This window comes from Chelativorans alearensis (genome assembly GCF_010993735.1).
Classification (GTDB): Bacteria; Pseudomonadota; Alphaproteobacteria; order Rhizobiales; family Rhizobiaceae; genus Chelativorans; species Chelativorans alearense.
The window spans coordinates 54974-110773 of sequence record NZ_WQNI01000020.1 but is presented as its reverse complement, the minus strand read 5'-3'; the positions used below and the strand labels follow the sequence as shown (position 1 = coordinate 110773).

The window sequence follows — 55800 nt, the reverse complement described above, 5'->3', positions numbered from 1 at the left end:
ACCGTGGTGTCGGCGAGGCGCTTGCGGATGGAAATCATGGTCATTCCCGGCAGCCGTCGAGACACCGAACCTTCAAGCGTCGCCGATCCCTGGGTGGTCGGCTCGGAGACGGAGGTCCTCATCTTCAGGCTGATGCGGCCCGGCGAAAGGACGGTCGGCTGGAATTCGAGACCGATGCCATATTCCAGGCGCTCTATGTCGTAGGTTAGTTGGCCGTCCTGGTTCTCTTCGGAGACGGCGCTCGACCGTCCCGTCACGATGTTGAATTCCCCGCCTACCCTGAACGTGGCCTTTTCGCCGGAAACCGCCGTAAGTGTCGGCTCCGCAAGCGTCTTCATGACGCCCGACTGCTCCATGGCATTGAGATAACCGGCGAGCGTCGATCCGGCGAGCGACAGGCCTGACGAAGAAAGGGGCTTGCCGAGCCCGTAGGAGTTTTCGCTGATGGCGCCCCAGCTTATCCCGTCGACATTGCCGGAGCCGATCATGTTCACGCCGAGTTGCTTCATCACCGAGCGGCTGACCTCGGCGACGGTGACCTTCAGCGTCACCTGATCCTCGCCGACGATCTGCAACATGTTGACGATCTGACTCTGCTGGCGCCCGAAGAGATCCGGATTGCTGATGGCCACGCCGCCACCATCCGTTGGTGCGGCGGCGGTCTGGGAATACTGACCGGTGGTCGCCTCGCCGCCGGTGACGAAGATTTGCGCAAGCTGTGCGGCGCGCGAGGCATCGAGCGGTGTCTCCACCGTTCCGGTGAGCACCACGTTGTCATTGATGAGCTCGACGGTGATGTCGGAATTGGGGATGAAGCGCTTCAGATAGTCTTCGAGGCCGGCGACATCGCGCTCGACGGCGACGTCGAGGCTGGCGATCTGCTCGCCGCTCGGCCCGAAGACGAAGATGTTCGTCTCCCCCACCTGCTTGCCGAACAGATAGATTCGCCGCGCCGTGCGGGTGATGGCGTCGGCTACGGCCGGGTTGGCGACAAGGATGTCGTAGGCGTCGCGCGGCAGGTCGACGACCAGAGATTTGTTGAGGCCGAGCTTGACGCGCTGTGTGGCGCGCGTGCCGTCGATACCGACCGTGGCCTGCGCAGCCGCGGCGGAAATGAACGCGGGCATCGCGGCGGACAACATCGTACAGGCGAGCGTTGCAAGGACGGCGGACAGCCGGACGCCGCCTTTCGTGGCCCGCCGGTCGATGCTGATAGGCATGTTCTCGCTCCTGCTCATCTGCGGGTACCTACGACGGACACCTCGCCCGACTTTATCAGGCGCACGGTGTTGCCCCGGCCAAGCCCGTTGACGAGGTAAAGCCCGTTGTCGCCAATGTCCTCGTTGGCATCGGCGACGGAGCGCAACGCCAGGGTAAGGCGGTCCGCCATCTGCTGGGCGACGGTGATGACCTCCGCTTGCTCGGGCGAGAGCTCGAGCGTGGCCGTCTCGCCGACCTTGACGCGGCGCCCCTCCTCATCCTCCTGGATGGTCTGATCGATTGCCAGAACCCGAATGTTCTCAAGGATCGTTTCGGTTACGAAACCGCCTGCGGCCGACGCTTCCTCGGAACGTCGCGTCATGATGACGTCGACGCGGTCGTTGGGCAGGATGAAGCCGCCGGCCGAGGTGTCGGCGGCGATCTGGGTTGCCACGGCCCGCTTCCCCGGCGGCAGGATCGCCGCCATGAAGCTCTGGCCTTCGCCGATCAGCCTGCTGCGCCTGACGGGCTCGCCCGCAAAGAGGTTCAGCCGCGCGACGGAGTTGCGCAGATTCTCCACGGCGTCCGGTTCTTCGGCACGGGTGATGAAATTGTCATTCAAGGCGTCTGTCGGCCAAGCCTGCCAGCGCACGGCACTGCCCAGCATCTCGCCCATCGGCACGTCCTGAGCAGTCACCATGACGTCGACAAGATCGATTTGCGGCTCGGGCGCCGTATCGACAACCACCTGTTGTGTCGGGGCCGTCAGGTTCTTGGCCATATAACCCGCGCCAATGGCCGCGACGACGGCCACCCCCAATATGACGATGCGGGATTTGTTCATTGCTCGCCCCATCCACGCGGATAATCCGCTGCCCAGGGGAACAATGGTGTTGGAAACGTCAAATTACGGTTAACAGACCTGTTACAAGCGTAATTAACTAAAAGTTGATGCAAGGGGAGAGTGCGCGATCGGTGGGGCAATTGCACGCTGATCGGTCGGATTTTAGCTAATTTTAACCTTAGCCGAAAGCATTTCCCGGCTTACCCCGTTGTTTCGGAACGATTTTCGCCAGCCGGTGTTACCCTCCAGCTGGAAGAAGGATGCAAGAGGACACGGATGCCTCGGAGCAACAACAAGAGCGCCGATGTATCGCAGGCGGCAAGACAGATCCGCCAACAGATTCATACCGTCGAAAATCTGCGGTTTCTCCGCCATCTGCCGGGCTTCGAACTGGATCGGGAGCTACCGACGTTGCTCCTGCAACTCCTCGGCAAGCTGCATCGGGCAGAGGCCGGCGATAAAGAGCCAAAGCGCCGAGGCAAGCGCTCCGCTGCCGGGCGGAAGCCCAGCAAGCGTTAGCCTGTCAAGCAAGGAAATTTTCGTCAGCAGCAATAGGCTGGAGGCTGCCGCTGCAGTGCACGGTGCCTTAAGCGGCGCGCTTCTTCTTGGCGGGCAGAAGACCTTCGCGCTGAGCCTGCTTGCGCGCCAGCTTACGGGCGCGGCGGATGGCTTCGGCGCGCTGACGAGCACGCTTTTCCGACGGCTTCTCGTAGGAGCGGCGAGCCTTCATCTCGCGGAAAACACCCTCGCGCTGCATCTTCTTCTTTAGCACTTTGAGGGCTTGGTCGACATTGTTGTCGCGGACAATAACCTGCAATGTTCTTCCTTCTTTCGGTTGGCGTTTCGAGGGTCGAATCCAATCGGCGCCGGGAGCGGGCGCGATGGCGGCATCTAAAGCCGCCGGAACGGACGACTCGGAGAGGCGCGAATTATACCTATATTCACGCCGGATGCACCCCTTGCGGCATAATATAATGCGAAAGGGGCGGATTTAACGGGGTTGAGCTCAGCCAGCCAGCCGGCGCCAGGCGTATTTGCCGGGGCGAGAGGCGGTGGCGGTAGGCTGGTAGTAGAGCGGAATACCGCCGCGCTGGCCAGCTTCGAGACGGGCAAGGGCGGTTTGGTTCATCACCTCGAAGCTTGAGAAGCCGCAGCGCAGCATATGCGGGATCTGGTCGATCAACACGTCGCCCGTGGCGCGCAACTCTCCGCGGTAACCATGGCGAGAGCGCAGGAGCTCCGCCTTGGAATAGCTACGCCCATCATTGAAAGCCGGAAAGGCCAAAGCAACCAGCGGCAGGCGGTCGAGGAAGGGCAGGAGGAGATCCACCGTTTCTCCCGGCAGCACCTCCACGCCGAGCCGGGGGAGGGCCTCTTCCCTCGCCGCCTCATCGAGCGCCAGGAAAGCCTCGAGCGCCAGGATCAGCTTGCCCTCGCCCGGCAGCACATCGGCTTCCTCGGCGCGCTTCCAATCGTCGTCGCGGAACCCATTCTCGGTCCACAGCCTCGCCATAGCTACCGTTTCACTTGCATTCATGGTCACGTTCCTAAGCGGCGGAGGAGGTCAGGGCCTCGAACCCCGGCAGGTGGATGCCGCACTCGGTCTTGGCGGTGCCGGCCCAGCGGCCGCTGCGGTCGTCCTCGCCGGGCTTCACCGGCTCGGTGCAGGGGAAGCAGCCGATGGACAGGTAGCCGTAGGCGACCAGCGGGTTTTCCCGAAGGTCGTGGGCACGCATATAGGCGGCCTGGTCGGCGGTGGTCCAGCGCGCGAGCGGGTTGATACGGATGCGCGGACCGACAGCCTCGAATACCGGCATCTCGGCGCGCGTGTCGGCCTGGTGGCGCTTGCGGCCGGTGAACCATGCGGCATAGGGCTCGACCGCGCGCGCCATCGGCTCCACCTTGCGGATCTCGCAGCACAGGTCCGTGTTCGACTTGTGCAGGATGCCATCCGGGTCCGTTGCGGCGAGCGTCTCGGATCGGGGGTGCAGGATGCGCAGGTTTTTCAGGCCCAGATCGTCCGCCAGCTGATCGCGGTATTCCAGCGTCTCTCCGAAATGCTGACCCGTGTCGAGGAATAGCACGGGAAGGCTGTTGTCGAGACGTGCGATCATGTGCAGCAGGGCCGCCGAATCCGCTCCGAACGAGGAGACGGTGGCGATCCCGCCAGCATCGCGGAAGCGCTCGACGGCGACCTCGATGATCGCCTCGGCGTCGAGACGGCCGAAACGCGCTTCAAGCGAAGCCGCGACTTCCAGCGCCTCCATCTCGCGCTCAAGCAGCCTTGGCTTCGCGCCCATAAAGAGCCTCCTTGAAAGGTGCGGAACCAAGCCGGCGATAAGCGGCGAGGAAGGGTTCATCCTTGTCCTGGCGATGCGCCAGATAAGTCTCGACGATGGTGTCCACCGCGTCGACGATCTCATCCGGCCCGAAGCCGCGGCCGACGATCTCGCCGATCGACGTGTTCTCGTCGCCGGAGCCGCCTAGCGTGACCTGGTAGAGCTCGGCCCCCTTCTTCTCGACGCCGAGAATGCCGATATGGCCGACATGGTGGTGGCCGCAGGCGTTGATGCAGCCGGAAATCTTGATCTTGAGATCGCCGATTTCCTCCTGCCGCGCTTGGCTCGCGAAGCGGGTGGAGATCTGCTGGGCCACCGGAATGGAGCGGGCGTTGGCGAGCGCGCAGTAGTCGAGGCCCGGGCAGGCGATAATGTCGGTGACGAGCCCGGCGTTGGAGGTGGCAAGGCCGATCTCCACCAGCCGGTCGAACACCGCCCTGAGGTCGGCGCGTGCAACGTGCGGCAGGATGAGGTTCTGCTCGTGGCTGACGCGGATTTCGTCGAACCCGTAGCGCTCGGCGAGATCGGCCACGGCGTCCATCTGGTCGGCCGAAGCGTCCCCCGGCACCTCGCCGATGCCCTTCAGAGAGATCGTGACGGAGGCGTAGTCAGGGTTCTTGTGCGTGTTGAGGTTGCGTCGCACCCAGTCGGCAAAGCCGCCGTCGGCGGCCGTCGCAGCCTTAAGCGCCGCATCGCCTTCCGGGCGGGCGGGCAGGGCGGGCGGCGCGAAATAGGCGTCGATGGCCTGGATGTCGGCCTCCGGCAGCTTCAGTTCGCTTTCCTTCAGCGCCTCGAATTCCTTCTCCACCTGGGCGGCCAGTTCCTCGGTGCCGGTCTCGTGCACCAGGATCTTGATCCGCGCCTTGTACTTGTTGTCGCGGCGGCCATGGAGGTTGTACACGCGCAGGATAGCGGTGGTGTATGACAGGAGGTCTTCCTCCGGCAGGAAGTCGCGAATTTTCTTGCCGATCATGGGCGTGCGGCCGAGCCCGCCGCCGACATAGACCGTGAAGCCAAGCCGGCCCGAGGCATCCTTCCTGAGGTGCAGGCCGATGTCGTGCACCTGGACCGCCGCGCGGTCGCGCTCCGCCCCCGTCACCGCGATCTTGAACTTGCGCGGGAGATAGGAGAATTCCGGGTGCAACGACGACCATTGCCGCAGGATCTCGGCATAAGGGCGCGGGTCGGCCACCTCGTCGGCGGCCGCGCCGGCGAAGTGGTCGGCCGTGACGTTGCGGATGCAGTTGCCGCTGGTCTGGATGGCGTGCATCTCGACGGTGGCGAGGTCCTCCAGGATCTGCGGGATATCCTTGAGCGCCGGCCAGTGGAACTGCAGGTTCTGGCGCGTGGTGAAGTGACCGTAGCCCTTGTCGTAGGTGCGGGCGATATGGGCCAGCATGCGCATCTGGCGCGATGACAACGTGCCGTAGGGGATGGCGATCCGCAGCATGTATGCGTGGAGCTGCAGGTAGACGCCGTTCATCAGCCTGAGCGGCTTGAACTGGTCTTCCGTAAGCTCACCGGAAAGCCGCCGTCCCACCTGGTCGCCGAACTCGGCAACGCGGGCTTTGACGAAGGCGTGGTCGAACTCGTCGTAGCGATACATGATCTTCCCTGATGTTCTTCAGACCGGCGCGAGCACGCCGCGGCGCGCCTGCTTGCCAAGATCGGGATGGATGGAGGGCCCGGCGGCGCGGATGCGCTCGCGCAGGCGGATGGGGCGGATGGCGCCGTCGACGAACTCGACGTCGATGAGGTTGACGTCGACGACCTCGTTCCGCGCGGCCGCCTCGCGGCCGGTTCGTTCCAGGCGTTCGATGGCTTCCTCGTCACGGGCGATCTCGGCTTCGGTGATGTCCTCGGCCCAGTGGCCGTCAGCCGCCAGCCAGACGACTTCGCCGTCGATCAGCCGGTTTGCCGTCAGAAGCTTCATCCCTTGCTCTCCTCGTTTGCGCGGATGTGAGCATGTGCGGCAAGCGGCTCGGATCGCGCGAAATTGGCGCCGGCGACGGCATCTCCGATAACGGTGAGCACAGGACCGGTCAGGTCCGTGCGGTCGGCCAGCGCCGGCAGGTCGGACAACGTGCCGTGGAACAGGCGGCGGGCACCGAGGCTGGCGTTTTCCACCACGGCGACAGCCGTATCCGGTGAAAGCCCGGCCTCCTGCAGGCGGCCGGCCACCTCGGCGGCGGTCGAGCGGCCCATGTAGACAGCGACCGTGGCGCCATCGATGGCAAGCTTCGCCCAGTCAGGCAGCGCCGCGCCCTTCAGGTCGTGCCCGGTGGTGAAGACGAGGGAAGAGGCGACGCCGCGCAAAGTCAGCGGCAGCTCGAAATCGGCCGCGGCGGCAAGTGCGGCGGTGATGCCCGGCACGACCTCGTAGAGGACGTCGGCATCGCGCAGTGCCGCCATTTCCTCGCCGGCCCGGCCGAACACCAGCGGATCGCCCGACTTCAGCCGCACGACGCGCTTTCCCTGCCGGGCAAGCCGCACCAAGAGGTCGTTGATCTCTTCCTGCGTCTTGGAATGGCAGCCCTTGCGCTTGCCTGCGGCGATGCGCTCGGCGTCGCGCCGGCCCATGGCGATGACGGCTTCGGGCACCAGCGCGTCGTGCACGATGACGTCCGCCTCCATCAAGAGGCGTTGGGCGCGCAGGGTCAGAAGATCTTCCGCGCCCGGTCCCGCGCCCACCAGCGCGACATGGCCCGGCTCGACGCCCTGGTTCTGCAGAAGCTTTTCGGTAGCCCAGGCGGCGCGGTGCGCGTCCCCCGCCTCGACGGCACGCGCCGGACTGCCGGTGAAGAATGCCTTCCAGAAGCGGCGGCGGGCAACGCCCCTGGCCACCCGCCGCTCCACCGCCTCACGATAGGAGGCGGCAAGGGTGGCGAGCCGGCCCAGCGAGGGGGAGAGCATGCGGTCGATGCGGGCGCGGATCATCTGCGCCAATACGGGCCCCGCGCCTTCCGTGCCGACGGCGATAGCCACCGGGGCGCGATTGACCAGCGCCGGCGTGAAGAAATCGCACAACTCCGGACGGTCCACCGCGTTGGCGGGGATGGAGCGGGCGCGCGCGTCCGTGACGACGGCGCGATCCGCGGTTTCGTCCCCGGTCGCGGCGAAAACAAGCGTGGCGCCGTCGAGAAGAGCTGCCTCATAGGAGACGCGCAGGAGCTCGGCACCGGCCGAGGCTGCCCATTCGGCAAGGGCAGGCTCGGGTGCCTCGGCAACGATGACGACCGCCGCGCTCGACTGCGCCATCAGCCGTGCCTTGGCGAGCGCTTCCTCGCCGCCGCCGACGATCACGACGCGCCGGCCATCGACGCGCATGAAAACGGGGAATGCGTTTAGCTTTGCCGTCTCGAAAGACATGGGTGCACGGTTCTCCTAACAGTGGACCGGATTGTGCCCGCGCACGGCCATTTTCAGAAGAAACGCACTCGCGCCCAGGGATTGCCCGGGCAATCGCTTTTGCGCTTCACGCCGTTGCTGCGGAAAATTCATCCCACCCCGCGCCGTTGCGTTGTGGGGAACATGGCCTCTTGCCCCGCGTTTCCCCTGAGGTCAAGCTGCCGTTATCGAAGGAGGGAGAAATGGCGCGAATCCGGCTCGAGCACGATATCTGGCTTTTGGTGGCGGATGGAGAGAAGGCACTGTTCATGCGCAATGAGGGGAACCCTCTCTATCCCAATCTGGAGGTGGTGCGCGAGATGCACGAGAAGAACCCGCCCACCCGCCAGCAGGGCACGGACGCGCCAGGCCGGTATTTCGACGCGGCGACCGTACACAAGAGCGGCTTCGACGAGACCGACTGGCACCGCATCGAAAAGGAGCGCTTCGCCGAGGAGATCGCCGACAGGCTTTATCGCCTCGCCCATCGCGGACGGTTCAAGAAGATCATCCTCGTCGCCCCGCCCCTGGTGCTGGGCGCCCTTCGCAAGTCGCTGCACAAAGAGGTGAGCGACCGGGTGGCAGGTGAGGTGCCGAAGACGCTGACCAAGCACGCAGTGTGGGAGATCGAGCGGGTTCTGACGAAGGAATGAGGTTCGGTTGCCCGTTTCCCTCCTCTTGCGGGAGGAAAAGCGGTCTCAAACGTGCTGTCCGCCGTTGATATGGATCTCGGCTCCCGTCACGTAGGACGCGCTGCCGGAGCAAAGGAAGAAGATCGTGTCGGCCACCTCTGCCGTCTGGCCGAGGCGCCGCAGCGGGATCGTCTCCACCAGCTTGTCGGTGCCAGGCGACAGGATCGACGTCTCGATCTCGCCCGGTGCGATGGCGTTGACGCGGATGCCGTGCGGGCCGAAGTCGGCCGCCATCTCGCGCGTCAGCGCGACGAGCGCGGCCTTCGAGGTGGCGTAGGCGGTGCCGGCGAAGGGGTGCACGCGGCTGCCGACGATGGAGGTGACGTTGACGATGGAGCCTTGCGCCGTGGAAAGCTCCTTGAAAAGGCCGCGCGCCAGCATGATGGGCGCGAAGAAGTTCACCTGAAAGACATCGCGCCAGACATGCATGGGCGTGTCTATCGAATTCATGCGCTTACCGCCCTCCAGCTTGGGCGAGATGGCGGCGTTGTTGACCAGCGCGTCAAGCCGGCCGCCATTGGCGGCGAGCCGGTGGCGGATCTCGCCGATGGCGATCCCCACACCTTCCTGATCGGACAAATCGAGCTGGATATGGTCCTCGGGCCCCGCGGGCCAAGGGCAATCCTCCGCGAAAGGCTGCCTGGAGCAGGTGATGACGCGCCAGCCCTCGCGCGAGAAGCGCTTGACGGTCGCGTGGCCGATGCCGCGGCTTGCGCCCGTCAGCACCAGCGTCTTTCTGTCGTCGATGTCGCTCACCGCGTTCTCCATGAAGATCCCGCCTATGTAATGGCTGTGCGCGGCGAATGCGATAGTCGTCTTGCGAGCGCGCTCAGTTGCCGAGGATGATGTCGAGGATGGAGAGCTGGCGCCTCTCGCGTGGTCCTCCCACATCGGCGGGCGGAACCGGGCGGCCGCCGGCGGAAGACGGGACGGTCGGAGGCGCATTGGTGTCGGCGACCGCACGCTGCGGGACGGGCTGCTTGGCCGGCTGGCCCGGACGCCAGTTTCCCGGCAAGGCGGCAACGGACACGCCCTTGTGGGCGGCGGCCATGAAATCGCGCCAGGCAAGTGCGGGCAGGGAGCTGCCGGTCGCCTTGGTCGCACGTGCGTCGTCGTTGCCGAACCATACGCCGGTGACCAGATTGGAGGTGTAGCCGACGAACCAGGCATCGCGCGAGCCTTGCGTAGTGCCTGTCTTCCCGGCGGCGGGCCAGCCGAAGGCAGCGGCCCTCCCGCTGCCGTATTCAATCGTGCCGGCCATCATGGCATTCATCATGCCGACGATCTCAGGGCTTGCCACGCGGGGCGGGCTTCCCGTCTTGTGCTCGTAGAGCAATGCGCCGGACGTGGTGGTCACCCGGCTGATAAAATGCACCTCGGGCCGATAGCCGCCATTAGCGAAGGGCACGTAAGCCGCCGTCAGCTCCAAGGGGGTCACCTCCGAAGTGCCCAGCGCAATGGAGGCATTAGCCGTCAGCTTCGATTCGACGCCCATGCGGTGGGCGACCTCGACCGCGGCCCCCGGCCCCACTTCCATGGCGAGTTGGGCGGCCACCGAGTTGAGCGAGCGGGCCAGCGCCTCAGCCAGCGTGACGCGGCCGTAATACTTATCCTTGTAGTTGGACGGCGTCCATTTGCCGATCTTCACGGGCGCGTCGTTGCGTACGCTTTGCGGCGTGCGGCCCTGTTCGAGAGCGGCCATATAGACGAAGGGCTTGAACGCGGAGCCGGGCTGACGGCGCGCTTCCGATGCACGGTCGAACTGGCTGTGGGCATAGTCGTAGCCGCCGACCATGGCGCGCACGGCGCCTGAGCCGTCGATCGAGACGAGCGCGCCCTGGCTCACCGCAAGCTCCTTGCCCTTCTCGTCTATCAGCTGGCGGATGGATGTTTCCGCCAGTTTCTGCAGGCCGAGATCGACCGTGGTATGAACGACGACGTCTTCCTCGATATTGCCGATGAGATCCGGCAGTTCCTCCATCACGCGGTCGGCGGCGTAGTGCTGCGAGCCTGTCCAGTAGGCGGCGGCGCGGGTGGCCGGGGCGCTGATGGCGGCGGTGAGCTGGCTGTCGCCGATCATGCCCTGCTCGCGCATGGCGGAAAGCACCACCTGGGCGCGCTCTTCAGCGGCCTGCGGGTCGCGCGCCGGCGACAATCGCGAAGGCGCCTTCAGGAGGCCCGCCAGAAGAGCAGCTTCCGCGAGCGTGACATCATGGGCGGGTTTGTTGAAATAGCGCCGCGAGGCTGCCTCCACGCCGTAGGCACCGGAGCCGAAGTAGACGCGGTTGAGATACATCTCCAGGATCTGGCTCTTCGAATGTTTTTGCTCCAGCCACAGGGCCAGCAGCACCTCCTGCACCTTGCGCTTTATGGTGCGGTCGGGTTCCAGGAAGAGGTTCTTGGCCAGCTGCTGGGTGATGGTGGAGCCGCCCTGGGTGAGGCGCCGCTGCATGAGGTTTTCCACCATGGCGCGGGCAAGCCCGATGGGATCGACGCCCCAATGGGAGTAGAAGCGCCTGTCCTCGATGGCGATGACGGCCTGCGGCACATAGGGCGACATCTCATGCAGTCCGACCGCTTCGCCGCCCGTCATGCCGCGATTGCCGATAAGCCTGCCTTCGGCGGAAACGATCTTCACGTTGGGCGGTCGATCCGGGATGGTCCAGGTGGTGGCGCTCGGCATCTGCGCGCCGTAGTAGGCGGCGATCGCCGCACCGGCGATGCCCGCCCACAGGACCAGCACCAGCGACCAGTAGACGAAGCCGCGCAGAAAGCCGAAGAAACCGCGCCGCCGGGCGCGCCCGGTGCGCCGCCGGGAGGATCTCCGCTTCGTCTTTCGACGTGCGGACGGCAACACGCGGTCGGATCGGCTGACCGAGGGCGCGCGCCCGCGCTTTGAGGCGGGGGCGCTGAATGTCGGCTCTATCCGCCGTTTTCCCTTGCGCCTGGCCATGTGTTCTTCATCCTCGGTCCGCCGCCGTCAGTGCGGCTCATGCTGCGATGCACGCTAGCTGCGGGTATTTAAGGGGCCGTTAAGCCTCTTTTCAGCCGCGCCGGGCGCTTAACCGTTCCGATGGCCGCGTGCGCTATCATGCGCGAAAGGATGGCGGGAGACGCGGCATTGCAGGAACCAACCGATATGCCCGAACGGTCGCGCGTCGATTGGGTCGACGCCGCCAAGGGCCTATGCATCATCATGGTCGTCATGATGCATTCGACGCTGGGCGTGGAACTGGCGGCGGGGCGCGAAGGCTTCATGCATTGGGTGGTGGCTTTCGCCCGCCCCTTCCGCATGCCCGATTTCTTCCTCATCTCCGGCTTGTTCCTGGGCCTCGTCATCGACCGCCCCTGGCGGCGCTTTCTCGACCGCCGGGTGGTGCATTTCGCGTATTTCTATGTGCTGTGGCTGACAATCCAGTTCGCCTTCAAAGCCCCGGCGATCGCATTGGAAGAGGGCTGGGGCCAGGCGCTCGGCGCCTATGTCACGGCCTATGTCGAACCGTTCGGCACGCTCTGGTTCATCTATCTTCTGCCGGTCTTCTTCGTCTTCACGCGGCTCGTCAAGGCGCTTCCCGTGTGGCTCGTCTTCGCCGGAGCGGCACTGTTGGAGGCGCTCCCCATCCATACGGGCTCGATCGTCATCGACGAGTTCTGCGGCCGTTACGTCTATCTCTTCGTCGGCTACGCTTTCGCGTCCCATGTCTTCGCTTTCGCCGCCTGGGTGCGCGCGCGGCCCGGCGTTTTCCTTGCGTTCTGCCTTGCCTGGGCGCTGCTTCATGGGCTTCTCGTCTTCACGCCGGCGCCCGCCGCGCTGTCGGCTTGGCTGCAGCCCGATCTCGGCAATTCCGGCGCTACCGGAGGATATTCGGAGCTGCCGGCCGTCTCGCTCTTACTGGGGCTGGCGGGTGCCGCCGTCATCGTCGGCTTGGCGGCGCTGTTCTCGCTGCTCAGGCCGATGCACTGGCTCACTTGGCTGGGGGCGCATTCGATCGTCGTCTATCTCGCCTTCTTCCTGCCCATGGCGGCAACCCGCGTCCTTCTCCTGAGGACGGGGCTGGTGGCCGATGTCGGGCTCGTCGCGCTTCTCGTTACACTTGCGGGCGTGGTTGGGCCGGTGGTGCTCTACGGTCTCGTGCAGTGGTCGGGTTACGGCCGTTTCCTCTTCGAGCGGCCGGCGTGGGCGCGGATCGAGCGGCAGGACGAAGTCGGTGCGCCGGCGCGGATGGCGGCCGAATAGGAGCCGCAGTATCGGCCCGGAATTGCGTGGCGCTGCTCTACGCGCGCCGCTCGGAATCGACGGGGAAGAAGCGCTCGGCAAGGACGGCTGCGCTGACCGGCCACGAGAAAAGATAGCCCTGCATCTCGTTGCAGCCCATGTCCCTGAGCATCGCGTGCTGCTCGGCAGTCTCGACGCCCTCGGCCGTGACCTCGAGCTTCAGGGCGCGGGCCATATCGATCACCGCCGCGACGATAGCGCGCCCCTCCGCGCCCTCGCAAAGCGCGTGCACGAAGAAGCGGTCGATCTTCAGCCGGTCGAGCGGATAGTCCCGCAGATAGCTCATCGATGAATAACCGGTGCCGAAATCGTCGAGCGCCACGCGAACACCCGCCGCGCGCAGCTTGCGCAGCGTGGCGCCGGCGATTTCCGGATCATCGATGACGACGGCTTCCGTGATCTCGACCTGGATGCGCCGCGGGTCGATGTTGTGCTGTGCGATGATGCCGAGGCAACGGTTGGCGAAGTTTCTGTCGCGGAGCTGGACGGGTGAAACATTGACGGCGATCCATGGTACGGGAATGCGTGCGGCCGTACGGCAGGCCTCGCCAAGCGCCCAGTCCCCGATCTGCACGATGAGCCCGCGCTCCTCGGCGATGGTGATCAGGAAAGACGACGAGATCGACTTGTGCACGGGATGGTTCCAGCGCAGCAGCGCCTCCACGCCGGTAAGCACGCCTTCGGCCGAATGGAGAGGCTGGTAGACGAGTTCGAGCTCGCCGCCGCTCGCCAGCGCCTTGCGCAAATCCGCTTCCACCAATTGACGCTGCTTCACGATGTCGTCCATCGTGTCGGAGAAGAGCTGATAGCGGCCCCGGCCACGCTTCTTGGCTTCGTAGAGGGCGATGTCCGCCTTGCGCAGGAGTTCTTCTCGGCAAGTGGCGGCGGCCGGTGCTGTGGCAACGCCGATGCTGACGCCCACATGCACGATATCCTCTCCCAGATGAAAAGGGGCTGTAAGTGCCGTCAGCAGGCGCTCCGACACGGCGCCGGCCGTCTCATGAGCGCGGTCGGATGCGATGACGATGGCGAACTCGTCGCCTCCCACGCGCGCAACCGTGCCCGCGTTCCCCACCGTCTCCCGCAATCTGGACGCCGCCTCGCGCATGAGCTGGTCGCCGGCGCGATGGCCTAGCGTGTCGTTGACGTTCTTGAAGCGGTCGAGGTCGAGAAAGAGCAGCGCTGCCTCGCCGTCTCCTTGCCGGCCTCGGCGCAGGATCGCGTCCAGACGCTCTTCGAAGAGGGCGCGGTTGGGCAACGCCGTGAGCGTATCGTGGTAGGCGAGGTGCCGCGCCCGCGCCTCGCTGGCATGCAGTTCACTTGAGGCGCGGCGCAGGCCGCGTGCCTGCCAGCCCCCTACCGCAAGCGCAATGACGAGCGCAAAAGCGCCCCACGGTGCGACCTGACGGATAAGCGTGTTGCCTGGACGGTCCGCATCCCAGATGAAATAGCCGATCCGATGCCCGTTGCGCCATGTGATGGGCACATTCGCTGGCGGCGGAATGACGTTTTGCGCGGGAACGTAGTGAAGGCCGGAGATCAGGGAGTGATGGGCAACCTCCTCCTTCGCCGGTCCGTCCAGAAACTTCACGGCGACGAAGATATACTCCTCGCCCTCGGACACGCTGACCTCTTCGGAATGGGGAAGGAGAGGCCGGGCGCTGACAACGGCTGGCCTGCCGTCGATCTCGCGAACATCGCTGCCATCGATCTGGAAGCGCGGCATTACGGCTTCGCCGCCATCCTCGCCGGGCCGGTTCTTGAGCCGCGCCCGCACGTGCGCAATCACCTCCCGGGCGGCTTCCTCGTCCTTCAGGAAGGTTGGCGGTTCCACGGCCTTGCCCGCGCGCGCTGCAAAGATGAGATTATCGCGGGAATCGACGACGTAGCTGCGGTCGTGGTCGAAGAAGCGGTGCATCCAGCTCGCCAGGTTTTCCGCAAGCCAGAGCCGGTCGCGGGCGGCCGTCCGCACCACCGCTTCGTCCCAGACGCTGACGCTCTCCTGCTCGCGCGACACCGCGGTCGTCAATGCCGAAAGGCCTTGCCGCACGAGGATCTTCTGTTTGGCGAGGGCTGCTTCGTCGGCCTTGAACGCGGCGAGAAAGGCGAAGCCGATAAAGAGGGCGGCCGCCAACGCGGCCAGGAGAGAGATCGCCACGGTAATCCGGGAGGTCAAGGTATCGGGGGAAAAGCGACGCATGAAAACCTCTCAGGGGAGCGATTGCCCAGCCCTAAGCGGCGAATACTTGACGATACCTTAACGACAGTAGTTTTTGTGTAAACGGTTATATATGCAGCGATATACGAGGAAAGCCACCTTCTTTTTTCAGGAAGAGAAAGGCGCCTCTCGCCCCTCAGCTATGGGCGAAGATGTCTTCTTCGTCCCAACCCATCAGGTCCAGCTTCGCCCGGGTCGGCAGGAACTTGAAGCAGGCTTCGGCCTCGCGCGTGCGGTTCTCGCGCTTCAAGCGTTCGGCGAGAACGTCGCGCAGGCGGTGGAGATAAAGCACGTCCGATGCCGCGTATTCGAGTTGCTCGGGCGAGAGCTTTTCCGCCGCCCAGTCCGAGGATTGCTGCTGCTTCGACAGGCCGACCCCGAGCAGTTCCGAGCAGATGTCCTTGAGCCCGTGCCGGTCCGTATAGGTGCGTGTCAGCCGCGAGGCGATCTTGGTGCAGAAGACCGGCTGCGGCATGGTGCCGAAGGTGTGGTAGAGCACGGCGAGGTCGAAACGGCCGTAGTGGAAGAGCTTGGTGATCCGCCGGTTGCGCAGAAGGGCAACGAGGTTGGGCGCCCGCTTCTGCCCGGCGGCGATCTGCACCACGTCGGCCGTGCCGTCGCCCGGCGAAAGCTGGACAACGCAGAGCCGGTCGCGGCGGGGCTTCAGCCCCAGCGTCTCCGTGTCGATGGCCACCGCCTCGACATCGTAGCGGGCGAGGTCCGGCAGGTCGTGTTGGTGAAATCTGATTGTCATTGCTGCTTTCCGTTCGCCAGCGCGGCGAGAATCCGCGCCCAGGAACGCTGCCCCTTGTGGAAGGAGGAGAGTTCGTATTTCTCGTTGGGCGAGTGGATGCGGTCGTCGGGCAGGCCGAAGCCGACGAGCAGCGAGTCCATGCCCAGAAGCCGCTGGAAGTCGCCGACGATAGGGATGGAGCCGCCCATCGCGATGGAAACGGCAGGCTTGCCCCATTCCTCGGTAAGCGCACCCTCGGCCGTCTTCACCAGCGGCGAATCGTAGGAAAGCTGGATCGCCGGCGCGCCGCCGTGAGGCGCGAACTCGACCGAGCAGTCCGCCGGTATGCGCTCGCGCACGAATGTACGGAAGGCCTCGCGGATCTTGTCCGGATCCTGCCTGTGCACGAGACGGAAGGATATCTTGGCAGAGGCCTCAGCCGGGATCACGGTCTTGAACCCCTCGCCCGTGTAGCCGCCGATAATGCCGTTGCACTCAGCCGTCGGCCGCGCCCAGGTGAGCTCCAGCGCCGAACGGCCTTTCTCGCCGGCAGGCTCGGAAAGGCCGATGGGGCCGAGCAGGCTTTCGGCCGTGCGGCCCAGCTCCTCCCAGCTTTTCAGCACGTCGGCCGGCGTCTCCTCCACGCCTTCGTAGAAACCGGGGATGGTGACACGGCCGCTCTCGTCATGCAGGTCGGCCAGCGCTTTTGCCAAAATGCGGATGGGGTTGGCCGCGATGCCGCCGAAGAAGCCCGAATGCAGGTCCCGGTTCGCCGCCTTCACCGTTACCTCCTCGCCGACGAGGCCGCGCAAGCCGACGCAGATGGCCGGCGTCTCGCGGTCCCACATGGCGGTGTCGCAGACCAGCGCGAAATCCGCCTTCAGTTCCTCGGCATTGGCTTCCAGGAAGGGTTTTAGCGACGGCGAGCCCGATTCCTCCTCACCCTCGAACAGGATCGAGATCCTGCAGGGCAGCTTGCCATGCACGGCCTTATAGGCGCGGCAGGCCTCGACGAAGGTCATGAGTTGGCCCTTGTCGTCGGAGGAGCCGCGCGCGGCGATGACCTTCCTGCCCGGCTCCGCTTCCTTCAGCGCCGGGGCGAAGGGCTCGCTTTCCCACAGCGCCAGCGGGTCCACCGGCTGCACGTCGTAGTGGCCGTAGAAAAGCACGTGCGGGCCCTCGCCCTCATGATGGGCGACCACCATCGGGTGGCCTGCCGTCTCGCGCAGGTTCGCCGCAAAGCCGATCGAGCGCAGGTCCTCCACCAGCCACACGGCCGCCTTGCGGCATTCCGGCGCGAAGGCCGGATCCGTGGAGATGGACTGGATCGTCAGCAGAGCGAACAGGCGCTCCAGGCTTTCATCGATCGAGGCATCGAGGCGGTCGAGCACGGGCGCGACGTCGGGCATGGATGAAAAGCTCCTCGTTGTCTTATCCTGTCTCGGGTCCCCCAGATCAGGAGGGCTCTTCGGACATGAAAAAGGGCCGCGGACGGCCCCTTTCCGCTGTCGGAAAACCTGCCTTACCAGTAGGGGCAGCTATTGTCTTCAAGGAAGTTGTGAACCTCGACCTCGCCCGAGATGATGTTGGCTTTGGCCTCTTCCACCGCGGCCTCCATCTCGTCGGTGATCAGTTCCGCGTTGTGTTCGTCAAGCGCATATCCGACCGCGTCTTCGGCCAGCCCGACATTCTGGACGCCGTAGGTGAACTCGCCGTTCATCGCATCCATGAATGAGGAGTAGACGGCCACATCGACGCGCTTCAGCATCGAGGTGAGCACGTGGCCGGGATGCAGATAGTTCTGGTTGGCATCGACACCGATGCCAAGCTTGCCGGCATCCGCCGCCGCCTGCAGAACGCCAACGCCGGTGCCGCCGGCCGCATGATAGACCACATCCGCGCCCTGGTCGATTTGCGTGCGGGTGATCTCGCCGCCCTTGGTCGGATCGTTCCAGGCCGCCGGCGTATCGCCGGTGTAGTTGCGGATGACCTTGGCGTCCGGATTGGCCGCCTTCACGCCGCCCACATACCCGCACTCGAACTTGCCGATGAGCGGTACCTGCATGCCGCCGACGAAGCCGACGGTCCCGGTCTCGGACGCCATCGCGGCAAGCATGCCGACGAGATAGGAGCCTTCCTGCTCCTTGAAGACGATGGAGCGCACGTTCGGCTGGTCGACGCTGTCGTCGATGATGGCAAAGCTGACGTCGGGATAGTCGGGCGCTACCTTGTTGAGGTACTCCACCCATGTGAAGCCAGCCATCACGATCGGGTTGCGGCCGCGCTCGGCGAAGCGGCGAAGCGCCTGCTCGCGCTGGGCGTCGTTGGAGATTTCGAACTCGGCATATTCGATGCCGGTCTCTTCCTTGAACTGCTCCGCGCCCATATAGGCCATCTCGTTGAACGACTTGTCGAACTTGCCGCCCAGATCGAAGAGGAGGGCCGGAGCGACTTCCTCCTGGGCCACAGCCGTCGCGGTCATGGCGGTTGCGGCCAAAAGGCCGAGAACGATACGCTTCATGTGATCCACACCCTGTCGGTTTCTCTGACATTGGGCGGACGTGCCGCCCGCGGCAGGATTTTCCTCCTGCTCGCGCGCACTCTTGCACGGGTAACGCGAAATTTCACGTGGAAAATTGGCAGTGCGGAAATCGGCTGCAGTGACGGGCGGCGCCGGCAAAAACGCCATTCTCAGGCGGCCGCGCCGCCCGCCACCGGGCAGGTGACGCCCGTGCCCTGGAGGCCGCAATAACCGCCGGGATTCTTCGCCAGATATTGCTGATGCTCGGCCTCGGCGAAGTAAAACGCGGGCGCGGCGGCGATCTCGGTGGTGATGGCGCCGGCGCCGGACACTTTCAGCGCCTCCGCATAGGTGTCGCGCGAGGCGCGTGCCTGCGCCAGCTGCGCCTGCGTGCTGGCATAGATCGCCGAGCGGTAGGTGGTGCCGACATCGTTGCCTTGGCGCATGCCCTGGGTCGGGTCGTGGCTTTCCCAGAACAGCTTCAAAAGGGCGGCGAAGGAGACGATTTGCGGGTCGTAGACGACCAGTACCACCTCGGTATGGCCGGTCAGCCCCGTCGTCGTCTCGCGATAGGTCGGGTTCGGCGTAAGGCCGCCAGCATAGCCGGCTGCTGTCACCCACACGCCCTCCACCTGCCAGAAAAGCCTCTCCGCGCCCCAGAAGCAGCCCATGCCGAACAACACCTTCTCCGTGCCTTCCGGATAAGGGCCTTTAAGCGGCCTGCCGTTGACGAAATGTCTGTCGGCAGTGGGGATGGGCTCTGCCCGTCCGGGCAGCGCCTCTTCCGGCGCCGGCATCTTCAGCTTCGTTTCAAAGGTATGAAAGATCATGAGAAGCCTCCTCGGCCTCACCGCGCAGCGGAGGAAAACATATCCTGCCGGTGCCGGCGATGGCCGATCGCATAGAAGAGAAACGCCAGGAGAGCGAAAACCACCCATCCCGGCAACGCCAGAATGGAGACCGCCACCGGCTCCCACAGCACCGGCACAGTGTAGCGCTCAATGGTGTCCTGAGCGAGACTGTACGTATCGGGCGAGGTGGCCTGCCAACTCTGGCCAAGCGGTGTCAGCACCCATTCGCCGGCGGCAATCGAACGCGTAGCGTCGATCACGGCCATGATGACGGCGACCGCAAGAGCGAACATCGAAAGCAGGCGGAGCACGAAACGCATGGCGAGACCCGGCAGCGGCACTGATTACCCGTGAGATAGGCGCATGGAGCGCGATTGGCAATTGCCGCACGCATTCGAGGCGCGCGCAGGGCGGGAGAAAAGCCCGCCGGACATCTTGGCATTCACAATCAATTCGACTAGATGAGCCCCGGAGCGGCACGTCGCCATGCGACAAACGCCGTTCGCGGAGAGGTGGCCGAGTGGTTGAAGGCGCACGCCTGGAACGCGTGTATACGGGAAACCGTATCGAGGGTTCGAATCCCTCTCTCTCCGCCATCCTCACTGCTCTCCGAACTTGGCAGGATTGGCAGTGCCTGTCATGCGAAGCAGGATGCCTTCCGAGGCTTTAGCGAAGCAGGGCTGTCAGTGTTCTGGACACATAGGCTGCATTTCATGCTGGGGAGACGGGTGACATCTCGTGCAGCACGCTTCTGCGCGCGTTGCGGGCGTTTCGGGCCAAGCCTATAGTCCGGCGGAAGGAGGGCGCCGTGGCGATGCAGACGACACCTGGCGAAGACAAACCGTTTCATCCCCGCGGATGGCGAAGCTGCCGTGTGACCGCCGCCAAACAGATGGGTACCATCTGTTTGGGTCAGACCACTAGGAGGACTAATGTCTCTATCCGGTAAGCGCATGCTCCTCGTCATCGGCGGCGGCATTGCAGCCTACAAATGCCTCGACCTCATCCGCCGCCTGCGTGAGCGGGGGGCCGCGGTGCGCTGCGTCATGACGAAGGCCTCGCAGGAGTTCATCACGCCGCTCTCCGTCGGCGCGCTGTCGGCCGACCACGTTTACACCGACCTCTTCGACCGTCAGGACGAGCACGATGTCGGACACATTCGCCTGTCGCGCGAGGCCGATCTCATCGTGGTGGCGCCGGCCACGGCCGACCTGATGGCCAAGCTTGCCACGGGCCTTGCCAACGACCTTGCGTCGACGGTGCTTCTGGCCACCGATAAGCCGGTGCTGATGGCGCCGGCGATGAACCCGAAGATGTGGGCGCACCCGGCCACCAAGCGCAACCGCGAGACGTTGTCCCGCGACGGCATCCGCCTCATTGGGCCGAACAGCGGCGAGATGGCCGAAGGCGGCGAGGCTGGCGAGGGGCGAATGGCCGAGCCGCTGGAGATCGTCGCGGCGATCGAGGACATGCTGGCAGCCGGGCCCAGGCCGCTTGCCGGGCGCAAGATCCTCGTCACTTCCGGGCCGACGCATGAGGCCATCGACCCGGTGCGCTACATCGCCAACCGCTCCTCCGGCCGGCAGGGCCATGCGATCGCAGCCGCCCTGGCGAAGCTCGGCGCCGACGTGCATCTGGTCTCCGGCCCTGTCTCGATCGCCGACCCGCAAGGTGTGAAGACCGTCCACGTGGAAAGTGCCCGCCAGATGCACGAAGCGGTGGAGACGCTTCTGCCCGCCGACGCCGGCATCTTCGTCGCCGCCGTGGCGGACTGGCGGCCGCAGGCCGAAACAGCGGAAAAGATCAAGAAGCAGAAGGGCAAGGATGCGCCGGCGCTAGCCCTTACGGAAAATCCGGACATCCTGGCCGCCGTCGGCCACCATGAAAAGCGCCCCCGCCTCGTCGTCGGTTTTGCCGCGGAGACCGAGAACGTGGTGGAGAACGCCCGCGCCAAGCTGGCGAAGAAGGGCGCCGACATCATAATCGCCAACGACGTCTCGCACGACAGCGGTATTGGCTCCTCCGGTGTCATGGGCGGCGAACGCAACCGGGTCCATCTCGTCAGCGGCGAGGACGTGGAGGAGTGGCCGGAAATGTCCAAGGAAGACGTGGCGGAGCGGCTGGCGGTGCTGATCGCCAGTATGCTTGGCGGGGAGCGGAAGCCTTGAGCGGCGTGCCGGTGCTCGAAACCGAGCGCCTCATCCTGCGTGAGCATCGACCGGACGATCTCGATGCCTACCACGCCATGTGGTGCGATCCCGAGGTCGTCCGCTATATCAACCGCGGGGCCGGCGCACTCAGCCGGGAGCAGGCGTGGGATGCAATCCTGCGCCACCGCGGCATATGGGCGATCTTCGGCTTCGGTTTCTGGGTCATCGAGGACAAGAGCACCGGCAGACTGATGGGAGAAGCCGGCGTGCAGGAGCGTTGCCGTGACATCCGGCCCGCCATCCACGGCACGCTGGAGGCAGGGTGGGTCCTGCTGCCCGAATGGCACGGCCGCGGCTTTGCGCGGGAAGCGATGGGGGCCATCATCGACTGGTGCGACGCCAGATTTCCCGCCAAGGCATTCACCTGTATCATCAATCCCGCCAACGAGCGTTCGCTCAAGCTTGCGGGAAAACTCGGCTTTCGCGTTGTCGCCCACGCCAGCTACCGCGACACGCCCAACGTCCTCCTCCGGCGTGACTGATCACCAGGAGCCGGCCTTGCCGTCGACGAGGTGGATGATCGAGGCCGGACTGGATATCCAGAAGCCGTCGAACCCCTCCCCCAAAGTTTCGATTTCGTCGCGGCGCACGCCTCCCGCCTGCTCAAAATGCTCCGCCGCGGCCCGCGTGTCGTCCGTCACCACCTCCAGCCACAATTCGGCCTGGCTCATGCCCGGCACGCGGTCGATCCACAGCTGGTTGGCACCAAAGCGGAAGCCGACCGCCGGCAAAAGCTCCTCGATCTGGTCGAAGCCAAGTACATCCCGGTAAAACCGCACCGTTTCCTCATACTGGTGCGGCGGCACTTTCATGGCGATGTTCCGACCGCCCTCGAATTTCGGTCTCATCGTTTCATCCTCCTTGCCGTCGGGTAAGGCAGCGTGAAGGCCGCAATAGTTCGCACAATTACGCCTCATGCAGCATGATCAGGTTGCCGCAGCCGTCCTCGAAAACGGCAGTGGTCGGAAAATCCGCATGCTTCTGCGGCTCTCCCCGGAATTGCACGCCGAGTTCCGTCAGCCGCTCGTACTCTGCCTGCACATCGTCGCAGCCGAGTGAGGTGAGGGGGATTCCCCTGTCATAGAGGGCCTTCTGGTATGCGCGCGCGAACTCGTAGCCCGAAGGCTCCAATGCCAGCTCGGCGCCCGAGCCGTCCGCCGCGATCACCGTCAGCCAACGCGCTCCGCCGGCCGGGAAATCCTGCTTCTTCGCGAAGCCGAGTTTGCCGACATAGAAATCCTCCGCCCTCTGCTGATCGTGTACCAGCACGGACGAAAGGTTGCATCGGATCATCGCCTTGCTCCCTCTCGTGCTTCAATTCTCGGCAAACCGCCTCTGATACTCCGCTTCCAGCTCCGGGATGCGCGACCAGAAGCGTTTGGCCCTGCCGCCTTCGAGCACCGTGGCGAGGACGCCCAGATGCGCATGCCAGCCGCCGGCGACGTTGCTCATCTCGCCGCGGTCGGCGAGCCTTCTGTGGGTGATCACCAGCAACACCTCCTCGCCCTCGGGGAAGAGTTCGAAGACGACCTCGCTTTCGCAGTCGTCCTCGCCTGGCCATGTCATGGCGAGCAGGCGGGGTGGGTCGATCTCGGTGACACGGTGCTGCGAAGGGTATCCCTTTGCATTCATTTCGGCATATTTCTCCGGTGCCGGTTCGTCCGTGAATTCGGAATGCTTGAACAGAAAGTCGGCCCGCCCGCCGACCTTCAGCTCCATCTCGCCGCCGGCGAGCCACTGCCGGCGCTTGTCGGACTCGGTGAGATAGGCCCATATGCGCTCCACGGGCCCCGGCAGAAGCCGCTCGAAGCGCACCGTATCGGGGGCTGTTGCGACGCCGTAGGCGTCATCTTTCAAAGGTTTCATCCCTCTTTCTCCCAAGCGTCGAGTTGCTTCGCCAGATTGTCGAAGATCATCGTCCAGCCTTCCCGGGTCGGCTCCTCCCAATCGGCGTTGGAAGCGCCGAACTGGTGGGTCAAGGTGAGCTCGGTGCCGCCACCGTGCTCTGTAAGGTCGATGGTTACGGTGTCGGCGTCAGGGGAGAATTTTGGCACGGCGAGGGTGAAGACCAGCCGTTTCGGCCTTTCGATTGTCAGATACTCCCCAACGTGCTCGACATCCTCGCCGTCGCGGCGCTCGGTGAAAGTGAAGCCGCCGCCGACACGTCCATCGATCTCGGCACGAATCATGTCGCCGGATTCGGTAGCAAACAGCCATCGGCGCGCCCTCTCTGGATCAAGCCAGGCATCAAAGACGCGATCCGGGCTTTGGTCAAAGTGGCGTTTCACCGTGAGCGTAACTGTCCGGCTCTGAATCATTTTCGGCCTCCATGCGGTGTGGTCCGTTCGGCCGTTTCGTCCTCCGCCTTGAGCAGCGCCTCCAGCGTGTCGAGGCGCTTCGTCCAGAAGCGCTCGTAGTAGCGCAGCCAGGCTTCCGCTTCCGCCAGTCGCTCGGCCTCCAGCCGGCAGTAATGGATGCGGCCGGCTATGCGGCGGCGCACGAGGCCGGCCTGCTCCAGCACCTTCACGTGCTTCGAGGCGCCGGCCAGCGACATGGCGAAGGGCGCGGCCAGCGCGCCCACGCTTTGCTCGCCGCCCGCCAGTTCCCGCAGCATGGCGCGGCGGGTGGAATCGGACAGCGCGTGGAACACGGCGTCGAGTGTGGCAGATTGTTCAACCATGTGGTTGAGGATAGCGCGCCTTGCGCAATAGTCAACCGGGTGGTTTATCTTTATTCAGCCACGGCCCGCGCTGCCTCCGCTGCGGCAAGCCGGAGAAGCAGCGCGCGCCGCGTCTCCTCGTCCACGAAAGCGGCTTCGAGCGCGGTGCGCGTCACCGCTGTCAGCGCGGTTTCATCGAGACCGAAATGCTCCGAAGCGACCGCATATTCACGCCCGATACCGGTGTGGAAATGCGGCGGGTCATCGGAATTGAGCGTGAGACGGCAGCCGGCGGCGTAGAGTTGCGGGAAGGGATGGTGCGCAAAGCCCGGGAAGACGCCGAGCACCACGTTCGACACAGGGCACACCTCCAGCACCACGCCTTCCTCGGCGATGCGGCGCACCAGATCCGGCTTTTCGACGGCGCGGACGCCGTGGCCGATGCGCGCAGGCGAAAAATGGTCGAGCGCCGCCTCGACACTGTCCGCGCCGCCGAACTCGCCTGCATGCACGGTGATTCCCAGCCCCGCCTCCCGGGCGATATCGAAGGCACGGACAAAATCGCGCGGATGGCCGGAGCGCTCGTCGCCGGCCATGCCGAAGCCTGTCACCAGGGGGTGGCCGCAGGTGGCCGCGAAGCGCGCCGCCTTCTCCACCGCGGCCGGGCCGAAATGGCGTACGCCGGTGACGACGATGCGCCCTTCAATGCCGGTCTTCGCCTTGGCGCGGGCGATGCCTTGGGCGAGCCCTTCCGTATAGGCCTGAGGTGAGAGGCCGGCGCGTTCGGCGTGGTCGGGCGAGGTGAAGAATTCGGAGTAGACGGCGCCTTCGCTCGCCAGGCCCGTCAGATAGGTCTCGGCGAGCGCCGCGTAGTCCTCTTCGCTGCGGAAGAGGTTTGCGGCGGCGTCATAGGCGGCGAGGAAGCTCGAAAAGTCGTGCCAGTGATAGGCGCCGTCGTGGATGAAGGCGGAGACATCCACGCCATATTTCTTCGCCTGGCTCTCGACGAGCGTGGGGAGGGCCGCGCCTTCGATGTGGCAATGCAGTTCCGCTTTGAGCACCATGCGTGGTCCGATCCTTCGAAAAACGGATCAGACCATATCACAGACGTCACTCCACGCAGCCGCCTTGCGCAGCACTGTCAGGAAACGTTCTCCGGCGGCTTCCAACGGCCCCGAATTGTCAATGACAGTTGCGTCCTCGACCTTGAGTTCGCTGTCCGCGCCGCGCGCCAGCCGCGCCAGCACCTCCTCACGCGTCTCCCTCCCGCGCCGCGAAAGCCTATCGGCCAGCACCTCGGGCGGCGCGGTCACGATGACGGGGAGGACATGGGCGTAGCGTTCCTCGAGCGCCGGGATGACGGCGCGCGAGACGTTGGCCACGGCGACGCCGCCGCTGCGCATCGTCCCGTCGATCTCCGCCGGCAGCGCATAGCTCAGGCCGTTGGCCCGCCAGCTCAAGGCGAAGCGCCCCGCCGCTCGTGCCCGCTCGAAGGCGGTCTCGTCCAGCGTGTCGTGATCCTCGCCGCCGGCGTCCATGGGCCGCGTGATGATGCGCCGCGCGAAGACAATCTCGCCGGCAAGCGGCCCAAGCCTTTGTCTGGCGTAGTCCATCACCGAATCCTTGCCGGCGCCGGAGGGGCCGGCCACGGCGACGAACACGCCCTGGCGGACGGGAAAGGGCTCCTGCGCCTGCGCGCGCTCGATGCTCGCCGAAACCATCACGCCACGCGCCGCCCCGCGCGCCATACGGTGCGCACCACGGGAATGCCGCCGTCGAGCCGCACGCGCACGAGGTCCGCCCGCCGGCCCGGCTCGATGACGCCGCGGTCGGTGAGCCCGACGGCCTCGGCCGGGATCTTCGATACCTTGGCGACGGCCTGCGGCAGGCTGATGCCGTCGACCAATTCGCTCAGGGAGAAGGCAGCCTGGATCAGGCTGAAGGGGATATAATCGGAGGACAGAATGTCGAGATCGCCGCCCTCGGCCAATTCCTGCGCCGACACATTGCCGGAATGGGAGCCGCCGCGCACCAGATTGGGCGCGCCCATGAGCACGGCCATCCCCGCCTCCTTGGAGGCCCTTGCCGCCGCCGCCGTGGTCGGAAACTCGGCCACGCGCACGCCGTCCTGTGCTGCCTCGCCGACATGCTCGGGCGTGGCGTCGTCGTGGCTGGCGAGAATGATGCCGCGCTCCTTGCAGGCGGCCGAGATCGCCCGCCGGTTGGGCGCGGCGTTACGGCGCGACTCGTCCGTGCGCTTGTCGCAGAAGCGGCGGAACGCCTCGTCGTCGAGCTTCATCTTCACCTTGTAGTAAGCCGCGTAGGCATCGAGATTGGTGAACTGACGCTGGCCCGGCGAGTGATCCATCAGCGAGGCGAGCTTGACGTGGCGGTCGTCCTTAAAGAGCGAGAAGGCGGAAAGACAGTCGGACGCCGAGACCTCGCAGCGCAGATGCAGGAAATGCTCGGCGCGCAGCCGATCCGCAGCGAGGCTCTCTTCGATGGCATCGGCAAGGCTGCGCATGCCTTCCGCGTCCACGTCGCCTTCCTCATCGAGGCCGATGCGCAGCGCGTCGAACACGGTGGTGATGCCGGAGGAGGCGACCTGTGCGTCATGGGCGAGAACGGCGGCGAGAGGGTTCCACCGCACCTTGGGCCGCGGCGCGTAGTGCCCTTCCAGATGGTCCGTGTGCAGCTCCACGAGGCCTGGGATGAGGAAATCGCCTTCCAGGTCGTCGCCCACCCGCGCCGGGCCGGGCGCGATGTCGGCAATGCGGCCGTCACGGAGCACGACACTGCCCTCGACAACCTCGTCGTCGAGCACGATGCGGGCATTCCTCAGGATCGTTTCATGCGTCATTCAGGCAGATTTCCTCTCCCTCGCGCCGCCGATGGCGTGGAAGGACTTGATGTGGAACGGGGCGCCCACCTCCGGCTCGGCGAAGAGCGCCAGCGACGAAAGCTCCAGCGGCTCCAGAAGCAGCGGGCCGAAGAAGGCGTCGATCGCCCGCTCCATGCGCGCGGCTTCCGCCTCCGGCACCCGTCCCGTCAACGTCATGTGGAAGCGGAACGCATCGAAGACGTAAGGATATCCCCATTTGTGGAGATTTTTTAGCTGCTCGGGAGTCAAATTCTCGGGGTTGCGGCGCTCGATCTCCTCCGGCGACAGCGGAGCGCGGAAAGGCTCGAACGCCTCCACCACCTCGCCCGCCAGCCGGTCGAGTTCGGGCGAGGGCGTTGCCGGCACGACGGCGAAGAAGCCGCCGAGCCGCCGTGCAGCAACGCGCTCTAGGACGACCGGCTCGCGCTCGGCGGCGAACTTTTCGAGGGTGGCGACAAGCTCTCCCTCGCTCTTGCCCTCGGCCAGGCGGAAGGGGGCTTTAAGCGTCGCGTGGAAGCCGTAGCGGCGCGGTGCGGCGGTGTGAAAGGCGATCTCGGCCGCGGAAAAGGTGTCGACGGCCACCGGCGCCGGCACCTGACGGCCAAAGACGCTGCGCCCCAGCCAGCGCTCGGCGACGCGGCCCAGCGGGTCGTCCTTGTCGGGTGTGAAGTAGATTGCGTAGCGCATGGGTATCAATCCTCGCAGATCGCGACGCAATAGGCGATTTGCATGACAGAATAACGAAGCCCCGGCGAAAGGGGGGCGATAGTCGCGCAAACCGGCGGGGCAATCAATGGGGGCTGGCCGCGGATTCGGGTTCATGGTCGTCAACGCTCTCCTTTGCGGATTCGCTCAGTAGGATGGTGACGGCGGGCGCGCGCCATCGTTGCCACGCCCGCTTTCGCGTCTGGCTATTGGGTGGGAAGCGGGGCGCGTCTTCGGCACCGCACAAGGCGCTCGGGAGCGCCTCAAATAAGGCGCGTCCAACGCGCCCCGCCGGCCGCTGTCCCGACGTCGACCGGTCAAGAGGGTTCCTTTCGCCCTTTCGGGTCGGGTTCCGATCCCGAAGGGGGAGGCTGCCGCCGCCCTCCCGAACACCCGGTGCGCATCCGGTTCCCGCGAGAGCGATGGGGAGGATTTTATGGGCAGTAGAGGGAGGGGGGATAAAAAGGGCGAAAAAAGTTTGAGAAATTTTGCGATTGTGAATGGGATCAATGGGTTGGCGGATTCCGGCCGTTGGATTTTATCCCCGTTTGGAAGCGGGTCGGTGAGGGGGTCCGGCGCCGGCATATCCGACGGTCGCGCCCCTTGAAAATCGCAAGGGGATAACGATGCCGCAGCCTTCACCTTTACCGGTTCTTCGCCCACATGAGGCGGTGGCGGAGGGTGCTTGAGATGGTGTCGAAGACGAAGACGACGAGGAGGATCAGGAGCACCATGTAGGCGACGTTCTCCCAGTCTGAGTTGGTGCGCATGGCCTCCCATAGTTTCAGGCCGATGCCGCCGGCGCCGACGGCGCCGATGATGGTGGCCGAGCGCGTGTTCGATTCCCAGAAATAGAGCGACTGGCTGAGGAAGACCGGCAGGACCTGCGGCAGGACGCCGTAGCGCTGCACGGCCGAGGGCGAGGCGCCGACGGAGCGCACGCCCTCGCGCTGCTTGTCGTCGATGTTCTCCAGCGCTTCGGAATAGAGCTTTCCGAAGGTGCCGGTGTCGGTGAAGAAGATTGCCGAGATGCCGGCGAGCGGGCCCGGCCCGAAGGCGCGAGTGAAGAACAGCGCCCAGATAAGCATGTCGACGGAGCGCAGGAAGTCGAAGAAGCGTTTGAAGAGGAAGTTGGCGGCGCGGCTCGGATAGATGTTGCGCGCGGCGGCGAAGGAAAGGGGAAAGGCGATGAGCGTCGCCAGAACCGTACCGGCGAAGGCCATGACGATCGTCTGCAGGAGCTTCAGCCACACGTCGCCGTGCTGCCAGTCGGCATTGTTGAGGAAATTGTCGAAGGCGAGCGCGGCGTTGGACTTTTGCGGGTTGAGCCGCTCGCCGAAGAGGACGATCTTGGCGACCTCGCCGGCCGAAAGGCCCCAGAAGGGCGAGCGCGTGTCGAAGAAAAAGTTCTCCCAGCCGAGGAAGCGACGGCGGATCTTCACCTCGTCGCCCTCGATCTCCGCCCGGCCGGCGAAACCGAAGCGGACAATCACCTTTGCACCCGGCTCGCGCTGGAAGGCCCAGGCCGGCAGGGCGCCTCGCGGCTCGACGCGCTCACCGCCGGCGATGTCGAGCACGAGCGTCTCATCGCCGCGGGTGACGCTCACCAGACCAGGCGCGACGTCGACATGGCTTTGCGGGGAGAAGCGGACGCTGGCTTCCACCACCGCTTCCTCGCGCCGCGTCGTCTGCGGCGCCGGGGCATTCGGGATATCCCCCACGGCTGCAGCGCTTTCGGCCGCGTCGCCGACCGGACCGAGGAAGTTGCCGCTGCCGCCCTTGGCGTTGGCCTCGGGAAGGCTGCCCAGGAACCCGGCACTGGGGGTGGCGCCGGCCTCGGCATTTCCGCTTTCGGCGCGGATTTCGACGGTCTCGCTCCGCCTCGTCAGCCAGTCCGGATCGGGGTTCTCGCCGAGCGGCGAAAAGCGCGGGAAGGAGACCTTCAGATAACCGTCGCGATACTCGATATCGGGACGCACCTCGTAGGAAACCCAATCCGCCAGATAGCCGCCGGCGATATTCCAGTTGGCATTGGTGACGACCTGACCGATGGAGAAGAACGACCAGGCAAAGACGAAGTAGAAGACGATGCCGAGGGCGACGAGCCATCCGGTCACCCGCTTCCTCATGGAGCCGGCGAAGACCTGCGGATGGCGGGCGATCAGCTCCCGGGTTTGTGCGGTGTCGAGATGGGCCATGTCAGCCTCCGCGCCCGAATTCGAAGGCCTGGTCGCCGACGAGGCGCCGCCTGAGCCAGGCAGAGAACTGGTCGACGGCGACGATGGTCGAAAACAGCAGGAGGACGATCGCCAGCGTCTTGGCTTCGTGCGTCTGGCTGATGGAAAGGCGCAGCGTCTCGCCGATGCCGCCGCCGCCAACGGCGCCGATGATGGTCGAGGCGCGCACGTTGATCTCCAGCCGCAAGAGCGCGTAGCTCAGGAAGTTTGGCATCACCTGCGGCACGATGGCGAACCACACGCGCTCGACCCAGTTGGCGCCCGCCGCCCTCAGGCCCTCCTCCGGCCGCATGTCGGCGTTCTCCACCACCTCGAAGAACATCTTGCCGAGCGCGCCGATGGTATGGATCGCCACCGCGATGATGGCCGGCACAGCGCCGATCGACAGGATGGCCAGGAAGAAGCCGGCGATGACGATCTCGGGGAAGGCGCGCAGCACCTCCATGAAGCGGCGCACGAAGAAACGCAGCCAGCGCCGCGTCGTGAGATTGGCGGCGGCGAGGAAACACAGGACGAAACCCAGCCCGAAGCCGACCAGCGTCGCCACCAGGGCGATATTGATCGTCTCCAGCATCTTGTAGAAATATTCCGGCAGGTAGAGGGTTTCGGTGAGGTACACCCGGCCTTCCGGGTAGTTGTATTTCAGGCTGCCGTCGTCATAGGGGGAGGGCAGGTCGAAGAGCGCCCGCCAGACTTCCCAGCCGTCGCGCGGCATGAGCTGGCCGACAAAATCGAAGAAATAGGGCAGCCGGTCGAAGAACTTGCCGGCGTTGGACGCGTTGGCGAACCACAGAGAGCCGCCCATGGCCAGCACCAGGAAGACGATGCCGCCGATGGTGTAGAGCCGGCGCCGCGCCGCCATCTCCTGCCAGTGCCGCTCGATCGACTGGGCCGCCGGCGACAGGGCGGGGCCGTGGGTGGTGGTGCTCATGGGAGGGGACCGGGATGCGGAAAGCGCCGCTCAAGGGGGCGGCGCTTTCCAAAGGCGGGAGCTACGACCCGATCTGCGAACGGCGGGCGTCGATGATGGGCTGGTAGAAGGCCGGCGTCACCTCGGTATAGCCCGTGAAGTCGCCGCCCTGGATGGCGGAGAAGCATTCGGGGTCGCTCTCGGGGAGCTCCATCATGAAGGTCTTGAAGGTTTCCTTCATGTCCTCGTTCATGGAGGTGCGCACGACGATGGGGCCGTTGGGGATGAGCGGCGACTTCCAGATTTCCACCAGGTCGTCCATGTCGAGGATGCCCTTCTCGACCATCTTGTGCAGATTGCCGGAGGTGTAGCCTTCGGAGAAATCGCCGACGCCGGACGCCCAGGTGGTGCCGGCGTCGAAGGTGCCTTTGACCACCTCGAGCACCAGGTTCTCGTGGCCGCCGCCGAAGCCGGTCTCGGAGAAATAGTCGTCGATGGTCGAACCGATCGCCTGCGGCAGCGTCACCGCCGGAACGAGATAGCCGGAGGTGGAGTCGGGATCGGCGAAGCCGAGCTTCTTGCCCTTCAGGTCTTCCAGCGTGCGGATGCCCGAATCTTCGCGCGCCACCATCACCGAATGATAGCCGGTCGAGCCGTCGGTCTGTACGGTGGTCAGGATCGGGTCGACGGCCTCGGGGTCTTCCAGATAGACCTTGGCATAGGCCGAGGCGCCGAGCTCGGCATAGTCCAGCGTGCCGCCGAGGAGGCCCTGGACGACGCCGTCATAGTCGGAAGCCGGGAACAGCGAGACCTTCTCGACGCCCAGAACTTCCGGCAGCTTGTCCACCATGCACTGGAAGTTGCGCATGCGGTCGGCCTCGTTCTCGCCGCCGAGGATGCCGATGCGGAACTCCTTGAGGTCCTCGGCCTGGGCCGCGCCGGCCATAAGTGCCGTAAAGGCGGCGGCGGCCATCAAAGCTTGCTTCAACATGTCCGTCTCTCCTGTTTCGTGCCGGCGCGCCGGCGCTATGGTTTTGTCGTTGCGGCCCGTTACGTGGGTGGGACGCCTCGCGCTAGTCGGCGAGGGCGGGCTCGAGTAAGCGCCCGTGATACGGCTCGGCCGGTGTCTGGATGCTGGTCGAGGTGATGGTTTCGGAAACGGCCTCGCCGCCATCCGCTCCGTAGATCCGCTGCACGGCTTCCGCCGTCAGCGCTTCGGGCGCACCGTCGAAGACGACGGCGCCCCCGGCCATGCCGATGATGCGCGTCGAATAGTGGCGGGCGGTGTCCAGCGTGTGCAGGTTGGTGATGACGGTGATGCCCTCGCGGGCGTTGATATCGGCAAGGGAATCCATCACCACCTTGGCATTGAGCGGGTCGAGGGAGGCGATTGGCTCGTCGGCCAGGATCACTTTCGGCTCCTGCATGAGCGCGCGGGCGATGGCCACCCGCTGCTGCTGGCCGCCGGAAAGCGTGCCGGCCTGCTGCAGGGCCGTGTGGGCGATGTCGAGCCGCTCGAGCGCGGCGATCGCCTGGATGCGCTCCTCGCGCGAATAAAGGTTGAGCAGGTTGAGCGCCGTCGGGCGGTGGTTGAGCCGGCCGAGGAGCACATTGGTCAGAACGTCGAGGCGCGGCACGAGGTTGAACTGCTGGAAGATCATGGCGCAGTCGCGCTGCCAGCGCCTGAGGGCTGTGCCCTTGAGCGCCGAAACCTCGACACCCTGGAAGGCGATCGACCCCTCGCTCGGGTCGATGAGCCGGTTGATCATGCGCAGAAGTGTCGACTTGCCGGCACCGGAGCGGCCGATGACGCCGACCATCTGGCCCTCGCCGATCTCGACATCGATGCCGTCGACGGCAACGGTCTTGCCGAACTGGCGCGTGACGCCGCGAATTTCGAGCATGGCAAATCCCCGTTGGACGTTTTCGTCCTTGTTGGGGAATCGCCTAACGCCCGCGCATGAAGCTGCGATGTCGGCTGTGTGTCGGTTTCGTTACAATCCACCAGGTGGGCCACCAGGCGGACTGGCGCCCGTTCAGTTTCCGAGGATTGCCGGCAGGCGCAGGCCTTTCTCGCGTGCGCAGTCGAGCGCCTCTTCGTAGCCCGCGTCGGCGTGGCGCATAACGCCGGTCGCGGGGTCGTTCCACAAGACGCGTTCGATGCGCTTGGCCGCGGCCTCCGTGCCATCGGCGCAGATCACCATGCCGGCGTGCTGGGAGAAGCCCATGCCGACGCCGCCGCCATGGTGCAGCGACACCCAGGTGGCGCCGGAGGCGCAGTTGAGGAGTGCATTGAGCAGCGGCCAGTCGGAAACGGCGTCGGAACCGTCCTTCATGGCTTCGGTTTCGCGGTTGGGCGAGGCGACGGAACCGGAGTCCAGGTGATCGCGGCCGATGACGACCGGCGCCTTCAATTCGCCGCTGGCCACCATCTCGTTGAAGGCGAGGCCGAGGCGGTGGCGGTCGCCGAGACCCACCCAGCAGATGCGGGCCGGAAGACCCTGGAAGGCGATGTGGTCGCGCGCCATGTCGAGCCAGCGGTGAAGGTGGTCGTTATCCGGCAAAAGTTCCTTCACTTTCTCGTCGGTGCGGTAGATGTCCTCGGGGTCGCCGGAAAGGGCGGCCCACCGGAAAGGGCCGACGCCACGGCAGAAGAGCGGCCGGATATAGGCCGGCACGAAGCCGGGGAAGGCGAAGGCGTTCTCGAAGCCCTCGTCCTGCGCTACCTGGCGGATGTTGTTGCCGTAGTCGACGGTGGGGACGCCCTGGTTCCAGAAGGCGACCATAGCCTCGACGTGCTCGCGCATCGAGGCGCGGGCGGCTTTCTCGACGGCCTTGGGATCGCTCTCGCGCTTCTGGCGCCATTCGGCCAGCGACCAGCCCTTCGGCAGGTAGCCGTTGAGGGGATCGTGCGCCGATGTCTGGTCGGTGACGATGTCGGGCCTCACCCCGCGGCGCACGAGTTCGGGCACGATCTCGGCCGCGTTGCCGAGGAGGCCCACCGACTTCGCCTCGCCGGCGCTCGTCCAGCGCTCGATGATGGCGAGCGCTTCGTCGAGGCTGGTCGCCTTCTCGTCGAGGTAGCGGGTGCGCAGGCGGAAATCGATGCGGCTCTCCTCGCACTCGACGGCGAGGCAACAGGCGCCGGCCATGACGGCGGCGAGCGGCTGCGCGCCGCCCATGCCGCCGAGCCCGGCGGTGAGGATCCATTTGCCCTTGAGGTCGCCGCCATAGTGCTGGCGCCCGGCCTCGGCAAAGGTCTCGTAGGTGCCCTGCACGATTCCTTGGGTGCCGATATAGATCCACGAGCCGGCGGTCATCTGGCCGTACATCATCAGGCCGGCGCGGTCGAGCTTGTTGAAATGGTCCCAGTTGGCCCAGTGCGGCACGAGGTTGGAATTGGCGATCAGCACGCGCGGGGCGTCTATATGGGTGCGGAAGACGCCGACCGGCTTGCCGGACTGGACAAGCAGGGTCTCGTCCTCCTCGAGGGTTTTAAGCGTGGAAACGATGCGGTCGAAATCGTCCCATGTGCGGGCGGCGCGGCCGATGCCGCCGTACACGACAAGCTCGTTCGGGTTTTCCGCCACCTCGGCGTCGAGATTGTTCATCAGCATGCGCAGCGGCGCTTCCGTGAGCCAGCTTTTGGCGTTTAGTTCCAGGCCGCGCGGCGCTTTCACCTGGCGGATGTTGTGGCGCGGGTCGGTCATCGCTCGGTGTCCTCCTTCAGGGAATGCGCAATCGCCTCGAGCCGCTCCAGAATGGCGCGCAGATGCGGGCGCAGGCGGCGGGCTTTCGTCTCGTCATAGGCGAAGGGCTCGCTCTCGCTTGCGAGGTAGGCCGACTGGGCAAGCTCCATCTGGATGGCGTGGACGCCTTCGTGCGGCTGTCCGTAGTGCCGCGTCGTCCAGCCGCCGCGGAAGCGGCCGTTGAGGACGCTGGAATAAGCCTCCGCGCCGATGCAGACTTCTGCCACCTCCGCTTCGACCTCCAGCGCACAGGTCGCGCCGTTGTCGGTGCCGATGTTGAAGTCCGGCAGCGTGCCGTCGAAGAGGAACGGGCAGTGGGAGCGGATCGAGTGGCAGTCGTAGAGGATGGCGACGCCATGGAGCGCCTTGACGCGGGCGATCTCGGCTTCGAGCGCCGCGTGGTAGGGGCGGTGAAAGGCGGTGAGCCGCGCCTGGATCTCGGCGTCATCGGGCTCCGCGCCTTCCCTCCAGAGGGGCTGGTTGTCGAAATCGGTGAGCGGCACGAGGCCGGTGGTGTTCTGCCCCGGATAGAGGCTCGCGCCGGAAGGGTCGCGGTTGGCGTCTATGACGTAGCGATGGAAGGTGGCGCGTACGGTGGTCACGTTCGGGAGGAGGTCCCGATAGAGATCGTGGACGTGCCAGTCGGTGTCGCGCAGTTTTTGCCCTTCCTCGTTCAGCAGTGCTTGGATTTCCTCCGGCACGCTGGTGCCCGTGTGGGGCAGACCGAGGATGATGGGCGATGTTCCCTGCACGACTTCGACGGGTTTCACGGCTCGCTCCTCAACTCCGGCAATATGCCCGGCGCAACACTGGCATTGAGCCCCCCTGAGCGCACCAGCGCGATGGCCGCTTCGAGGTCGGGCGCCATGAAGCGGTCTGCTTCGAGGCCCGGCACGGCGGCGCGGATGGCGGCGTGGGCTTTCTGAAGCTCCGCGCTGGTCTTCAACGGGGCGCGCAGGTCGATGCCCTGCGCCGCCGTCACCGCCTCGATGCCGACGATGCCGAAGAGGTTTTCCGTCATCGTCAGAAGCCGCCTCGCGCCGTGGCAGGCCATGGAGACGTGGTCCTCCTGATTGGCCGAGGTGGGGGTGGAATCGACCGAGGCCGGATGCGCCATCTGCTTGTTTTCCGACATCAGGGCGGCCGAGGTGACCTCGGCGATCATCAGGCCGGAGTTGAGCCCGGGCTGCCTGGCGAGGAAGGCCGGCAGGCCGAAGGAAAGCGCGGGATCGACCAGAAGAGCGATGCGGCGCTGGGCGATGGCGCCGATCTCGCAAATGGCGAGCGCGATCTGATCGGCCGCGAGCGCCACCGGCTCGGCGTGGAAGTTGCCGCCCGAGACCACCTGGCCGTCCGACAGCACGAGCGGATTGTCCGTCACCGCATTGGCCTCAACGGTCAGCGTGCGCGCGGCCTGGCGCAGGATGTCGAGGCAGGCGCCGTCGACCTGGGGTTGGCAGCGGATGCAGTAAGGGTCCTGCACGCGCTCGTCGCCCTCGCGGTGGCTCTCGCGGATTTCCGAACCGTCGAGCAATTTCCAAAGGGCGGCCGCCGTGTCGATCTGGCCACCGTGCCCGCGCAGGGCGTGGATCTCCGGATGGAAGGGGGCGGAGGAGCCCATGGCCGCGTCGGTCGACAGCGCGCCGGTGATCAGCGCCGAGCGGGCGGCGCGATGGGCGCGGAAGAGGCCTGCAAGCGCCAGCGCGGTGGAGACCTGCGTGCCGTTGATGAGCGCCAGCCCCTCCTTGGCGGCAAGCACGACCGGGGAAAGCCCGGCCTTTTCCAGCGCCTTATTAGCCGGCAATCTTTCACCGTCATACCAGGCTTCGCCCTCGCCGATCATCGCTGCCGCCAGGTGGGCGAGCGGGGCGAGATCGCCGGAGGCGCCGACAGAGCCTTTTTCGGGGATGACGGGGATGACGCCGCGCGCCGGCATCTCCTCCAGGAGCCGGACGATCTCCATGCGCACGCCCGAGGCGCCGCGGCCAAGCGACATCAATTTCAGCGCCATGACGAGGCGCACGACATCCTCGCCCAAAGGAGCGCCGACGCCGCAGCAGTGGGAGAGGATGAGGTTGCGCTGGAGCCTCGCCACGTCTTCGGTCGGGATGCGCACGCTGGCGAGCTTGCCGAAGCCGGTGTTGACGCCGTAGACGGCGGCCTTACCGCCGGCGATCTCGGCGATGCGCCTTGCCGAAGCCTCGATGGCCGGATGGCAGGAGGGGGCGAGGCGCAGCGGCAGCTTTTCCCGCCAGATACGCTCCAGCGCGTGGATCGAGACGGCGCCCGGGGTGAGGGTGAGCGTCATTGCGATGCCGCTCCGTTGGCTGTGGTTGGCGCTGAAGACCCCCTCACCGACCCGGCTTCCACCTTCGCCCTTCGGGCTTCGGTGGACGGAGACGTGGGGCCAACCCTTCCTGTCCGGAGCGAGGTTATCGCGTACAAGTTATTTTTGCCGGCTTCTCCGGAACCCCCACCCCTTACCCCTCCCCACAAGGGGGAGGGGGATTCTGAGGCGTCGACGCTCCTCTCCCCCTTGTGGGGAGGGGTGAGATGTGGGGGGCCGAATAAGGACTCGGAGGTCATGCACCATCTCCACGAATGAGCCGATGCAGCGGGTTGAAGCCGATGCGATAGGAAAGTTCGGCCGGGTGCTCGACGTCCCAAACGGCGATCTCGGCGCGTTTTCCCGGTTCGATGGTGCCGATCTCCTGCCCGAGGCCGAGCGCGTGGGCGGCTTCGCGGGTGGTGCCGGCCAATGCCTCCTCCGGGGTGAGGCGGAAAAGGGTGGAGGCCATGTTCATTGCCAGAAGCAGCGAGGAGAGCGGCGAGGAGCCGGGGTTGCAGTCGGTGGCGACCGCTATTCGTACGCCGGCCGCGCGCAGGCCGGCGACGGGGGGCGCCTGCTTTTCGCGCAGGGTGTAGAAGGCGCCGGGGAGGAGCACGGCGACGGTGCCGCTCCGTGCCATGGCGGCGATACCCTCTTCGTCCAGATATTCCAGATGGTCGGCCGAAAGCGCATGGTAGCGGGTGGCGAGCCTGGCACCGCCGAGATTGGAGAGCTGCTCGGCGTGGAGCTTCACCGGCAGGCCGAGTGCTTGTGCCTTGTCGAAGACGCCGGCGATCTCTTCGGGCGAGAAGGCGATGCCTTCGCAAAAGCCGTCGACGGCGTCCGCCAGCCCTTCGGCGTGCGCGGCCTCCATGCCGGGCAGCACGACCTCTTCGATATAGGCGCTGGCGCGGCCCCGATATTCCGGCGGTACGGCGTGGGCGGCGAGATAGCTGGTCTTCACTCGTACCCGGCGCATCGCGGCCAGCCGGCGCGCGGCGCGCAGCATCTTCAATTCGTCCTCGATGGACAGGCCGTAGCCGGACTTCACCTCCACCGTCGCGACCCCTTCCGCCATCAACGCGTCGAGCCGCGGCAGGGCGGAGGCTGCGAGCGCCTCCTCGTCCATGTGCCGCGTGGCGGCGACCGTGGAGACGATGCCGCCGCCGGCGCGGGCGATCTCCTCGTAGGTCGCGCCCTGAAGGCGCATCTCGAACTCACGGGCGCGGTCGCCGCCGTGAATGAGGTGGGTGTGGCAATCGATGAGGGCGGGGGTCGTCAGGCGCCCGCCGAGCTTCGTCCGCTCTGCGCCCGCCCAGTCGCCGGGCAGCGCCGCGCGCGGCCCGGCCCAGACGATGCGGCCATCCTCGACGGCGATTGCCGCATCCTCCACGAGCCCGTAGGGTGCGCCGCCGGGCACCATGCAGGCGAGCCTTGTTTCGGTGAAAACCGTGCGCTTCATCGTTGAGGAGACCTGCCGCTTTGTCTAGACTTGATATGGTTATGTCTATACAAATTGATTTCTAGCTCCGGACCGCCGCCGCATGCAAGAGATTTTCGCCCGAACCGCGCTGACGCCCCAAGGCTGGCGGGACGATGTGCGCGTGACGATCGGCGGCGACGGCCGCATCGTCTCGGTCGTGCCGGGCACCGAGCCGGCCGCGGCCGACGTCGTGCCGGTGCTCCTGCCGGCGCTTTCCAACCTGCACAGCCACACCTTCCAACGCGCCATGGCGGGGCTTGCCGAGCGCCGCGGCCAGGAGGGCCGCGACAGCTTCTGGACGTGGCGCAAGGTCATGTACCGCTTCCTAGACCGGCTTTCGCCCGACGATGTGGAGGCTATCGCCGCCTTCGCTTTCATGGAAATGCTCGAAGCGGGCTTTTGTGCCGTCGCCGAGTTTCATTATGTGCACCACCGGGCGGGCGGGGCGCCGTATGCCGATATCGCCGAGCTTTCCGGCCGCATTGCCGCTGCGGCGGGGCAAACGGGCATCGGGCTGACGCTTCTGCCCGTGCTCTACCGCCATGGCGGGGCGGACCGCCGTCCGCTCGCCGGTGGGCAACTGCGCTTTGGCAACGATCCGGCGGCCTTTGAGAGCCTCATGGCGCGGGCGGGGGAGCATATGGCGAGGCTTCCCGGCGATCAGGTGCTCGGCGCGGCCGCCCACTCCTTGCGCGGCGCCGGCATTGCGGACATACGCGCGGCCATGGCCCTGCGGCCGGATACGCCCTTCCACATGCACATTGCCGAGCAGGAGCCGGAAATCGAGGAGATCCTGGCCGCGCATGGCGCCCGGCCGGTCGAGTATCTGCTCGGTGAGGTGACGGTGGACAAGCGCTGGTGCCTTATCCATGCCACGCACATGAACGCGGTGGAGACGGAGCGCCTTGCGCGCTCCGGCGCGGTTGCCGGGCTGTGCCCCATTACCGAGGCCAATCTGGGCGATGGCATCTTCAACGCTCCCGCCTTCCGGCAGGCCGGCGGGCGGCTCGGTATCGGCAGCGATTCCAACGTCCGCATCTCGGTGGCGGAGGAACTGCGCCAGTTCGAATATTCGCAGCGGCTGAAGCACCGGGCGCGCGCCGTGCTGGCGGAGGCGGGCGGCTCCTGCGGGCGAGCGCTCCATGATGCCGCGCTTGCCGGCGGCGCACAGGCGCTCGGCCGGGATACGGGCGCTTTGGAAGCCGGCAAATGGGCGGATCTGGTGGCGCTCGATCCCGCCGCGTTCGCGGGCGTGGGGCATGGCGATGCCGTCCTCGACGGCTGGGTCTTCGCCGGCGGCAACGACGCGGTGACGGACCTCTGGTCGGCGGGGCGCCATGTGGTGCGCGCCGGCCGCCATGTCGCCCGCGAGGCGATCGCGGGGCGCTATGCCGCCACGCTCGAGACGCTGGTGGCGGACCTTTGACCGGGGCGCGCTCGTCCTTCCGCGCCATCCGAGACGAGATGGCCCGGCGCATCGCCGAAAGGCTGTGGCTGCCGGGCGCCCTCATCCCCGGCGAGGAGGTGCTGGCGCGCGAGTTCGGCGCCGCGCGCGCCACCGTCAACCGCGCCTTGCAGGAGCTTGCCCGTGCCGGGCTGGTGGAACGCCGCCGCCGCGCCGGCACGCGCGTGGCGCTGCATCCCGTGCGCGAGGCGCGCTTCGTCATCCCCCTGGTGCGCCAGGAGATCGAGGCGCGGGGGGCGGAGTATCAGTACCGCCTCCTGAGCCGCGGGGAGGCGGCCCCGCCGGAGATCGTGCGGGCGCGGCTCGGCCTCGAGGCGACGGCATCGCTGGTCCATGTCCGCTGCCTGCATCTGGCAGACCGCGTGCCCTACCAGTTCGAGGATCGCTGGATCAATCCCGATGTCGTTGCGGCGGCGCGCGAGGCCGACTTCGCGGGCGTCAGCCCCAATGAATGGCTGGTGGAGCACGCTCCCTTCACCGATGCCGAGTTCACCTTCCGCGCCGCAGCCGCGAGCGCGGAGGAGGCGGCGGTGATGCAGCTGCGCGAGGGAGAGCCGGTCTTCGTGGGTGAGCGCATCACCTGGCTGGGCGAGCGCCCCATCACGCTGGTGCGCATGGTGCACCCCTCCTCGCATCGCATGGTCACACGACTATGAGACGGGTCGACAAGGCTGGGCCCAGAAGTTAGAGCGGTGTTGTGCCTTACATCGGTAACGCGCCTTCCCGCCGACCAGAGGAACGCCCATGCCCGCCAGACGGCCACTCACCATCGCCCCTTCGATCCTCTCTTCCGACTTCTCGCGCCTTGGCGAGGAGGTGGAGGCGGTGGCCACTGCCGGGGCGGACTGGATCCATCTCGACGTCATGGACGGCCACTTCGTGCCCAACATCACCTTCGGCCCGCCGGTGGTCAAGGCGATCCGGGACCGCACGAAAAAGGTGTTCGACTGCCATCTGATGATCGCCCCGGCCGATCCCTATCTCGCCGCCTTCGCCGAGGCGGGCTGCGACGTCATCACCGTGCATGCCGAGGCCGGCCCGCATCTCCACCGCTCGCTGCAGACCATCCGCGGGCTCGGCAGGAAGGCCGGCGTGTCGCTCAACCCGTCGACGCCGGAAAGTGTGATCGAATATGTGCTGGACGAGGTTGATCTCGTCCTTCTGATGACGGTTAATCCGGGTTTCGGCGGCCAGGCCTTCATCCCGTCCGTGGTTGAAAAGGTCCGCCGCGTCCGCGCCATGGCCGGCGACAGGCCGATCGACATCGAGGTGGACGGCGGCATTTCCGCGGAGACGGCGGGCGCGGTGGTCGAGGCCGGCGCCAACGTGCTGGTGGCCGGCTCCGCCGTCTTCAAGGGCGGGGAGGCCGCCTACGCGCAAAACATCGCCGCCATCAGGAAGGCGGCAGGCGGCTGACGACCGGCCCTTGCCCGCCGTGGCGGCAGACAGACAGACGGAGGAAAAGACAATGGCAGCTGTTCCACCTGTTTGCGATTTCGGCTGGTCGGCGGTCGACGCCACGTTGCCGGGGACCGATGGTCAAACCCACCGCATCTTCGATGAGGCCGGCCCGAACGGATTGGTGGTCGTCTTTATCTGCAACCACTGCCCCTATGTGAAAGCAGCGATTCCCCGCGTCGTGCGCGATGCCAAGGACCTTAAGGCGCAGGGCATCGGCTTCGTCGCCATCAGCGCGAACGACGCCGCGACATATCCCGAGGATTCCTTCGACAAGATGGCGGTGTTCGCGCGCGAGCACGGCTTTCCCTTCCCCTATCTTTATGATGAGGATCAGAGCGTGGCGCGCGCCTATGACGCGGTCTGCACGCCGGATTTCTTCGGCTTCAACAAGGACTTGAAGCTGCAGTACCGCGGCCGGCTCGACGCCGCACGCACCGGGCCGGCAGCGCCAGACCTGAGGCGCGATCTCTACGAGGCGATGGTCCAGGTGGCCGAGACGGGGAAGGGGCCGAAAGAGCAGATCCCGTCGATGGGCTGCTCGATCAAGTGGAAGGACGCGGCCTGAGGCTTGAGCCTGCGCCGCGCGGTGAGGCGGCACATCTCAATGCGCCTCTTCCCAGTTGTCCGCCGCCCGCGCGTCCACCTTCAGCGGCACGGAAAGTGCGCGGGCGGGCCAAGCGGCGCCTTCCATCACCGTGCGGATGACGGGGATGGCGCGCTCCACGGCCTCCTCCGGCGCTTCGAAGATCAGCTCGTCGTGCACCTGCAGGAGCATCTGGACGTCGCCCAGCCCGTTATCGGCGAGGGCGGCATCCATGCGCATCATGGCGCGGCGGATGATGTCGGCGGCCGAGCCCTGGATGGGGGCGTTGATGGCCGCGCGCTCGTTGAAGGCGCGGACGGAGGGGTTTGAGGAGCGGATTTCGGGATAGTGGGCGCGGCGGCCGAAGACGGTCTCCACATAGCCCTTGTCGCGGCAGAAGGCCTTCGTGCGCTCCATATAGTCCTTGATGCCGGGAAAGCGCTCGAAATAGCGCTTGATATAGGCGCCTGCCTCCTCACGCGGGATGGCGAGCTGGTTGGCAAGCCCGAAGGCCGAGATGCCGTAGATGATGCCGAAATTGATGGCCTTGGCGCGCCGGCGCACCTCGCCGGGCATCCCCTCCACAGGCACCCCGAACATCTCCGAGGCCGTCATGGCATGGATGTCCAGCCCGTCGGCGAAGGCCTGTTTCAGCTGCGGGATATCGGCCACGTGGGCGAGCACCCTGAGCTCGATCTGGCTGTAATCGGCCGAGATCAGCTTGCGGCCTTCCGGTGCCACGAAGGCGGTGCGGATCTTGCGGCCCTCGGCCGTGCGCACCGGAATGTTCTGCAGGTTGGGCTCGGAGGAGGAAAGCCGCCCCGTGCTGGTGGAGGCAAGCGAATAGGAGGTGTGCACGCGGCCGGTCTCGGGGTGGATGTAGCCCGGCAGCGCGTCCGTATAGGTGGATTTCAGCTTGGTGACCTGGCGCCAGTCGACGATCTTGCGCGGCAATTCGTGGCCGGCCGTGGCGAGCTCCTCCAATACCTGGGCGGAGGTCGACCATTGGCCGGACTTGGTCTTCCCGCCGCCCGGCAGGCCCATTCTCCCGAACAGGATCTCGCCGAGCTGCTTTGGCGAGCCGATGGTGAAGCGGCCGCCTGCGAGCGCGTAGATCTCCTCCTCCATCGCCGCCGTCGTCTGCGCGAAATCGCCGGACATGCGCGACAGGATCTGCCGATCGACGGTGATGCCGCGATGCTCCATGCGCCCGACGACCGAGATCATCGGCCGCTCCAGCCGCTCGTAGACCGAGACCAGGCCCTTGGCCGCAAGCTGGGGCTTCAGCACCTTCCACAACCTGAGCGTCACGTCGGCGTCCTCGGCGGCGTAGATGGTGGCGCGCTCGACATCCACCATATCGAAGGTCACGCGCGCCCGGCCGGAACCCGTCAACTCCTTGTAGGAAAGCGGCGTGTGGCCGAGCCAGCGCTCCGACAGCGCGTCCATGCCGTGCGCCTGGGTGCCCGCCTCGAGCACGTAGGAGATGAGCATCGTATCGTCGTAGGGGACGATCTCGATGCCGAGCCGGAAGAGGAGGAGCCAGTCGTATTTGAGGTTCTGGCCGATCTTTATGACCGAGGGGTCCTGCAAGAGCGGCCGGATGACGGCAAGCGCCGCTTCCTCCTCGATCTGCCCGTCGATGAGCCCGCCGCCCAGAAGGTCGTCGGCGCCGTTTCTGTGCGACAGCGGCACGTAGGCCGCGCGGCCGGGCGCGGTGGCGAGCGAAAACCCGCACAGCACCGCCTGCATTGGGTCGAGCGAGGTGGTCTCCGTGTCGAAGGCGACAAGCCCCGCCTCGCGCGCTTCCTCCACCCAATGATTGAGCGTTTCCAGGTCGCGGATACAGACATAGCCGGAGTGGTCGATGGGTTCGGCCGCCGCCGCTTCCGCCAGTTTCTTCGCCAGCTTCTCGGGCGTATCGGCCCCGTCCGTCCGGTCGGGCGCCACCTCGCCCTCCGCGTCGGGCTCTTCGGTGCCGGAGGCGGGTACCGTCAGATCCGGCCCGTGGGTCGCCACCGCTTCCACTTCCAGGGCGGCGGGCTCGATCTCGGCGGCGTCCGCCCCGGTGGCCTCCGCCACCCGCCGTGTCAGCGAGGAGAACTCCATCGCCTTCAAAAAGGCAATCAGCTTCGGCCCGTCCGGCGGATTGAGCATCAGCCTATCGACGCCGTCCTCGACGGGCACATCGTTCCTGAGGCGCACCAATTCGCGTGAAATCCGCGCTTTCTCGGCGAATTCGATGAGGTTTTCGCGGCGCTTGTTCTGCTTGATCTCGCCGGCGCGGGAAAGCAGCGTGTCGAGGTCGCCATATTCTTCCAGAAGCTGGGCGGCCGTCTTCGCCCCGATGCCGGGAACGCCGGGCACGTTGTCGATCGAATCACCGGCCAACGCCTGCAGATCGATCATCTTTTCCGGCGGCACGCCCCACTTCTCGATCACTTCCGGAACGCGGATCTCGCGGTCCTTCATGGGGTCGTACATGGAAACGCACGGCCCCACGAGTTGCATCAGGTCCTTGTCCGAGGAGACGATGGTGGCATCGCCGCCGGCTTCCACGGCGAGCCGCGCATAGGTGGCGATGAGATCGTCCGCCTCAAAACCCTCCATCTCGATGCAGGGCAGGTCGAAGGCGCGGGTGGCCTCGCGGATGAGGCCGAATTGCGGAATGAGATCTTCCGGCGGCTCGGAGCGGTTGGCCTTGTATTCGGGATAGATTTCGTTGCGGAAGGTTTTGGAGGAATAATCGAAAATGACGGCGAAATGGGTCGGCGTGACCCCAACATCCGTGTTGCGGGCATCGCGCAACAGCTTCCACAGCATGTTGCAGAAGCCCGAGACGGCGCCGACCGGCAGCCCGTCGGACTTGCGCGTCAGCGGCGGAAGAGCGTGATAGGCCCGGAAAATATAGCCCGAACCGTCGACCAGGAAGAGATGATCGCCTTTTTTCATGGGTGAACGGGTAGCGCGGCGTGTTTCTTCTGTCCATGGCAAAGGCACGCGGGGAACACTCCCTGCCGCCAAATGGTGACGCCAAGCCTCATGAGGTAACGGAAATATTACGAATGTGTAACCTTATCGCCCTTGAATAGCCATTTTGGCGCACAACATATTCCTGTATCGGCAATATTCCGCCGAAAAAAGTCCGGGAAAGGCCCGTCCCCCGCCTGAACCGGACATAAAAAGCGGCAGCCTAACCCCCCTCTCCGGGCTGCCGCCCAATACTGAAAAGGCCGCCGTGGCTTCCCCTCCGCCACGGCGGCACTTTTGTCTCTAGACCAGTTCATCGTTTCACAGAATCGATGACCTGGCCTAACTCTTTGCCTTACCGCAATTCCGGACGGAAAACCGGTTTCCACTTTTCCTGGAATTGCTCTACGGCTACATTCCGTGCCAATTTCCGTGGTGGCTGCCTTCGCTGTCCACCCGCTCGAAGCCATGGGCGCCGAAGAAGTCGCGCTGGGCCTGGATGAGGTTTGCCGTGCCGCGGGCGCGGCGGAACGTGTCGAAATGGGCAAGCGCCGCCGACAGCGCGGGCACGGGAAGCCCGGCCTCTGCGCTTCGCGCGACAACGCGTCGCAGATGGGGGTGCGCGGCCTCGATCAGCGGCGCGAAGGCAGGCGTCACCAGAAGGTTCTCGATCTCCCGCGCCTCGTCGAAGGCGGCCGCCATCTCGCCTAGGAACTGCGAGCGGATGATGCAGCCGGCGCGCCAGATGCGCGCCACCGTGCCGAGCGGCAGGTTCCAGCCAAACTCGCGCGAGGCTGCGGCCATGACGGAAAACCCTTGCGCATAGGCGACGATCTTGCCGGCGAAAAGCGCTTGCTCGAGGATGGCCAGCGCCTCCTCGCTCGCCGGCCCGGCGGCGGGAGCGGGCGTGCCGAAGCGCTTTTCCGCCGCCTCGCGCTCCTCTTTCAAGGCCGAAAGGCTGCGCGCGGCGACCGCCGCCTCGATGGCCGTTGCCGGAATCCCCAGCGTCTGCGCCTCGATGGCCGACCAGCGCCCCGTGCCCTTCTGGCCGGCGCGGTCGAGGATCATGTCCACCATCGGCTGGCCGGTCGCCGGATCGTCCGCCGCAAGCACCGCCGCCGTGATCTCGATGAGATAGGAGTTGAGGCGGCCCTCGTTCCATTTGGCGAAGATCGGCGCGATCTCGCCCGCCGACAGACCGTGCCCGTCGCGCAGGATGCCGTAAATCTCGGCGATCATCTGCATATCGGCATATTCGATGCCGTTGTGGATGGTCTTGACGAAATGTCCCGCTCCATCCGTGCCGAGCCAGGCTTGGCAAGCCTCGTCCTCGTAGCGGGCGGCAATGGCCTGAAGGATGGGCTCGATGCGCCGGTAGGACTGCTCCTCGCCGCCCACCATGATCGACGGCCCGTGGCGCGCGCCCTCCTCGCCGCCGGAGACACCCATGCCGACGAATTGCGGCCCGCCCTCCGCCAACGCCGCCATGCGCCGCCGCGTGTCGCGGAAATTGGCATTGCCGGCATCGATGATGATGTCGTTACGGGCAAGCAGGGGCTTCAGCGCGTCGATCTGCTGGTCCACGGCCTCGCCCGCCTGAACCATGAGGATGATCGGCCGCGGCAGGGCGATTGCGTCGGCCAGCGCTTCGAGCGTCTCGCAGGGGACGATATTTTCCGCCAGCGGCCCAGCCTCCTCGACGAAGGCGTGGGTACGCGATGTCGTGCGATTGAAGACGGCGACCTTGAAGCCCTTCTCCGCGATGTTGAGCGCCAGATTCGCGCCCATCACTCCAAGGCCGATCAGGCCGATATCTGCTTTACTCATTGACTATGTCCGTCCCTAGCGCCAGACGGGCGCTTTTCCTGGTTGGCTTATCTCTTGAAATTCATCACCGCCGGCGCCGCTTCCTGCCGTAGAGCTCCAGCCTGTGGTGCACGATCTCGTAGCCGAGCGAGCGGGCGATCTCGTCCTGCAGCGCCTCGATCTTGCGGGAATGGAATTCGATCACGTCGCCGGTGTCGATGTCGATGAGGTGGTCGTGATGGCCGCCGCCCGCCTGCTCGAAGCGCGAGCGCCCGCCCTCGAAGGCATGGCGGTGGATCGCCCCCATCTCCTCCAGAAGCTTCATCGTGCGGTAGACGGTCGACAGCGAGATGCTGGGGTCGACCTGCGCGGCGCGATTGAAGATCTCCATCGCGTCCGGGTGATCCTCCGTCTCCGAGAGGATGCGCAGGATAACCTGCCGCGGCCGGGTGATTCGCACCCCGGCGCGGCGCAGCCTTTCCTCGTAATCCTTGTTTTGCACTGCTTCGGCCATGGCCGGGACTATGCTTCAGAAAGTGCACGTTGCAAAGGCCGCACCGTGCCGTGCCAACAGCGGATTGGACCGGTTGACAGAGCCGCGGGATAGGCCGACTTTCGCTTCACTCGAGGAGCCAAGCCCGTCGGAAGGACATCATGAGACCCGTCTTCGTTCAGTTGCGTTGCGAGCCAGGCAAGACTTACGCGGTGGCCGACGAGCTCTACAGGCGCGAAATCGCCTCCGAGCTCTATTCCACCAGCGGCGAGTACGACCTCCTGCTCAAGGTCTATATCGAGGACGGCGTGGACATCGGCAAATTCATCAACGAGAACATCGCCGATACGCCCGGCATCGTCCGCTCGCTCACCACGCTGACCTTCAAGGCCTTCTGAGGCCGAGGGTGCTCCATGCGCGTGGGCTTGGCGGCAGCGCCCGCTTCCTGTACCACGCGCATCGACAGTCGATATCCGCGCGAGGAGGAGTTTGCGATGAAACGGTCCAGGGTCAACGACATCCTGCGCGAGGGCGCCGGCTTCATTCGCTCTTTCGGCTACGCCCTGCCGCCCTTCGCCGACTGGACGCCGGACGACATGAAGGCGCGCCGCGCCGAGATCGGCGGCATCGTCGACGCCAGGCTCGGCTGGGATATCACCGACTACGGCGTCGGCGATTTTACCAACAAGGGCCTTTTCCTCTTCACCGTGCGCAACGGCGACGCGGCGGCCCTTAAGGAGGGGCGCGGCATGCTTTACGCGGAAAAGATCATGATCTCCCGGCGCGACCAGATCTCGCCCATGCACCGCCACGTGGTGAAGGCCGAGGACATCATCAATCGCGGCGGCGGCACGCTGTGCATCCAGCTCTACGCATCCGAAGCGGACGGCACGATCGACAGGAAAGCACCTGTTTCAGTCCCCACGGACGGTATCGTCCGCCACTTCGATGCCGGCGGGATCCTGCGTCTTTCCCCCGGCGAGAGCGTGACGCTGCTGCCAGGCGTGTGGCACGAGTTCTGGGGCGAGGGCTCGGATGTCCTCATCGGCGAGGTCTCGACGGTCAACGACGACCTCACCGACAACATCTTCGCCGAGCCCATCGATCGCTTTTCCGAGATCGAGGAGGACGAGGAGCCATACCGCCTGCTCGTCTCCGACTATCCGAAGTGGCTAGGCGCCTGAGCGGCCCGGCGGCATGGACAACGCCAGCCTCATAGACGCTATCCTGGCGCGCGCGGAAGCCACGCCGCGCCTCATGGTCGCCATCGCTGGGCCGCCGGGATCGGGCAAGTCCACCCTGGCCGCCACCGTCGCCGAGGCGCTTCACAAGCGTGGTGCGACGGCGGCCGTGGTGCCGATGGACGGCTTTCACTATGACAACGCGGTTTTGAAGGCGCGCGGCCTTGCCAGCCGCAAGGGGGCGCCGGAAACGTTCGATTTCGCCGGCCTTCACGCGCTCCTGAAGCGCATCCGGGCGTGCGAGCCGGAGGTTGCCATTCCGCTCTTCGACCGTAACATGGAGCTTTCGCGCGCTGCCGCGGCGGTTGTCGAGGCGGATACGCGCATAATCCTGGTGGAGGGGAACTATCTGCTGCTCGACGAGCGGCCATGGGCGGAACTGACGGGGCTGTTCGATTTTACGGTCTATCTGGACGTGCCGCGCGCCGAGCTCGAACGCCGTCTCCTCGCCCGCTGGCATGGCCATGGCCGCGCCGCCGAGGCCGCCCGTCGCTGGGTGGAGACGAACGACCTGCCGAATGCCGACCGGGTGATGAGCCGGCGCCGCAAGGCTGACATGGTCTTGTGATCGGTGGAATGGGATCAAGGCCTGCCCTTTGCATGTGGTGGAACGCAGCCCATATGCGAAGCGTTGCGGGTTTGAGCGCTAGCCGTTGAACAGCAAGGAGCGAATTGATGCATGTTATGGAAATAGCCGGTCCCGCGGCCTCTGCGACACCCTTGGAAAGGGCACTGCCGTTCCTGGTGGCGCTGATGTTCCTGATCGCGCCGCTCGCCAATCCGCCGCTGCTTGCCCAGGGCCTCGAGAGCGAAGAATCAATCGACGCCATCGTCGGTTCCGACGTGAAAACGGAGGAAGCGGCGAACGAGGAGCAAGCCGAACGCGTCGTGGCGGCGATCGACAACACGCTTGCGAGCGCCGAGAGCGTGCGCAAGGCCTTCAACCTTAACACGCTCGAGATCGTGTTCCTGCCCGAGGATACGGCGAACGGGCCGATTGGCGAGGCGATCGACGAGCGCAGGGAAGATATAGTGGCGCTGCAGGAATCGATCGAAGGCAGCGCGATGTTCTACCACGCTGTCGATTCACGCTCGATCATGCTACGCGACATTGTCGCGGTGGAATTCGGCGACAATGACGTCGTAACCATCTTCGTTAATGGACCCGAGCGATAGGGGCTTGTCGCTCCGCCTGGATTGGGGTCTTATTCGGCAGAAGGGCGAAGACTGAATCCCCTCACCGATTCGCGTGAGAGGGGCGGGTGACGTCTAAACCCTTGGAGGGGAGACCCAATGGACGTGTCGGACCAGCAGCAACGGGACGCCTTGGGCGAGAGCATTCTCGCCAAGATCAAGGCTCATGCCGAGGGCGATACCTCCGGCATCACCCTTGCCACCCCGCTCAATGACCTCGGCATCCATTCGCTGGAGTTGACGGAGATCATCTTCGATCTGGAGGAGGAGTTCGGCATCGAGGTCGACATGAACACGGCCGATGCCTGGGAGAACCTCAGCACGGTAAGCGATATCGTGGCGGCCGTGCGGGCGCTGGTGGCTACCAAATCCTGATCATGCCAATGCCGCGCATCGTCATAACCGGGCTCGGCGGCATCTGCTCGCTGGGCACGGATGCCGGCGCCATATGGCAATCGATGCGCAAGGGGCGTGCGGCGATAGGCCCGATAGAGAAGGCCGACCTGTACGAGGTGAAGATCAAGATCGGCGCCGAGATCAAGGCGCTGCCGGAGCACGGCATCGAGCACAAGCGCCTAGTGACCATGGACCGCTTCAGCCTGCTGGCGGTTATCGCCGCGAAAGAAGCTCTTGCGCAGTCGACGCTGACGGTCGATGGCGGGAACGCTCATCGCGTCGGCGCTGTCGTCGGTGTCGGCGTGTGCGGCTGGCATTCCATCGAGGCGAGCTACCGCGCCATCCTGCTGGAGGGTAAAAGCCGCACCGACATCTTCACCGTGCCGCGCGTCATGCCGGGCGCAGCGGCCGGCCAGGTGTCGATGGTGCATGGGCTTACCGGGCCCGTCTTCGGCGTCACCTCTGCCTGTGCGTCCTCCAATCATGCCATCGCCGCGGCGGTGGACCAGCTTCGCCTCGGCCGCGCCGACGTCATGCTGGCCGGCGGTGCGGATGCGCCGCTGGTCTATGGCGTCATGAAAGGGTGGGAGGCCCTGCGCGTATTGGCGCCGGACACCTGCCGGCCCTTCGCGGACGGCCGGAAGGGGCTGGTGCTTGGCGAAGGCGCCGGCATCGTCGTTCTGGAGACGCTTGACCACGCGCGGGCGCGGGGTGCGCCGATCCTCGCCGAACTCGCCGGCGTCGGCATGTCGGCCGACGCTTCCGATATCGTCGCGCCGACCGTCGAAGGGCCGATGCGGGCGATGCAGGCGTGCCTTGCCGAGGCAGAGCTGGCAGCGGAAGAGGTCGATTACATCAACGCTCACGGCACCGGAACGAAGGCCAATGACCGGCTGGAAACCGAAGCGATCAAGCGCGTCTTCGGCGCCCACGCGCAAAAGCTCTCCGTCTCCTCGACCAAATCCATGCATGGCCACTGCCTCGGCGCGTCCGGCGCGATCGAGCTGATCGCCTGCGTCAACGCCGTGCGCGAGGGCCTCGTGCCGCCGACCGCCAACTACAGCGCGCCGGATCCCGAATGCGATCTCGACGTGACCCCCAACGAGCCGCGACGGCGCCCCGTGCGCGCCGCCATCAGCAATGGCTTCGCCTTCGGCGGCACCAACGCCGTCGTCGCCGTGCGCGAATTCGGCTGAGCGCCCGGGAATCCCATCAAAGGGGTGGGATAAGCCCCGTTATTCCCCGCCGCACGAGGTCCAGCGCCAGCAAGGTGAGGCCGATGCGGAACCAGCGGCGGAAGCTTTCCTCGGGGAACTTCTCCAGGAGCCGGGTGCCGTAAAGGGTGCCGAGGTAGCCCGAGGCGATCATCACGACGATGAAGGGCAGCCACTGCGCGAAGGCGAAGCCGGCGACCGAGAAGGCCACCACTTTGAGAGCGTGCTGGATCGTCATACCGGCCGCCTGGGTGGCGATCAGCGCCTTGCGGTCGTCGGTGATGATCTGCGAGAAGGCGGCGGCAAACAGCGGCCCCGTGGCGCCGAAGAACATGCTCAGGAGCGCCAGCAGCGCACTGCCCGCCACAAGCCCCGCGCGGCCGATCCTGGCCGCGCCCGGTATCTTCGCCCAGGTGACGGTTATCACGAAGAGGCCGAGCGCAAGCTTCAGCACGGCATCGGGAAGCTGAACGACGAAAAAGGTGCCGACGACGGCACCCACCACGCTTCCCGCGATAAAGGGTGCCGCAATGCCGCGCACGATATGTGCCCGCTGGTGCCAAGCCCGCCCGGTGTTCGAGCCGAGCTGGACCAGTCCATGCACGGGGATGAGGGCTGCGACGGGGATGAAGAGGCCGAGCAGCGCCAGCATCGCAACCCCGCCGCCGATCCCGAAGACGGCGGTCAGCGCCGAGGTGAAGAAGCTGGCAATGACGAGAACGAGCCCCGCCGCGGCGCCGAGACCCTCCGGCAGGAGGCTGGCCAGCGTGTCCAATCCCCCGCCTCAGGCCTGCGGCAGGGTGAACTGACCGGCCGGCCGGTAGGTCCACAGATAGGTGGGCAGGATGGCCTGGATGGAATGCCGGGCGATGCCGAGACCTTCCAGCGTATGCCCGCGCTCTCTGGCCTCTTCCGAGACCACGTTGTCCATTTCGAGCATGCGCACCTGATCGAGCGTGATCAGCGGCTTCGGCAGCATGCCGAGGATGCGGCCCTGCAGGCGGGCGATCGGCCACGGGATGGAGACGAGAAGCCGCTTGCGGTTGATGACCTCCAGCATCTCTTCCATGCACTCGCGGAACGTCAGCACCTGCGGCCCGCCCAGCTCATAGGTAGCGCCCGGCTCGAGCGCCCCGTCGACGGCCCGCGCATAGGCTTCCGCCACATCGCCCACATAGACGAGCTGGAATTTCGTATGCCCGCCGCCGATGAGCGGCAGGAAAGGCGAGAAGCGCGCCATGTTGGCGAACCGGTTGAAGAAGGAGTCTTCCGGCCCGAAGATGATGGAGGGGCGGATGATATTGGCATTCTTCACGGTCTCCAGCACCGCCTGCTCGCCCTCGGCCTTGGTGCGGCCATAGGCTGCCGGCGAGTTGAGGTCGGCACCGATGGCCGAGGCCTGGGTGAGGCCGGCACCGGCGGCACGCGCAGCCTCCGCCACCGCGCGGGCGCCGAAGTTCTGCACCGCGTCGAAGCGCTGGCGGCCGGATTCGTAGAGGATGCCGACGAGATTGATGACGTGATCCGCACCGTCCACGGCGCGGTCGACCGACCAGCGGTAGCGCAGGTTGGCCTGTATCGTGTGCACCTGGCCCATATTGCCGAGCGGCTGCACGTGCACCGCCGCGTGCGGATTGCGGCAGGCGACCCGCACCCTGTAGCCGCGCCGCGTCAGCGCCTGCACCACGTGGCGGCCGACAAATCCGGAGCCGCCGAACACGGTGACGAGCTTAGGTCTCTGGCTGATGGTGGCCATGGTGCCTCGGTCTCTTGCTATATCCTTGTTACCGCGCTTCATAATCGCCTTTTCCGCCAAAGGCAAAGGCCCGCGAGCGCAGCTTTTCATCCCCAGCCTCGTCGGCCGGCAAAACTTGGAAAAATCCATTGAAACGCCTATATCTTAGGCGATAACAGCCGTTGATTCGCGGCATCTCCAAGCGCCTTCGATGGCGCTCCCTTAACGAAAGCATTTGATGAGCGACACGCCCGAAACAATCCCCGGCGAACCGGCCGAATACGGCGCCGAATCCATCAAGGTTCTCAAAGGTTTGGATGCCGTCCGCAAGCGCCCCGGCATGTATATCGGCGATACGGACGACGGCTCCGGCCTGCACCACATGGTCTACGAGGTGGTGGACAACGCCATCGACGAGGCGTTGGCAGGCCATGCGACGCTGGTGACGGTGGCGCTCAACCCCGACGGCTCCTGCACGGTGACCGACAACGGCCGCGGCATTCCGACCGATATGCATACCGGCGAGGGTGTCTCGGCGGCCGAGGTCATCATGACGCAGCTGCACGCGGGCGGTAAATTCGACCAGAACTCCTACAAGGTTTCCGGCGGCCTGCACGGCGTCGGCGTCTCCGTCGTCAATGCGTTGTCGAGCTGGCTGAAATTAAAAATCCGCCGCCAGGGCAAGACCCACGAGATGAGCTTCACCCACGGCGTGGCCGATGCACCGCTGGCCGTCACCGGCGATGCTGGCAAGGAGACGGGCACGGAAGTGAGCTTCCTGCCCTCGACCGAGACCTTCACCATGGTGGAGTTCGACTACGGCACGCTGGAGCACCGCCTGCGCGAGCTGGCCTTCCTGAACTCCGGCGTGCGCATCCTTCTGACCGACCGCCGCCATGCCGACGTGAAGGAACAGGTGTTCCTCTACGAGGGTGGCATCGAGGAGTTCGTCAAATATCTCGACCGGGCCAAGAAGCCGCTGATTGCCGATCCCATCGCGATTGCCGGCGAGCGCGACGGCATCACCGTCGAGGTGGCCATGTGGTGGAACGATTCCTACCACGAGAACGTGCTGGCCTTCACCAACAACATCCCTCAGCGCGACGGCGGCACGCACATGGCCGGCTTCCGCGGCGCGCTGACGCGGCAGGTCACCAGCTACGCCGAGGTGTCCGGCTTGACGAAGAAGGAAAAGGTCTCGCTGACCGGCGACGACTGCCGCGAGGGGCTGACGGCGGTTCTCTCCGTAAAGGTTCCGGATCCGAAATTTTCCTCGCAGACCAAGGACAAGCTGGTCTCATCCGAGGTGCGCCCCGTGGTGGAAAGCCTCGTCAACGAGGCGCTCGGCACCTGGCTTGAGGAGCATCCGTCGGAAGCCAAGGTGCTGGTCGGCAAGGTGGTGGAGGCAGCCGCCGCGCGCGAGGCGGCGCGCAAGGCGCGGGAATTGACACGCCGAAAGGGTGTTCTCGACATCACCTCGCTGCCCGGCAAGCTGGCCGACTGCCAGGAGCGCGATCCGGCGAAGTCCGAAATCTTCATTGTCGAGGGTGATTCGGCCGGCGGCTCCGCCAAGAGCGGACGCTCGCGCAAGAACCAGGCGATCCTGCCACTCAGGGGCAAGATCCTAAACGTGGAGCGCGCGCGCTTCGACCGCATGCTGTCGTCGGACATGATCGGCACGCTGATCACCGCGCTCGGCACGGGCATCGGCAAGGACGAGTTCAACCCGGAGAAGCTGCGCTACCACAAGATCATCATCATGACGGACGCCGACGTCGACGGCGCCCATATCCGCACGCTTCTCCTCACCTTCTTCTTCCGGCAGATGCCGGAATTGATCGAGCGCGGGCATCTCTATATCGCCCAGCCGCCGCTTTATAAGATCACGCGCGGCAAATCGGTGCAGTACGTCAAGGACGAGGCGGCCTTCGAGGAGTTCCTGGTCGACACCGGCCTGCAGGAAGCTTCGCTCGAACTTGTCAACGGCGAGGTGCGCGCGGGCGACGACCTGAAGCAGGTGGTGGAGGATGCGCGCGCCGTGCGCGGGCTCATCAACGGCCTGCATACCCGCTACGACCGCGCCGTGGTCGAGCAGGCGGCCATCGCCGGCGCGCTGAACGCCGCGGTGCTTGCCGATCCGGCCCGCGCAACAGAGGCGGCTGCTTACGTGGCGCGCCGCCTCGACATCATCTCGGAAGAGACCGAGCGCGGCTGGCAGGGCCGGCTCAACCCGTCCAACGAGGGTGCCGGCGGTTATCTCTTCGAGCGCACCGTGCGCGGCGTGCGTGACGTCATCATCCTCGACGCCGCCCTCGTCGGCTCGGCCGATGCGCGCGCCATCGATCGCTATACGGGGCGTTTGCAGGAGGTGTACGGAAAACCGCCCGTCCTAAGGCGCAGCGACAAGTCCGAGGTCATCTCCGGGCCGATGGCGCTGCTCGAGGCCATCTTCGCCACCGGCCGCAAGGGGCTGACCATGCAGCGCTACAAGGGGCTGGGCGAGATGAACTCCGAGCAGCTCTGGGAGACCACGCTCGACCCCAACGCCCGCTCGCTCCTGCAGGTCAAGGTGACCGATGCGACGGACGCCGACTCCCTCTTCTCGCGCCTCATGGGCGACGAGGTGGAGCCGCGCCGCGAGTTCATCCAGGAGAATGCGCTGTCGGTGGCCAATCTGGACGTGTAGGCGCGCTCCCTCCTCTTGAGTCTTTGTTCGGCTTCGCCGGAACCCCCACCCCTAACCCCTCCCCTCAAGGGGGAGGGGGACGACGCCTTGCTCGGCCTGCCTCCCTCCCCCTTGAGGGGAGGGATTGAGGGTGGGGGTCCGGCGAGCAAAATAACTCACATGCGATAGCCCGCCTGCCCCTCAAGGGGGAGGGAATTACGCATTGCCGATCAGCATGCCGGCCGCGAACACCAGCGCGCCGCCGAGCACCACCTGAAAGGTGGCGCGGCTCCAGGGTGTTTCCATGTAGCGGTTCTGGATGAAGGCGATCGCCCACAGCTCGAAGAAGACGA

At 65.7% G+C, this 55800-nt stretch carries 55 protein-coding genes and 1 tRNA gene (2 of these 56 only partly in view); 17 read left to right on the top strand and 39 right to left on the bottom strand.

Annotation, left to right across the window (positions count from 1 at the left end; genetic code table 11):
• Window positions 1-1220, bottom strand: the 5' portion of a protein-coding gene (locus GPJ75_RS24685; protein ID WP_425483188.1) for a type II and III secretion system protein family protein. Its footprint begins 343 nt before the window's first position; the window shows 1220 of its 1563 coding nt (coding positions 1-1220); its start codon is at window positions 1218-1220; the stop codon falls past the left edge of the window.
• Window positions 1221-1234: 14 nt separating this feature from the next.
• Window positions 1235-2044, bottom strand: a complete 810-nt coding sequence (cpaB, locus tag GPJ75_RS24680) for a Flp pilus assembly protein CpaB (protein ID WP_163272403.1) — start codon at window positions 2042-2044, stop codon at window positions 1235-1237.
• A 276-nt stretch (window positions 2045-2320) separates the two neighbouring features.
• Here cpaB and GPJ75_RS24675 point away from each other — a divergent pair, with 276 nt between their 5' ends.
• A complete protein-coding gene (locus GPJ75_RS24675) occupies window positions 2321-2563 on the top strand; it encodes a hypothetical protein (RefSeq protein ID WP_163272401.1) in 243 nt (80 codons plus the stop codon).
• Between the two features lie 67 nt (window positions 2564-2630).
• Here the strand turns inward: GPJ75_RS24675 and rpsU are convergent, their stop codons facing one another.
• The 6 genes from rpsU to cysG form a co-directional block, all read right to left on the bottom strand.
• Window positions 2631-2861, bottom strand: a complete 231-nt coding sequence (rpsU, locus tag GPJ75_RS24670) for a 30S ribosomal protein S21 (protein WP_159586995.1) — start codon at window positions 2859-2861, stop codon at window positions 2631-2633.
• Window positions 2862-3050: 189 nt separating this feature from the next.
• Window positions 3051-3581 carry a DUF934 domain-containing protein gene (locus GPJ75_RS24665; RefSeq protein WP_163272399.1) on the bottom strand — a complete coding sequence of 177 codons (531 nt, stop codon included), beginning with the start codon at window positions 3579-3581 and terminating at the stop codon, window positions 3051-3053.
• A 10-nt stretch (window positions 3582-3591) separates the two neighbouring features.
• Window positions 3592-4344, bottom strand: a complete 753-nt coding sequence (locus GPJ75_RS24660) for a phosphoadenylyl-sulfate reductase (RefSeq protein WP_163272397.1) — start codon at window positions 4342-4344, stop codon at window positions 3592-3594.
• Complete coding sequence (locus GPJ75_RS24655; protein WP_163272395.1) at window positions 4319-5989, bottom strand: nitrite/sulfite reductase; 1671 nt, start codon at window positions 5987-5989, stop codon at window positions 4319-4321. Before GPJ75_RS24655 ends, GPJ75_RS24660 begins: the two co-directional genes overlap by 26 nt.
• A gap of 18 nt (window positions 5990-6007) precedes the next feature.
• A complete protein-coding gene (locus GPJ75_RS24650) occupies window positions 6008-6316 on the bottom strand; it encodes a DUF2849 domain-containing protein (RefSeq protein ID WP_163272393.1) in 309 nt (102 codons plus the stop codon).
• Window positions 6313-7752, bottom strand: coding sequence for a siroheme synthase CysG (gene cysG, locus GPJ75_RS24645; protein ID WP_163272392.1), 1440 nt, complete (start codon window positions 7750-7752; stop codon window positions 6313-6315). Before cysG ends, GPJ75_RS24650 begins: the two co-directional genes overlap by 4 nt.
• A 221-nt stretch (window positions 7753-7973) precedes the next feature.
• Between cysG and GPJ75_RS24640 the strand changes: the two genes are divergently transcribed.
• The gene (locus tag GPJ75_RS24640; RefSeq protein ID WP_163272390.1) at window positions 7974-8423 is read left to right on the top strand and encodes a baeRF12 domain-containing protein; all 450 of its coding nucleotides are present in this window, start codon (window positions 7974-7976) and stop codon (window positions 8421-8423) included.
• 45 nt (window positions 8424-8468) lie between these two features.
• Here GPJ75_RS24640 and GPJ75_RS24635 read toward each other — a convergent pair whose 3' ends face one another.
• Window positions 8469-9230 carry an SDR family NAD(P)-dependent oxidoreductase gene (locus GPJ75_RS24635; protein WP_425483187.1) on the bottom strand — a complete coding sequence of 254 codons (762 nt, stop codon included), beginning with the start codon at window positions 9228-9230 and terminating at the stop codon, window positions 8469-8471.
• A gap of 61 nt (window positions 9231-9291) precedes the next feature.
• Entirely contained in the window at window positions 9292-11415 is a 2124-nt protein-coding gene (locus GPJ75_RS24630) for a transglycosylase domain-containing protein (protein WP_163272388.1), read from the bottom strand.
• A gap of 186 nt (window positions 11416-11601) precedes the next feature.
• Here GPJ75_RS24630 and GPJ75_RS24625 point away from each other — a divergent pair, with 186 nt between their 5' ends.
• Window positions 11602-12699: an acyltransferase family protein gene (locus tag GPJ75_RS24625; protein WP_163272386.1), complete on the top strand. Its 1098-nt coding sequence runs from the start codon at window positions 11602-11604 to the stop codon at window positions 12697-12699.
• A 37-nt stretch (window positions 12700-12736) separates the two neighbouring features.
• Here GPJ75_RS24625 and GPJ75_RS24620 read toward each other — a convergent pair whose 3' ends face one another.
• From GPJ75_RS24620 to GPJ75_RS24595, 6 genes are all read right to left on the bottom strand, one after another.
• Window positions 12737-14938, bottom strand: a complete 2202-nt coding sequence (locus tag GPJ75_RS24620; RefSeq protein ID WP_163272368.1) for a putative bifunctional diguanylate cyclase/phosphodiesterase — start codon at window positions 14936-14938, stop codon at window positions 12737-12739.
• Window positions 14939-15092: 154 nt separating this feature from the next.
• On the bottom strand, window positions 15093-15710 hold the full coding sequence (locus GPJ75_RS24615) for a ribonuclease D (RefSeq protein ID WP_163272366.1): 618 nt from the start codon (window positions 15708-15710) through the stop codon (window positions 15093-15095).
• Window positions 15707-17098 (bottom strand): dipeptidase, encoded by a 1392-nt coding sequence (locus GPJ75_RS24610; protein ID WP_163272365.1) that lies wholly within the window; start codon window positions 17096-17098, stop codon window positions 15707-15709. Before GPJ75_RS24610 ends, GPJ75_RS24615 begins: the two co-directional genes overlap by 4 nt.
• Before the next feature lie 113 nt (window positions 17099-17211).
• A complete protein-coding gene (locus tag GPJ75_RS24605; RefSeq protein ID WP_163272363.1) occupies window positions 17212-18210 on the bottom strand; it encodes a BMP family lipoprotein in 999 nt (332 codons plus the stop codon).
• A gap of 170 nt (window positions 18211-18380) precedes the next feature.
• Window positions 18381-19040 carry a peptide-methionine (S)-S-oxide reductase MsrA gene (msrA, locus tag GPJ75_RS24600; RefSeq protein ID WP_163272361.1) on the bottom strand — a complete coding sequence of 220 codons (660 nt, stop codon included), beginning with the start codon at window positions 19038-19040 and terminating at the stop codon, window positions 18381-18383.
• A gap of 17 nt (window positions 19041-19057) precedes the next feature.
• The gene (locus GPJ75_RS24595; protein WP_163272359.1) at window positions 19058-19381 is read right to left on the bottom strand and encodes a hypothetical protein; all 324 of its coding nucleotides are present in this window, start codon (window positions 19379-19381) and stop codon (window positions 19058-19060) included.
• Window positions 19382-19567: 186 nt separating this feature from the next.
• On the opposite strand from GPJ75_RS24595, the gene GPJ75_RS24590 reads away from it, so the two are divergent.
• The 3 genes from GPJ75_RS24590 to GPJ75_RS24580 all read left to right on the top strand — a co-directional run bounded on the left by GPJ75_RS24590 (window position 19568) and on the right by GPJ75_RS24580 (window position 21753).
• Window positions 19568-19657 (top strand) — tRNA-Ser (locus GPJ75_RS24590).
• Between the two features lie 336 nt (window positions 19658-19993).
• Window positions 19994-21229: a bifunctional phosphopantothenoylcysteine decarboxylase/phosphopantothenate--cysteine ligase CoaBC gene (coaBC, locus tag GPJ75_RS24585; RefSeq protein ID WP_163272357.1), complete on the top strand. Its 1236-nt coding sequence runs from the start codon at window positions 19994-19996 to the stop codon at window positions 21227-21229.
• A gap of 5 nt (window positions 21230-21234) precedes the next feature.
• Window positions 21235-21753 carry a GNAT family N-acetyltransferase gene (locus tag GPJ75_RS24580; protein WP_246249257.1) on the top strand — a complete coding sequence of 173 codons (519 nt, stop codon included), beginning with the start codon at window positions 21235-21237 and terminating at the stop codon, window positions 21751-21753.
• Here GPJ75_RS24580 and GPJ75_RS24575 read toward each other — a convergent pair whose 3' ends face one another.
• From GPJ75_RS24575 to hutI, 17 genes are all read right to left on the bottom strand, one after another.
• Window positions 21754-22119, bottom strand: a complete 366-nt coding sequence (locus tag GPJ75_RS24575; protein WP_163272353.1) for a VOC family protein — start codon at window positions 22117-22119, stop codon at window positions 21754-21756.
• A gap of 58 nt (window positions 22120-22177) precedes the next feature.
• Entirely contained in the window at window positions 22178-22564 is a 387-nt protein-coding gene (locus tag GPJ75_RS24570; protein WP_163272351.1) for a VOC family protein, read from the bottom strand.
• A gap of 21 nt (window positions 22565-22585) precedes the next feature.
• On the bottom strand, window positions 22586-23137 hold the full coding sequence (locus GPJ75_RS24565; RefSeq protein ID WP_163272350.1) for an SRPBCC family protein: 552 nt from the start codon (window positions 23135-23137) through the stop codon (window positions 22586-22588).
• A complete protein-coding gene (locus GPJ75_RS24560; protein ID WP_163272348.1) occupies window positions 23134-23589 on the bottom strand; it encodes an SRPBCC family protein in 456 nt (151 codons plus the stop codon). Before GPJ75_RS24560 ends, GPJ75_RS24565 begins: the two co-directional genes overlap by 4 nt.
• Window positions 23586-23951 carry an ArsR/SmtB family transcription factor gene (locus tag GPJ75_RS24555; RefSeq protein WP_163272346.1) on the bottom strand — a complete coding sequence of 122 codons (366 nt, stop codon included), beginning with the start codon at window positions 23949-23951 and terminating at the stop codon, window positions 23586-23588. Before GPJ75_RS24555 ends, GPJ75_RS24560 begins: the two co-directional genes overlap by 4 nt.
• Window positions 23952-24001: 50 nt before the next feature.
• The gene (locus GPJ75_RS24550; RefSeq protein ID WP_163272344.1) at window positions 24002-24994 is read right to left on the bottom strand and encodes an adenosine deaminase; all 993 of its coding nucleotides are present in this window, start codon (window positions 24992-24994) and stop codon (window positions 24002-24004) included.
• Between the two features lie 27 nt (window positions 24995-25021).
• Window positions 25022-25651: a phosphonate metabolism protein/1,5-bisphosphokinase (PRPP-forming) PhnN gene (gene phnN, locus GPJ75_RS24545; RefSeq protein ID WP_163272479.1), complete on the bottom strand. Its 630-nt coding sequence runs from the start codon at window positions 25649-25651 to the stop codon at window positions 25022-25024.
• On the bottom strand, window positions 25651-26790 hold the full coding sequence (locus GPJ75_RS24540) for an alpha-D-ribose 1-methylphosphonate 5-triphosphate diphosphatase (RefSeq protein WP_163272342.1): 1140 nt from the start codon (window positions 26788-26790) through the stop codon (window positions 25651-25653). The genes phnN and GPJ75_RS24540 overlap by 1 nt, the downstream gene beginning before the upstream one ends.
• Window positions 26791-27498, bottom strand: a complete 708-nt coding sequence (locus GPJ75_RS24535) for a DUF1045 domain-containing protein (RefSeq protein WP_163272340.1) — start codon at window positions 27496-27498, stop codon at window positions 26791-26793.
• Window positions 27499-28160: 662 nt separating this feature from the next.
• Entirely contained in the window at window positions 28161-29714 is a 1554-nt protein-coding gene (gene phnE / locus GPJ75_RS24530) for a phosphonate ABC transporter, permease protein PhnE (protein ID WP_163272338.1), read from the bottom strand.
• A gap of 1 nt (window position 29715) precedes the next feature.
• The gene (phnE, locus tag GPJ75_RS24525) at window positions 29716-30684 is read right to left on the bottom strand and encodes a phosphonate ABC transporter, permease protein PhnE (RefSeq protein ID WP_163272336.1); all 969 of its coding nucleotides are present in this window, start codon (window positions 30682-30684) and stop codon (window positions 29716-29718) included.
• Window positions 30685-30745: 61 nt separating this feature from the next.
• The gene (gene phnD, locus GPJ75_RS24520; protein WP_163272334.1) at window positions 30746-31654 is read right to left on the bottom strand and encodes a phosphonate ABC transporter substrate-binding protein; all 909 of its coding nucleotides are present in this window, start codon (window positions 31652-31654) and stop codon (window positions 30746-30748) included.
• Window positions 31655-31736: 82 nt separating this feature from the next.
• Window positions 31737-32567: a phosphonate ABC transporter ATP-binding protein gene (gene phnC, locus GPJ75_RS24515; protein ID WP_163272332.1), complete on the bottom strand. Its 831-nt coding sequence runs from the start codon at window positions 32565-32567 to the stop codon at window positions 31737-31739.
• Between the two features lie 132 nt (window positions 32568-32699).
• Window positions 32700-34373, bottom strand: a complete 1674-nt coding sequence (gene hutU / locus GPJ75_RS24510; RefSeq protein WP_163272330.1) for a urocanate hydratase — start codon at window positions 34371-34373, stop codon at window positions 32700-32702.
• Window positions 34370-35182 (bottom strand): N-formylglutamate deformylase, encoded by an 813-nt coding sequence (hutG, locus tag GPJ75_RS24505; protein WP_163272328.1) that lies wholly within the window; start codon window positions 35180-35182, stop codon window positions 34370-34372. The genes hutU and hutG overlap by 4 nt, the downstream gene beginning before the upstream one ends.
• Window positions 35179-36720, bottom strand: a complete 1542-nt coding sequence (gene hutH, locus GPJ75_RS24500; RefSeq protein ID WP_163272326.1) for a histidine ammonia-lyase — start codon at window positions 36718-36720, stop codon at window positions 35179-35181. The genes hutG and hutH overlap by 4 nt, the downstream gene beginning before the upstream one ends.
• 274 nt (window positions 36721-36994) lie before the next feature.
• Window positions 36995-38203 carry an imidazolonepropionase gene (hutI, locus tag GPJ75_RS24495; protein ID WP_163272324.1) on the bottom strand — a complete coding sequence of 403 codons (1209 nt, stop codon included), beginning with the start codon at window positions 38201-38203 and terminating at the stop codon, window positions 36995-36997.
• Window positions 38204-38285: 82 nt separating this feature from the next.
• Between hutI and GPJ75_RS24490 the strand changes: the two genes are divergently transcribed.
• From GPJ75_RS24490 to GPJ75_RS24475, 4 genes are all read left to right on the top strand, one after another.
• On the top strand, window positions 38286-39650 hold the full coding sequence (locus GPJ75_RS24490; RefSeq protein WP_163272322.1) for a formimidoylglutamate deiminase: 1365 nt from the start codon (window positions 38286-38288) through the stop codon (window positions 39648-39650).
• Window positions 39647-40345: a histidine utilization transcriptional repressor HutC gene (locus GPJ75_RS24485; protein ID WP_163272320.1), complete on the top strand. Its 699-nt coding sequence runs from the start codon at window positions 39647-39649 to the stop codon at window positions 40343-40345. Before GPJ75_RS24490 ends, GPJ75_RS24485 begins: the two co-directional genes overlap by 4 nt.
• A gap of 88 nt (window positions 40346-40433) precedes the next feature.
• The gene (gene rpe, locus GPJ75_RS24480; protein ID WP_159592647.1) at window positions 40434-41105 is read left to right on the top strand and encodes a ribulose-phosphate 3-epimerase; all 672 of its coding nucleotides are present in this window, start codon (window positions 40434-40436) and stop codon (window positions 41103-41105) included.
• Between the two features lie 52 nt (window positions 41106-41157).
• The gene (locus GPJ75_RS24475) at window positions 41158-41715 is read left to right on the top strand and encodes a thioredoxin family protein (RefSeq protein WP_163272318.1); all 558 of its coding nucleotides are present in this window, start codon (window positions 41158-41160) and stop codon (window positions 41713-41715) included.
• Window positions 41716-41751: 36 nt separating this feature from the next.
• Here GPJ75_RS24475 and polA read toward each other — a convergent pair whose 3' ends face one another.
• The 3 genes from polA to GPJ75_RS24460 all read right to left on the bottom strand — a co-directional run bounded on the left by polA (window position 41752) and on the right by GPJ75_RS24460 (window position 47023).
• Window positions 41752-44685, bottom strand: a complete 2934-nt coding sequence (gene polA / locus GPJ75_RS24470; protein WP_163272316.1) for a DNA polymerase I — start codon at window positions 44683-44685, stop codon at window positions 41752-41754.
• A 429-nt stretch (window positions 44686-45114) separates the two neighbouring features.
• Window positions 45115-46530: an NADP-dependent phosphogluconate dehydrogenase gene (gene gndA / locus GPJ75_RS24465; protein ID WP_163272314.1), complete on the bottom strand. Its 1416-nt coding sequence runs from the start codon at window positions 46528-46530 to the stop codon at window positions 45115-45117.
• Between the two features lie 64 nt (window positions 46531-46594).
• A complete protein-coding gene (locus GPJ75_RS24460) occupies window positions 46595-47023 on the bottom strand; it encodes a Fur family transcriptional regulator (protein WP_163272312.1) in 429 nt (142 codons plus the stop codon).
• Between the two features lie 140 nt (window positions 47024-47163).
• On the opposite strand from GPJ75_RS24460, the gene GPJ75_RS24455 reads away from it, so the two are divergent.
• The 6 genes from GPJ75_RS24455 to GPJ75_RS24430 all read left to right on the top strand — a co-directional run bounded on the left by GPJ75_RS24455 (window position 47164) and on the right by GPJ75_RS24430 (window position 51029).
• A complete protein-coding gene (locus GPJ75_RS24455; protein ID WP_159592632.1) occupies window positions 47164-47400 on the top strand; it encodes an Lrp/AsnC ligand binding domain-containing protein in 237 nt (78 codons plus the stop codon).
• Between the two features lie 96 nt (window positions 47401-47496).
• A complete protein-coding gene (locus GPJ75_RS24450) occupies window positions 47497-48186 on the top strand; it encodes a D-lyxose/D-mannose family sugar isomerase (protein WP_163272310.1) in 690 nt (229 codons plus the stop codon).
• Window positions 48187-48199: 13 nt separating this feature from the next.
• Window positions 48200-48811 (top strand): nucleoside triphosphate hydrolase, encoded by a 612-nt coding sequence (locus GPJ75_RS24445; RefSeq protein WP_163272308.1) that lies wholly within the window; start codon window positions 48200-48202, stop codon window positions 48809-48811.
• A 107-nt stretch (window positions 48812-48918) separates the two neighbouring features.
• On the top strand, window positions 48919-49419 hold the full coding sequence (locus tag GPJ75_RS24440) for a hypothetical protein (RefSeq protein WP_246249251.1): 501 nt from the start codon (window positions 48919-48921) through the stop codon (window positions 49417-49419).
• A 117-nt stretch (window positions 49420-49536) separates the two neighbouring features.
• A complete protein-coding gene (locus tag GPJ75_RS24435) occupies window positions 49537-49812 on the top strand; it encodes an acyl carrier protein (RefSeq protein WP_163272306.1) in 276 nt (91 codons plus the stop codon).
• Between the two features lie 2 nt (window positions 49813-49814).
• Window positions 49815-51029 (top strand): beta-ketoacyl-[acyl-carrier-protein] synthase family protein, encoded by a 1215-nt coding sequence (locus GPJ75_RS24430; protein ID WP_163272304.1) that lies wholly within the window; start codon window positions 49815-49817, stop codon window positions 51027-51029.
• A gap of 16 nt (window positions 51030-51045) precedes the next feature.
• Here GPJ75_RS24430 and GPJ75_RS24425 read toward each other — a convergent pair whose 3' ends face one another.
• Both GPJ75_RS24425 and GPJ75_RS24420 read right to left on the bottom strand, forming a co-directional pair.
• Window positions 51046-51822, bottom strand: a complete 777-nt coding sequence (locus GPJ75_RS24425; RefSeq protein WP_163272302.1) for a sulfite exporter TauE/SafE family protein — start codon at window positions 51820-51822, stop codon at window positions 51046-51048.
• A gap of 9 nt (window positions 51823-51831) precedes the next feature.
• Window positions 51832-52803: a complex I NDUFA9 subunit family protein gene (locus tag GPJ75_RS24420; protein WP_163272300.1), complete on the bottom strand. Its 972-nt coding sequence runs from the start codon at window positions 52801-52803 to the stop codon at window positions 51832-51834.
• A gap of 217 nt (window positions 52804-53020) precedes the next feature.
• Here GPJ75_RS24420 and gyrB point away from each other — a divergent pair, with 217 nt between their 5' ends.
• Complete coding sequence (gene gyrB, locus GPJ75_RS24415) at window positions 53021-55468, top strand: DNA topoisomerase (ATP-hydrolyzing) subunit B (protein ID WP_163272298.1); 2448 nt, start codon at window positions 53021-53023, stop codon at window positions 55466-55468.
• 195 nt (window positions 55469-55663) lie between these two features.
• On the opposite strand, the gene mbfA is transcribed toward gyrB, so the two are convergent.
• Window positions 55664-55800, bottom strand: partial view of an iron exporter MbfA gene (mbfA, locus tag GPJ75_RS24410; protein WP_163272296.1) — the final stretch only. It continues 847 nt past the right edge of the window; 137 of the gene's 984 nt are visible here — the last part of the coding sequence; its start codon lies beyond the right edge, outside the window; it ends in the stop codon at window positions 55664-55666.

Coding starts and splice junctions, on each gene's coding strand:
- cpaB (WP_163272403.1), bottom strand. CDS start 2,044: ATGAACAAATCCCGCATCGTCATATTGGGGGTGGCCGTCGTCGCGGCC.
- GPJ75_RS24675 (WP_163272401.1), top strand. CDS start 2,321: ATGCCTCGGAGCAACAACAAGAGCGCCGATGTATCGCAGGCGGCAAGA.
- GPJ75_RS24665 (WP_163272399.1), bottom strand. CDS start 3,581: ATGAATGCAAGTGAAACGGTAGCTATGGCGAGGCTGTGGACCGAGAAT.
- GPJ75_RS24660 (WP_163272397.1), bottom strand. CDS start 4,344: ATGGGCGCGAAGCCAAGGCTGCTTGAGCGCGAGATGGAGGCGCTGGAA.
- GPJ75_RS24655 (WP_163272395.1), bottom strand. CDS start 5,989: ATGTATCGCTACGACGAGTTCGACCACGCCTTCGTCAAAGCCCGCGTT.
- GPJ75_RS24650 (WP_163272393.1), bottom strand. CDS start 6,316: ATGAAGCTTCTGACGGCAAACCGGCTGATCGACGGCGAAGTCGTCTGG.
- cysG (WP_163272392.1), bottom strand. CDS start 7,752: ATGTCTTTCGAGACGGCAAAGCTAAACGCATTCCCCGTTTTCATGCGC.
- GPJ75_RS24640 (WP_163272390.1), top strand. CDS start 7,974: ATGGCGCGAATCCGGCTCGAGCACGATATCTGGCTTTTGGTGGCGGAT.
- GPJ75_RS24635 (WP_425483187.1), bottom strand. CDS start 9,230: ATGGAGAACGCGGTGAGCGACATCGACGACAGAAAGACGCTGGTGCTG.
- GPJ75_RS24630 (WP_163272388.1), bottom strand. CDS start 11,415: ATGGCCAGGCGCAAGGGAAAACGGCGGATAGAGCCGACATTCAGCGCC.
- GPJ75_RS24625 (WP_163272386.1), top strand. CDS start 11,602: ATGCCCGAACGGTCGCGCGTCGATTGGGTCGACGCCGCCAAGGGCCTA.
- GPJ75_RS24620 (WP_163272368.1), bottom strand. CDS start 14,938: ATGCGTCGCTTTTCCCCCGATACCTTGACCTCCCGGATTACCGTGGCG.
- GPJ75_RS24615 (WP_163272366.1), bottom strand. CDS start 15,710: ATGACAATCAGATTTCACCAACACGACCTGCCGGACCTCGCCCGCTAC.
- GPJ75_RS24610 (WP_163272365.1), bottom strand. CDS start 17,098: ATGCCCGACGTCGCGCCCGTGCTCGACCGCCTCGATGCCTCGATCGAT.
- GPJ75_RS24605 (WP_163272363.1), bottom strand. CDS start 18,210: ATGAAGCGTATCGTTCTCGGCCTTTTGGCCGCAACCGCCATGACCGCG.
- msrA (WP_163272361.1), bottom strand. CDS start 19,040: ATGATCTTTCATACCTTTGAAACGAAGCTGAAGATGCCGGCGCCGGAA.
- GPJ75_RS24595 (WP_163272359.1), bottom strand. CDS start 19,381: ATGCGTTTCGTGCTCCGCCTGCTTTCGATGTTCGCTCTTGCGGTCGCC.
- coaBC (WP_163272357.1), top strand. CDS start 19,994: ATGTCTCTATCCGGTAAGCGCATGCTCCTCGTCATCGGCGGCGGCATT.
- GPJ75_RS24575 (WP_163272353.1), bottom strand. CDS start 22,119: ATGAGACCGAAATTCGAGGGCGGTCGGAACATCGCCATGAAAGTGCCG.
- GPJ75_RS24570 (WP_163272351.1), bottom strand. CDS start 22,564: ATGATCCGATGCAACCTTTCGTCCGTGCTGGTACACGATCAGCAGAGG.
- GPJ75_RS24565 (WP_163272350.1), bottom strand. CDS start 23,137: ATGAAACCTTTGAAAGATGACGCCTACGGCGTCGCAACAGCCCCCGAT.
- GPJ75_RS24560 (WP_163272348.1), bottom strand. CDS start 23,589: ATGATTCAGAGCCGGACAGTTACGCTCACGGTGAAACGCCACTTTGAC.
- GPJ75_RS24555 (WP_163272346.1), bottom strand. CDS start 23,951: ATGGTTGAACAATCTGCCACACTCGACGCCGTGTTCCACGCGCTGTCC.
- GPJ75_RS24550 (WP_163272344.1), bottom strand. CDS start 24,994: ATGGTGCTCAAAGCGGAACTGCATTGCCACATCGAAGGCGCGGCCCTC.
- phnN (WP_163272479.1), bottom strand. CDS start 25,651: ATGGTTTCGGCGAGCATCGAGCGCGCGCAGGCGCAGGAGCCCTTTCCC.
- GPJ75_RS24540 (WP_163272342.1), bottom strand. CDS start 26,790: ATGACGCATGAAACGATCCTGAGGAATGCCCGCATCGTGCTCGACGAC.
- GPJ75_RS24535 (WP_163272340.1), bottom strand. CDS start 27,498: ATGCGCTACGCAATCTACTTCACACCCGACAAGGACGACCCGCTGGGC.
- phnE (WP_163272338.1), bottom strand. CDS start 29,714: ATGGCCCATCTCGACACCGCACAAACCCGGGAGCTGATCGCCCGCCAT.
- phnE (WP_163272336.1), bottom strand. CDS start 30,684: ATGAGCACCACCACCCACGGCCCCGCCCTGTCGCCGGCGGCCCAGTCG.
- phnD (WP_163272334.1), bottom strand. CDS start 31,654: ATGTTGAAGCAAGCTTTGATGGCCGCCGCCGCCTTTACGGCACTTATG.
- phnC (WP_163272332.1), bottom strand. CDS start 32,567: ATGCTCGAAATTCGCGGCGTCACGCGCCAGTTCGGCAAGACCGTTGCC.
- hutU (WP_163272330.1), bottom strand. CDS start 34,373: ATGACCGACCCGCGCCACAACATCCGCCAGGTGAAAGCGCCGCGCGGC.
- hutH (WP_163272326.1), bottom strand. CDS start 36,720: ATGACGCTCACCCTCACCCCGGGCGCCGTCTCGATCCACGCGCTGGAG.
- hutI (WP_163272324.1), bottom strand. CDS start 38,203: ATGAAGCGCACGGTTTTCACCGAAACAAGGCTCGCCTGCATGGTGCCC.
- GPJ75_RS24490 (WP_163272322.1), top strand. CDS start 38,286: ATGCAAGAGATTTTCGCCCGAACCGCGCTGACGCCCCAAGGCTGGCGG.
- rpe (WP_159592647.1), top strand. CDS start 40,434: ATGCCCGCCAGACGGCCACTCACCATCGCCCCTTCGATCCTCTCTTCC.
- GPJ75_RS24475 (WP_163272318.1), top strand. CDS start 41,158: ATGGCAGCTGTTCCACCTGTTTGCGATTTCGGCTGGTCGGCGGTCGAC.
- polA (WP_163272316.1), bottom strand. CDS start 44,685: ATGAAAAAAGGCGATCATCTCTTCCTGGTCGACGGTTCGGGCTATATT.
- gndA (WP_163272314.1), bottom strand. CDS start 46,530: ATGAGTAAAGCAGATATCGGCCTGATCGGCCTTGGAGTGATGGGCGCG.
- GPJ75_RS24460 (WP_163272312.1), bottom strand. CDS start 47,023: ATGGCCGAAGCAGTGCAAAACAAGGATTACGAGGAAAGGCTGCGCCGC.
- GPJ75_RS24455 (WP_159592632.1), top strand. CDS start 47,164: ATGAGACCCGTCTTCGTTCAGTTGCGTTGCGAGCCAGGCAAGACTTAC.
- GPJ75_RS24450 (WP_163272310.1), top strand. CDS start 47,497: ATGAAACGGTCCAGGGTCAACGACATCCTGCGCGAGGGCGCCGGCTTC.
- GPJ75_RS24445 (WP_163272308.1), top strand. CDS start 48,200: ATGGACAACGCCAGCCTCATAGACGCTATCCTGGCGCGCGCGGAAGCC.
- GPJ75_RS24440 (WP_246249251.1), top strand. CDS start 48,919: ATGCATGTTATGGAAATAGCCGGTCCCGCGGCCTCTGCGACACCCTTG.
- GPJ75_RS24435 (WP_163272306.1), top strand. CDS start 49,537: ATGGACGTGTCGGACCAGCAGCAACGGGACGCCTTGGGCGAGAGCATT.
- GPJ75_RS24430 (WP_163272304.1), top strand. CDS start 49,815: ATGCCAATGCCGCGCATCGTCATAACCGGGCTCGGCGGCATCTGCTCG.
- GPJ75_RS24420 (WP_163272300.1), bottom strand. CDS start 52,803: ATGGCCACCATCAGCCAGAGACCTAAGCTCGTCACCGTGTTCGGCGGC.
- gyrB (WP_163272298.1), top strand. CDS start 53,021: ATGAGCGACACGCCCGAAACAATCCCCGGCGAACCGGCCGAATACGGC.